General features: G+C 47.3%; 50 protein-coding genes and 1 other RNA gene (1 of these 51 running past the window's edge). 6 read left to right on the top strand and 45 right to left on the bottom strand.

Annotated features, from left to right (window positions below):
• Window positions 1–135 precede the first annotated feature (135 nt).
• Entirely contained in the window at window positions 136–465 is a 330-nt protein-coding gene (locus BLU30_RS02610; RefSeq protein WP_090243192.1) for a DUF1622 domain-containing protein, read from the top strand.
• A gap of 64 nt (window positions 466–529) precedes the next feature.
• On the opposite strand, the gene mnmA is transcribed toward BLU30_RS02610, so the two are convergent.
• The 4 genes from mnmA to BLU30_RS02630 are packed head-to-tail and all read right to left on the bottom strand — an operon-like array spanning window position 530 to window position 3,909.
• On the bottom strand, window positions 530–1,609 hold the full coding sequence (gene mnmA, locus BLU30_RS02615; protein WP_090243194.1) for a tRNA 2-thiouridine(34) synthase MnmA: 1,080 nt from the start codon (window positions 1,607–1,609) through the stop codon (window positions 530–532).
• Window positions 1,610–1,618: 9 nt separating this feature from the next.
• Window positions 1,619–2,815, bottom strand: coding sequence for an FprA family A-type flavoprotein (locus BLU30_RS02620; RefSeq protein ID WP_090243196.1), 1,197 nt, complete (start codon window positions 2,813–2,815; stop codon window positions 1,619–1,621).
• 16 nt (window positions 2,816–2,831) lie between these two features.
• Window positions 2,832–3,452, bottom strand: coding sequence for a DUF308 domain-containing protein (locus tag BLU30_RS02625; protein ID WP_090243198.1), 621 nt, complete (start codon window positions 3,450–3,452; stop codon window positions 2,832–2,834).
• 10 nt (window positions 3,453–3,462) lie between these two features.
• The gene (locus BLU30_RS02630) at window positions 3,463–3,909 is read right to left on the bottom strand and encodes a C-GCAxxG-C-C family protein (RefSeq protein ID WP_090243200.1); all 447 of its coding nucleotides are present in this window, start codon (window positions 3,907–3,909) and stop codon (window positions 3,463–3,465) included.
• Between the two features lie 137 nt (window positions 3,910–4,046).
• Between BLU30_RS02630 and pepD the strand changes: the two genes are divergently transcribed.
• Window positions 4,047–5,501: a beta-Ala-His dipeptidase gene (pepD, locus tag BLU30_RS02635; protein ID WP_090243201.1), complete on the top strand. Its 1,455-nt coding sequence runs from the start codon at window positions 4,047–4,049 to the stop codon at window positions 5,499–5,501.
• Window positions 5,502–5,788: 287 nt separating this feature from the next.
• Here pepD and BLU30_RS02640 read toward each other — a convergent pair whose 3' ends face one another.
• The 27 genes from BLU30_RS02640 to BLU30_RS02765 form a co-directional block, all read right to left on the bottom strand.
• Window positions 5,789–8,152: a homocysteine S-methyltransferase family protein gene (locus BLU30_RS02640; protein WP_090243202.1), complete on the bottom strand. Its 2,364-nt coding sequence runs from the start codon at window positions 8,150–8,152 to the stop codon at window positions 5,789–5,791.
• Between the two features lie 152 nt (window positions 8,153–8,304).
• The gene (locus BLU30_RS02645; protein ID WP_090243204.1) at window positions 8,305–9,414 is read right to left on the bottom strand and encodes a DUF8173 domain-containing protein; all 1,110 of its coding nucleotides are present in this window, start codon (window positions 9,412–9,414) and stop codon (window positions 8,305–8,307) included.
• 114 nt (window positions 9,415–9,528) lie between these two features.
• The gene (locus tag BLU30_RS02650; RefSeq protein ID WP_143024193.1) at window positions 9,529–10,383 is read right to left on the bottom strand and encodes a DMT family transporter; all 855 of its coding nucleotides are present in this window, start codon (window positions 10,381–10,383) and stop codon (window positions 9,529–9,531) included.
• A 127-nt stretch (window positions 10,384–10,510) separates the two neighbouring features.
• Entirely contained in the window at window positions 10,511–11,599 is a 1,089-nt protein-coding gene (gene prfB, locus BLU30_RS02655; RefSeq protein WP_090243208.1) for a peptide chain release factor 2, read from the bottom strand.
• Window positions 11,600–11,640: 41 nt separating this feature from the next.
• The gene (gene secA / locus BLU30_RS02660; protein ID WP_090243210.1) at window positions 11,641–14,145 is read right to left on the bottom strand and encodes a preprotein translocase subunit SecA; all 2,505 of its coding nucleotides are present in this window, start codon (window positions 14,143–14,145) and stop codon (window positions 11,641–11,643) included.
• A 115-nt stretch (window positions 14,146–14,260) separates the two neighbouring features.
• Window positions 14,261–16,045 carry a DUF5317 domain-containing protein gene (locus tag BLU30_RS02665; RefSeq protein WP_090243212.1) on the bottom strand — a complete coding sequence of 595 codons (1,785 nt, stop codon included), beginning with the start codon at window positions 16,043–16,045 and terminating at the stop codon, window positions 14,261–14,263.
• 198 nt (window positions 16,046–16,243) lie between these two features.
• Entirely contained in the window at window positions 16,244–16,777 is a 534-nt protein-coding gene (gene hpf / locus BLU30_RS02670; protein ID WP_090243214.1) for a ribosome hibernation-promoting factor, HPF/YfiA family, read from the bottom strand.
• 407 nt (window positions 16,778–17,184) lie between these two features.
• Window positions 17,185–18,363, bottom strand: a complete 1,179-nt coding sequence (locus BLU30_RS02675) for a sugar diacid recognition domain-containing protein (protein WP_090243216.1) — start codon at window positions 18,361–18,363, stop codon at window positions 17,185–17,187.
• Between the two features lie 21 nt (window positions 18,364–18,384).
• A complete protein-coding gene (locus tag BLU30_RS02680) occupies window positions 18,385–19,521 on the bottom strand; it encodes a glycerate kinase (RefSeq protein WP_090243218.1) in 1,137 nt (378 codons plus the stop codon).
• A 134-nt stretch (window positions 19,522–19,655) separates the two neighbouring features.
• Window positions 19,656–20,465: an alpha/beta fold hydrolase gene (locus BLU30_RS02685; RefSeq protein WP_090243220.1), complete on the bottom strand. Its 810-nt coding sequence runs from the start codon at window positions 20,463–20,465 to the stop codon at window positions 19,656–19,658.
• 187 nt (window positions 20,466–20,652) lie between these two features.
• Complete coding sequence (locus tag BLU30_RS14185; RefSeq protein ID WP_176770805.1) at window positions 20,653–20,820, bottom strand: hypothetical protein; 168 nt, start codon at window positions 20,818–20,820, stop codon at window positions 20,653–20,655.
• A 167-nt stretch (window positions 20,821–20,987) separates the two neighbouring features.
• On the bottom strand, window positions 20,988–22,334 hold the full coding sequence (gene scfB, locus BLU30_RS02690) for a thioether cross-link-forming SCIFF peptide maturase (protein WP_090243222.1): 1,347 nt from the start codon (window positions 22,332–22,334) through the stop codon (window positions 20,988–20,990).
• 85 nt (window positions 22,335–22,419) lie between these two features.
• Window positions 22,420–22,560, bottom strand: a complete 141-nt coding sequence (scfA, locus tag BLU30_RS02695; RefSeq protein WP_090243224.1) for a six-cysteine ranthipeptide SCIFF — start codon at window positions 22,558–22,560, stop codon at window positions 22,420–22,422.
• Window position 22,561: 1 nt separating this feature from the next.
• A complete protein-coding gene (yajC, locus tag BLU30_RS02700; protein WP_090243226.1) occupies window positions 22,562–22,957 on the bottom strand; it encodes a preprotein translocase subunit YajC in 396 nt (131 codons plus the stop codon).
• 10 nt (window positions 22,958–22,967) lie between these two features.
• On the bottom strand, window positions 22,968–24,083 hold the full coding sequence (gene tgt / locus BLU30_RS02705; RefSeq protein ID WP_090243228.1) for a tRNA guanosine(34) transglycosylase Tgt: 1,116 nt from the start codon (window positions 24,081–24,083) through the stop codon (window positions 22,968–22,970).
• Window positions 24,084–24,100: 17 nt separating this feature from the next.
• A complete protein-coding gene (gene queA, locus BLU30_RS02710; protein ID WP_090243229.1) occupies window positions 24,101–25,138 on the bottom strand; it encodes a tRNA preQ1(34) S-adenosylmethionine ribosyltransferase-isomerase QueA in 1,038 nt (345 codons plus the stop codon).
• Between the two features lies 1 nt (window position 25,139).
• Entirely contained in the window at window positions 25,140–26,177 is a 1,038-nt protein-coding gene (gene ruvB / locus BLU30_RS02715) for a Holliday junction branch migration DNA helicase RuvB (protein WP_090243231.1), read from the bottom strand.
• Window positions 26,178–26,189: 12 nt separating this feature from the next.
• Window positions 26,190–26,807, bottom strand: a complete 618-nt coding sequence (gene ruvA / locus BLU30_RS02720; protein ID WP_090243485.1) for a Holliday junction branch migration protein RuvA — start codon at window positions 26,805–26,807, stop codon at window positions 26,190–26,192.
• A gap of 352 nt (window positions 26,808–27,159) precedes the next feature.
• Window positions 27,160–29,598, bottom strand: a complete 2,439-nt coding sequence (locus tag BLU30_RS02725; RefSeq protein ID WP_090243233.1) for an ABC transporter substrate binding protein — start codon at window positions 29,596–29,598, stop codon at window positions 27,160–27,162.
• Window positions 29,599–29,803: 205 nt separating this feature from the next.
• Window positions 29,804–29,983, bottom strand: a non-coding RNA gene (ssrS, locus tag BLU30_RS02730) — 6S RNA.
• 76 nt (window positions 29,984–30,059) lie between these two features.
• A complete protein-coding gene (gene radA / locus BLU30_RS02735; RefSeq protein ID WP_090243235.1) occupies window positions 30,060–31,430 on the bottom strand; it encodes a DNA repair protein RadA in 1,371 nt (456 codons plus the stop codon).
• The gene (locus tag BLU30_RS02740; RefSeq protein WP_242873485.1) at window positions 31,431–31,919 is read right to left on the bottom strand and encodes a VanZ family protein; all 489 of its coding nucleotides are present in this window, start codon (window positions 31,917–31,919) and stop codon (window positions 31,431–31,433) included. It abuts the gene before it with no gap.
• A 72-nt stretch (window positions 31,920–31,991) separates the two neighbouring features.
• Window positions 31,992–33,041: a PTS sugar transporter subunit IIC gene (locus tag BLU30_RS02745; protein ID WP_090243237.1), complete on the bottom strand. Its 1,050-nt coding sequence runs from the start codon at window positions 33,039–33,041 to the stop codon at window positions 31,992–31,994.
• 283 nt (window positions 33,042–33,324) lie between these two features.
• The gene (pyk, locus tag BLU30_RS02750; RefSeq protein ID WP_090243239.1) at window positions 33,325–35,073 is read right to left on the bottom strand and encodes a pyruvate kinase; all 1,749 of its coding nucleotides are present in this window, start codon (window positions 35,071–35,073) and stop codon (window positions 33,325–33,327) included.
• A 21-nt stretch (window positions 35,074–35,094) separates the two neighbouring features.
• The gene (gene pfkA, locus BLU30_RS02755; RefSeq protein ID WP_090243241.1) at window positions 35,095–36,051 is read right to left on the bottom strand and encodes a 6-phosphofructokinase; all 957 of its coding nucleotides are present in this window, start codon (window positions 36,049–36,051) and stop codon (window positions 35,095–35,097) included.
• Between the two features lies 1 nt (window position 36,052).
• Window positions 36,053–39,568 carry a DNA polymerase III subunit alpha gene (locus BLU30_RS02760; protein WP_090243243.1) on the bottom strand — a complete coding sequence of 1,172 codons (3,516 nt, stop codon included), beginning with the start codon at window positions 39,566–39,568 and terminating at the stop codon, window positions 36,053–36,055.
• Window positions 39,569–39,901: 333 nt separating this feature from the next.
• On the bottom strand, window positions 39,902–40,480 hold the full coding sequence (locus tag BLU30_RS02765) for a TetR/AcrR family transcriptional regulator (protein WP_090243245.1): 579 nt from the start codon (window positions 40,478–40,480) through the stop codon (window positions 39,902–39,904).
• A 207-nt stretch (window positions 40,481–40,687) separates the two neighbouring features.
• On the opposite strand from BLU30_RS02765, the gene BLU30_RS02770 reads away from it, so the two are divergent.
• The 4 genes from BLU30_RS02770 to BLU30_RS02785 all read left to right on the top strand — a co-directional run bounded on the left by BLU30_RS02770 (window position 40,688) and on the right by BLU30_RS02785 (window position 45,529).
• Window positions 40,688–42,787 carry an efflux RND transporter permease subunit gene (locus BLU30_RS02770; protein ID WP_090243247.1) on the top strand — a complete coding sequence of 700 codons (2,100 nt, stop codon included), beginning with the start codon at window positions 40,688–40,690 and terminating at the stop codon, window positions 42,785–42,787.
• Entirely contained in the window at window positions 42,762–44,807 is a 2,046-nt protein-coding gene (locus BLU30_RS02775; RefSeq protein WP_090243249.1) for a YhgE/Pip domain-containing protein, read from the top strand. Before BLU30_RS02770 ends, BLU30_RS02775 begins: the two co-directional genes overlap by 26 nt.
• A 133-nt stretch (window positions 44,808–44,940) precedes the next feature.
• A complete protein-coding gene (locus BLU30_RS02780; RefSeq protein ID WP_090243251.1) occupies window positions 44,941–45,201 on the top strand; it encodes a type II toxin-antitoxin system prevent-host-death family antitoxin in 261 nt (86 codons plus the stop codon).
• The gene (locus BLU30_RS02785) at window positions 45,191–45,529 is read left to right on the top strand and encodes a type II toxin-antitoxin system RelE/ParE family toxin (RefSeq protein ID WP_090243253.1); all 339 of its coding nucleotides are present in this window, start codon (window positions 45,191–45,193) and stop codon (window positions 45,527–45,529) included. The genes BLU30_RS02780 and BLU30_RS02785 overlap by 11 nt, the downstream gene beginning before the upstream one ends.
• A 270-nt stretch (window positions 45,530–45,799) precedes the next feature.
• Here the strand turns inward: BLU30_RS02785 and BLU30_RS02790 are convergent, their stop codons facing one another.
• The 14 genes from BLU30_RS02790 to alaS all read right to left on the bottom strand — a co-directional run.
• A complete protein-coding gene (locus BLU30_RS02790) occupies window positions 45,800–47,080 on the bottom strand; it encodes a tetratricopeptide repeat protein (RefSeq protein WP_090243254.1) in 1,281 nt (426 codons plus the stop codon).
• A gap of 9 nt (window positions 47,081–47,089) precedes the next feature.
• The gene (locus BLU30_RS02795) at window positions 47,090–47,872 is read right to left on the bottom strand and encodes an MORN repeat-containing protein (protein ID WP_090243256.1); all 783 of its coding nucleotides are present in this window, start codon (window positions 47,870–47,872) and stop codon (window positions 47,090–47,092) included.
• 13 nt (window positions 47,873–47,885) lie between these two features.
• Window positions 47,886–48,497: an NINE protein gene (locus BLU30_RS02800; protein WP_176770806.1), complete on the bottom strand. Its 612-nt coding sequence runs from the start codon at window positions 48,495–48,497 to the stop codon at window positions 47,886–47,888.
• 27 nt (window positions 48,498–48,524) lie between these two features.
• The gene (locus tag BLU30_RS02805) at window positions 48,525–49,961 is read right to left on the bottom strand and encodes a DUF5050 domain-containing protein (protein WP_090243259.1); all 1,437 of its coding nucleotides are present in this window, start codon (window positions 49,959–49,961) and stop codon (window positions 48,525–48,527) included.
• 2 nt (window positions 49,962–49,963) lie between these two features.
• Entirely contained in the window at window positions 49,964–50,329 is a 366-nt protein-coding gene (locus BLU30_RS02810) for a hypothetical protein (RefSeq protein WP_090243261.1), read from the bottom strand.
• A 31-nt stretch (window positions 50,330–50,360) separates the two neighbouring features.
• Entirely contained in the window at window positions 50,361–51,782 is a 1,422-nt protein-coding gene (locus BLU30_RS02815; protein WP_090243263.1) for a helix-turn-helix domain-containing protein, read from the bottom strand.
• 158 nt (window positions 51,783–51,940) lie between these two features.
• Window positions 51,941–52,273 carry a hypothetical protein gene (locus BLU30_RS02820; protein ID WP_090243265.1) on the bottom strand — a complete coding sequence of 111 codons (333 nt, stop codon included), beginning with the start codon at window positions 52,271–52,273 and terminating at the stop codon, window positions 51,941–51,943.
• A gap of 174 nt (window positions 52,274–52,447) precedes the next feature.
• Entirely contained in the window at window positions 52,448–54,088 is a 1,641-nt protein-coding gene (locus BLU30_RS02825) for a ribonuclease J (protein WP_090243489.1), read from the bottom strand.
• Between the two features lie 151 nt (window positions 54,089–54,239).
• The gene (gene sfsA / locus BLU30_RS02830; protein WP_090243267.1) at window positions 54,240–54,974 is read right to left on the bottom strand and encodes a DNA/RNA nuclease SfsA; all 735 of its coding nucleotides are present in this window, start codon (window positions 54,972–54,974) and stop codon (window positions 54,240–54,242) included.
• Entirely contained in the window at window positions 54,952–55,224 is a 273-nt protein-coding gene (locus tag BLU30_RS02835; protein ID WP_090243269.1) for a DUF1292 domain-containing protein, read from the bottom strand. The genes sfsA and BLU30_RS02835 overlap by 23 nt, the downstream gene beginning before the upstream one ends.
• A 26-nt stretch (window positions 55,225–55,250) precedes the next feature.
• Window positions 55,251–55,676 carry a Holliday junction resolvase RuvX gene (gene ruvX, locus BLU30_RS02840; RefSeq protein ID WP_090243271.1) on the bottom strand — a complete coding sequence of 142 codons (426 nt, stop codon included), beginning with the start codon at window positions 55,674–55,676 and terminating at the stop codon, window positions 55,251–55,253.
• Between the two features lie 44 nt (window positions 55,677–55,720).
• Window positions 55,721–56,665, bottom strand: a complete 945-nt coding sequence (locus BLU30_RS02845) for an aldo/keto reductase (protein ID WP_090243273.1) — start codon at window positions 56,663–56,665, stop codon at window positions 55,721–55,723.
• 177 nt (window positions 56,666–56,842) lie between these two features.
• Complete coding sequence (locus tag BLU30_RS02850; RefSeq protein WP_090243275.1) at window positions 56,843–57,109, bottom strand: IreB family regulatory phosphoprotein; 267 nt, start codon at window positions 57,107–57,109, stop codon at window positions 56,843–56,845.
• Window positions 57,110–57,190: 81 nt separating this feature from the next.
• Window positions 57,191–57,671, bottom strand: the final stretch of a protein-coding gene (gene alaS / locus BLU30_RS02855) for an alanine--tRNA ligase (RefSeq protein ID WP_090243277.1). It continues 2,162 nt past the right edge of the window; 481 of the gene's 2,643 nt are visible here — the last part of the coding sequence; its start codon lies off the right edge, out of view; it ends in the stop codon at window positions 57,191–57,193.

Below are 57,671 nucleotides of genomic sequence, written 5' to 3' on the forward strand. Positions count from 1 at the left end.
TGGCGTTAGCGAACGGCGAACGATAAGCAGGCTAATACAAAATTTCATAAAATATTCCAAATTCTAATCTTTATTTTATGAAATTTTGTAGACGCTCCCCGTGAGCGTTAGCAAATAGCGAAAGGAGGTTCCCCCATGGAAATCCTGCAAACCATCCTCGACACCGCCGTGGAATACGGCATTTACTTTTTTGAATGTATCGGTGTAATTGTTCTGATTATTGCTGGAATTCGGGGCGTCATCGGGTATGCTAAAAAATGCCCCTATGTGCGCCTCAATCTGGCCAAGGGCATGGCCATGGCCCTGGAATTCAAGCTAGGTGCTGAAATCCTCCGCACCGTAGTGGTCAGAGAGTGGCCGGAGCTCATCATCGTAGGGGGCATCATCCTCCTTCGGGCTGCCCTGACCTTTCTCATCCATTGGGAAATTAAGAATGAAGAAGAAGAAAAAAAAGGTACCGGATGATCTTCTCACAAAGAATCCGGTACCTTTTTTAAAACCTTTTTCACAGCCTTTTCTACGCATTATCCTAAATCATTTCAATGGTATCGATGGTCCCTCCACCCAGGCAGACCTCGCCCTGGTACAGGACGACCTCCTGCCCTGGGGTTACGGCCCGCTGGGGCTTATCAAAATCAATATGCAGTCCCCCGTCTGCCTTGACAGTGACCTGTACACCCTGATCGGGCTGCCGATAGCGGAACTTAGCAGTACAGCTAAAAAATCCTGCTGGGGCCTGACCGAAAACCCAGCTCATATCCGATGCCTCCAGGGACTTTGAATACAGCGCCGCATCGTGATCCCCCTGGACCACGTAAAGCACATTATTCTCCAAATCCTTTTGCACCACAAACCAGGGCTCACCGGTTCCCTGACCGCCAATCCCCAGCCCCTTCCGCTGGCCCAGGGTATAGTACATCAGGCCATTATGGTGACCCTTCACATTCCCCTGCAAATCGCAGATATCCCCGGGCTTGGCCGGTAAATACTGACTTAAGAACTGGGTGAAATTCCGCTCTCCAATAAAGCAGATCCCCGTGCTATCCTTTTTTCCTGCCGTTATCAGATTGTTCTCCTCGGCGATGCGGCGTACCTCCGCCTTATCCAGATACCCGATGGGGAACAGGGTCCGGGCCAGCTGAGCCTGGCCCAGCTGACAGAGGAAATAGGTCTGGTCCTTATTGCCATCCACTGCCCGAAGCAGCCGATAGGTCCCATCCGCCTTGTCAATCTGAGCATAGTGCCCGGTGGCCAGGTATTCTCCCCCCACCACCTTTAAGGCGTATTCTAAAAAGGCCTTAAACTTAATTTCCTTATTACACAGCACATCGGGGTTGGGGGTCCGTCCCTTCTCGTACTCCTCCAAAAAATAAGAGAACACCCGATCGTAGTATTCCCGGGTAAAATTGACGGTATAATAGGGGATTCCAATGGTCTCACAGACCCGGGCCACATCCTCGTAATCCGCTGTAGCGGTACAAACCCCATCCCCATCCTTTTCTTCCCAGTTCTTCATAAATACGCCGACGACGTCGTGGCCCTGCTCCTTTAAAAGCAAGGCCGCCACCGATGAATCGACGCCGCCGGACATCCCAACAACAATTCTCATGGAGCCTCCCTAGGCCCTTTCCAGCTTTAGAAAGTTCGCCACGGACTGGGCCAGCTCCTTCAGGGCTGCCTCATCCTCAGCATCCGCCCATCCCTGAACGCTGACGGTCTGACCAACATGGACGCCCCCAGCCTCTGCCGCAAAAGCCGCAAAGGGCTTTTCTGCGCCACCGCTCCAGCTATAACCGGTAAAGATTCCCAGCGCATGGTTTTGCAGCTTATTCCCCGCCAGCTTATAAAGCACCGTCGCCATTTTGGGGAAAAGCTGGCCATAATAAGCGGGAGCACCTAAAAGAAGCCCCTTATACCGCCAGATATCCGACAGAATGTAGGATAAATCCGTTACGGCCACATCGTAAAGCTTGACCGTTTCCACACCGGCATTGCCTAAATACTCTGCTAAAAGCTCAGCGCTGTGCTTCGTATTCCCATACATACTGCCATAGGCAATAACCACACCATTTTCCGTTTCAGCATTGGCCATACGGGTGTATAAATCTAAAATATACCCGGGGTTTTCCCGCCACACCAGGCCATGGGAAGGACAGATGGTCTTAATTTCCAAGCCTCCCAGCTTTTTAAGGGCCTTAGCCGCAGGCAGGCGTACCTTCCCGATGATACAGGCAAAATAACGATAAATCTCATCCACAAAATTCTCAACAATATTTTCATCATCAAAAATAACGCCATCGGTGGCTTTAAAGCTCCCAAAAACATCCATGGAAAACAGAACCTTGTCCTTCTGATCATAGGTCACCATGGATTCCGGCCAGTGGACCATGGGTGTCATATGGAAGCTCAGGCAATGGGCCCCCAGCTCCAGAGTATCCCCATCGGCGACGACCTGGATACCATCTTCAATTCCATAGAAATTCTTCAGCATCGGCAGGGCTTTTTGGTTAGCCACAATGGTCACCTCGGGATAAGCCGCCCGCAGCTCGGAAATCCCACTGGAATGATCGGGTTCCATATGGTTCACCACAAGATAGTTCACAGGCTTATCCCCAATAATGGCTTTTATTTTCTCCAAGTAGGTTTCGCATTCAAAATCCTTAACCGCATCAATCACGGCCACTTTTTCATCGTTGATGACGTAAGCATTGTAACTAATACCATGATCCAAGGGCCAAAGGCCTTCAAACAACTCCGTTTGGTGGTCATCCACCCCTACCCATGAAATGTCTTGTGTTATTTTTTGCGTGTTCATAAAATGTCCTTTCACTCTATTCTACTTTATAATCCGTAAATCCTGCATTGGCCGCCTGAATCTGCTTCAAGGCCTTGTGCATACTCAGGGAACGGGTAATGGTAAAAATCCCCATAAGCCCTAGTAACACCCCGAGAATCAGCAGAAAGACAGCGGCAAAACCAACGGGATTCCAAAAGGCAAAAAATCCGAAAGCTGCCAATAAAATCCCTAAAATAACCATAATCGCCTTCCACCAGCCCTCGGTTCGAAACCCAATGGCGGTAACGGTAATCCCAATAGTAATGGAAAAAAAGCCAACGATCATGGAAAAGAAGGTCAAAATAAGGCCGGGCATCAGCAAAAACATCCCTCCGATCAAAAGGTCAAGGATTCCCCGTCCCACTGAAAATCCGCCATCCACCCCAAAGCGTGCTTTGTAAATAAAATGGCAGAGGATGTAGGTCAGCCCCATGGCCACCCGATAAATCCCAAAGGCCATCACCAGAATGGGCAGGGTAACCCCTGGCCAGAAAAGGGTGAGGCCCCCCAACACCAGCAGACCGATCCCCTCGATGAGCATCATCCACCACTTGCCATAGGCTTTTTCCAATAACAGCATCCCCAAAGAGGGCGCGTCTGCATTACGATTTTCCATAACGGACCTCCTATGCGTCCTTTCTCTGTCCCTCTAAAAGGGCAATCACCTCTTGAAGAACTTTAAAGCTTCGCTCCTTCACCGGATTGCAAGCAGTCACTTCATCCCGATGAAGGGCCTTAATGGTCTCACAATCCATCCCTCCAAATTCTTTGGTGAAGGCATCCACCAGAAGCTTTGCTCCCTGCTGTACCTTTTCCTGGGTACTGGGGCGGTCCTCGGCGTACTTGGCACTGAGGGCTGCCAGAGCCCCGATAAAGGCCCCACAGGTCTTTCCGGAATAAAATCCCCCGCCAAAGCCTGTCATTAGCTTAAAATCTTTTTCTGAAAGGCCCAGGTTGTATTCTGCATTGGCAGTCCGCAGCAGTACCTCCGCGCAATTCATATGAAAAAGAGGCTGTCGCTCCACCGGTTGATCTTTTCCAAAATTGTTATAAACATCGATATATCGTACCATATCATTTCCTCCATACGTATATTAACCTTATTATAATACAAGAAGGGCAATGTTTACCAATAAATCTTAAGCTTTTAACCAATAACAAAGAATAAAACGGTATACTAAAACAATAAAAAAAGAAATGAGGCAAAATTATGGAAAAAATACTTGCCGGTTTGACGCCGAAAGACGTTTTTGAACAATTCGAAGCCATTTGTGGGATTCCCCACGGCTCCTATCATACCCATGCCATCGCCGACTATTGTGAAGCCTATGCAAAGGCCAAGGGCTTAAGCTGTCTTCGGGATTCGGCCAATAATCTGATCATCACGGTACCAGCCTGCCCTGGTTATGAGGACAGTGCCCCGGTGATCTTCCAGGGACACATGGACATGGTCTGTGAAAAAACGCCGGATTCCACCTTTGATTTTGATACAGATGGCCTGAAGCTGGTAGTGGAGGATGGTTATATCCATGCCACGGATACCACCCTCGGCGGGGATGACGGCATCGCCATCGCCATGGGACTGGCTCTGATGGCGGATTCCAGCATCCCCCATCCCAAACTGTACCTTGTCTTTACCACCGATGAAGAGGTGGGAATGGGCGGTGCCACAGCCCTGGATTTATCCCCGATAGCCGATGCCACTTCCATGATTAACATGGATTCTGAGGAAGAGGGCATTTTCATTACCGGATGTGCCGGTGGTGCCTTTGCCCTCTGCTCCTATCCCCTACGGTGCACCAAGGCCAAGGGTCTGTGCACCACCATCAAAGTATCCGGGCTGGCCGGTGGCCACTCCGGTACTGCCATCCAGTATTTTGGAACCAACGCCAATGTCCTCCTGGGGCAAATTCTCTTCCAGCTCAGCAAAACCCTGGATTACAGCATTATCCGTTTAAATGGCGGGAGCAAGGATAATGCCATTCCCCGGGAAGCCCAGGCTGATATTCTCATTGGCCCCAATGAAAAAGCTCTGATCACTGAAAAAATTGCGGAGCTGGCCGCCACCTTCACCCGAATCACCGGGAGTATCGACAGACAACTGTCCATTACCGCCGAATTTGGGGATATCCGGGAATATGAGGTCTTTGGCCGGGATTCTGAAGAGCTGGCCATTTTTGTCCTAATGAACAGCCCCAATGGTGTCATGTCCATGAACCATATCCAGAAAGGTCTGGTGGATACCTCCCTCAATCTGGGAATCATGCGCACCGACGGCGATTGTCTGAGCTTAAGCTTTGCTGTCCGGAGCAATCAAACCGCCTCCCGGGAATTCCTGACAGACCGCCTTTGTGCCTTTACCCGATACCTCGGGGGCACCGCCTCAGTTTCCGGTGTCTATCCTCCCTGGGAGTATCGCACGGATTCCCCCCTGCGGGACCTGGCAGTGGCCAAATATACCGAAATCTACGGTAAGCCCCCTGTGGTGGAAACCATCCACGCCGGTTTAGAATGCGGGATTATTGCGAGCAAGCTTCCGGATTTAGACATCCTGGCCATGGGCCCGGATATCCTGGATATCCACACCACCGAGGAACGTATGGAGATTGCCTCTGTACAGCGAACCTGGAAATTTTTGCTGGCTATCCTCAAATCCCTGAAATAAAAAAGAGACAAGGTGTCCTGCATGAGGATTCCTTGTCTTTATTATTTTTTGCCTCAAACCAGCAGTGCCATGAAAAGCCCCAAGAAGCCCACCATCCCAATGCCAAGCAGTTTATCATATTTCATCATGGTCACCATCCTTTTAAGTTTAGACATAGTATAACCAAGAAATACAAACTGAGTATGTCGAAAGCGTAATATTTTTTGATACAAATTCAAATAAACTATTGCCAATGTAACAAGCCCTTCCTTTTTTGTTACATTGGATACACGTCCTTCAATTCTCCTCTATTCTCCAAAGACCATTCTTGCAATTTCCACTCCGGCCCGGGCATCCTTACCGTAATAGTCTGCCCCGATGGCCTGGGCATATTCCGGGTTAAGAACAGCCCCTCCCACCATAACCTTGACCTGGGGACACTGGGACCGCAGCAGGGCAATGGTGGTTTCCATATTCTTCACGGTGGTGGTCATTAAAGCGCTAAGGCCTACCAGACGGATATCATTCTGGGCTACGGCTGCTGCAATGGTTTGGGCTTCCACGTCCTTACCCAGATCCACCACCTGATAACCGTAGTTTTCTAAAATAACCTTGAGAATGTTCTTTCCAATATCGTGAACATCGCCCTTAACCGTAGCCAGGAGGATGGTGCCCTTAACAACCTGCCCCTCCTGGCCAAGCTGCTCTTTGATGACGGCAAAGGCATTCTGAACCGTTTCCGCCGCAAAAATCAGATTGGGCAGGAAGGCCTCTCCCGTTTCAAAGGCCTTCCCCACCTGGTCCAATCCAGGAATCAGGTGGTCATTAACCACCACCATGGGCTCTAATTTCTCCAAAAGCCTTCGGGTGGCGGTTGCGGCCTCGTCCTTACGCCCCTCCACTACGATGGTGGTGAGATCTGGCTGTTCTGTTTCCAGAGAGGCGGTTTTCGCCTCCGTCTTCCGGTTCTGGCTGTCCCGAATATATTCAAAGCAGTTTTCATCCAACCCGTTCAGGGCCCGGGTGGCGGCAATGGCCTCCATCATCCCGGCGTCACCAGGGTTTAAAATGGGGGTGTTTAGCCCTGCCTCCATGGCCATCACCAGGAAGGTCTTATTGATAAGCTCCCGGTTGGGTAGGCCAAAGGAAATATTGCTGACTCCCAGCACTGTGGGGACACCGAAGCGGCGGCCCACTGCCGACACAGCGTCCAGAGTGGACCGGACCCGGTCCTGCTGGGCGGAAGCGGTTAGGCACAGGCAATCAATGAGGATATCGGATTGGGGGATTCCCACTGCCTGGGCGGCAGTGATCATTTTCTCAGCGATGGCGATGCGCTGGTCCGCCGTTTCAGGGAGCCCGCCATCATCCAGGGTAAGGCCCAGGACACAGGCCCCATATTTCTTGGCCAGGGGCAGGATGGCCTCCAGGGAGGCGTCCTCCCCATTGACGGAATTGATAATGGGCTTGCCGTTGCAGCTGCGCAGCGCAGCTTCCAGCACTTCAGGGTCAGTGCTGTCAATCTGCAGGGGAACATCCACAATCTGGCTGACGGCCTCTACCGCCTGGGCCATCATGGCCACCTCATCGATTTCCGGCAATCCCATGTTAAGATCCAATATATGGGCCCCCTGATGGACCTGGGCCAAGGCCAGCTTCTTCACCACCGACAGGCCTCCGGCCCGGAGGTCTTCTTTTAGCGGGGCACTGGCGCTGGGATTGATACACTCCCCAATGACCCGGATATCTTCTCCCAGGACCAAGGTCCCGGTGGCTGTGGCCACCCGGGTCTGGGGCTTTCCCTTGGGGGGTATCAGGGGAATGGCAGCCGTTGCTTCAATGGTTTTTTGAATATATTCTGGGGTCGTTCCGCAGCATCCCCCCAGAATGGTCCCCCCAGCCCTGGCAATCCGGGCCATAATCCCTGCAAATTCATGGGGGGTGATGTCATAATGGGTCTCTCCTGCCACCATCCGGGGAAGCCCTGCATTGGGCTGAACCACTAAGGGCAGGCGGGTGACATCCAATAGGGCCTCGATGATCGGGAGCATGCGGTCCGGTCCAGTGGAGCAGTTAATGCCTATGGCATCCACCCCCAGGGCTTCCAAAATGGTCACCACCGTCAGGGGATCTGAACCCGTCAGGGTCCGGCCATTCTCCTCATAAGTCATGGAGGTAATAATGGGCAAGGCACAGCTTTCCTTGGCCGCCAGTACAGCTGCCCGGGCTTCGTAAATATCCGTCATAGTTTCAATGAGGATTAAATCCACCCCGGCAGCTGCTCCGGCGGTAATGGTCTCCTTGAAAATAGCCACAGCCTCTTCGAAGGGTACATCCCCCAGGGCTCCAATAAGAGCCCCGATGGGACCGACATCCAGAGCAACGAAATCCGGTTTCTGGTCCCGGGCAATGGCCACCGCCGCCTGAACCAAAGTCTCCACAGATAGATTACTGCCCCGAAGCTTATAGCGATTAGCCCCAAAGGTATTGGTCACCAGGATATTGGACCCAGCGGCCACATATTCTCCCTGGATTTCCCCTATAATCTCGGGATGGGTGAGGTTCAAAGTCTCGGGGATGGTGGGAATATCCGCCACCCGCTGTTGGATGAGGCTGCCCATTCCACCGTCCAGATAAAGCCGCTGTTGTTTTAAACATTCTTTAAAATTCATTGTTATGATCACCACTATCTTTGAATTTCGATTTTAATTGAATTTTTTCCGCTTACAAAAAAGCCACTTCGATTCAATGAAGTGGCTTTTAAGTATAACAAATCCGCATTGTGTATACAAGCTTTTTCTAAAAAACATCCTTCAATTGCCCATCATTCCTGGACTTCCGGTTGAGACTTCATCTGACGCCAAACCACCTGGACAAGCCACCCAAAGGTATACATCATGGCGGCAAAGGAAACCAAGCCGCTGATGAAGGGAATGATCTTCACCAGACTCAGAACCCCAGCCCCTAAAAGGGAGGCTCCCCAGATATTCCACTTCGGAAGAACCAGCCGACCCAAAGAAGCCCCGGCAAAGGCGATGGAAATCATCCCCACCGCCGCAGTAAACAGGGCGAGGATGCCGACAATGGGCAAACCAATAAAAGTGATGCAGAGTAAAATCAGGCACAGGGGTAAAGACAATAACGCGACTAAGCCGGAGACCCACAAAGGAATGGGACGGTTGACCATCATGGATTTTGCATCCTCCAATCCCCGACTGAGAACCAAGCACAGCAGTGCGGCAATGGCCAGGTTGGCCACGAGCCAATACCCGGTGGCGCTTACACGTCTTGCAATGACACTCCCCACCGAAGGTTTTGCCGTGGCTGTTTCTGTCTGGGGCTTAGTATACTGCAAATCCCCCACCACAGCCGTTGCGGCAATCTCAGGCTTTTGAGGGGCTTCCACCCTTAGAGTCCCCGTAACCTTGGCATTTGGCCCCAGAGAAACTTTCTCCGCCGAGATCAAGGCATCGCCCTTGATCTCGCCATTAATGACAACCCTTTCCCCATAAAACTGACCCCCCCGGCATTCGCCATCCAGGGTGATGTTATTCCCCGCAGCGTAAATCCCCGAGGCCTTGGTCCCGGCACCCAACTCGATGCCGTATCCTGCAACAGTGATGTTCGCCCCTGCTGTTGCATTTTCAATCACAATATTCTGTCCAGCCGCCCGGATACTGCCTCCCGTTGTCGTACCGCTGATATTGATGCTTTGACCAATGATAAAGGCATCGGCACCAATACTGGCATTTTTCAGGGTCAGGCTTTGACCGGTCCAAAAATAATCCTTTTCGATTTGAATCCCACTCTCCTGGGATGTGCCGCTAAAGGTATTCCCCGCCGTGTCCGTTTCTGATTCTGCTAAAACTGTTGGTAATAATCCAAGCAGAGCAACTGCCACCACTATGACGATGGTACACATTCTTTTTTTCAACGCCTCGTCCTCCTTCTGAAATTCCATTCGGTCTTTCTTTAAGATTATTGTATGTCCATACCCCCAACTTGTCAAGAAGCCCTGTAAACCTTATCCAAAAGATTTAGTAATGTTTCAGGTTCCCCGAAGCTCATTAAAGAGAGTAAACCCTAAAATCATCGCTCCTCCTAAAATCTGGACCCCCGTAATGGGTTCCCCCAAGAGGGTAACTGAAACAATAACCGCCACCAGAGGATCAAAATAGCTGGTAATGGCCACCTCCTGGCCGGTCATTTTGTCGAGGCAAATGAAGTACACACAGTAGGCAATTCCCGTGTACAGCACCCCCAGGATCATCAGGCACACCCATCCCAGCAGATCCAGAGACCCTGCCTGGAACCCAGCGGTGATCCCAACATAAGTCACCAACACCGCCAGGGCGATAGCGAATTCAATGAGGGTACGGTCAATACCTGTGGTCCGGGTGACAAACTTATTCACCAAAACGATCACTGCATAAAACACAGCAGCAATGAGGGCACAGGCAATCCCCAGATTGGTGGATGGCCCAGTATTCCCACTAACGCGGATAATCAGCACCAGCCCCAGGGTCGCCGCCACAAAGCAGACCACCCGTTGGAGAGTGGGATGCTCCTTTAACAGGAAGCAGCTCCCTACCATCACCAGGGTCGGCGCAAAATAGTAGGTCAGCGTGGCGATGGAAATGGTGGTGTACTGAAAGGATTTAAAAAAGAAAATCCAATCTCCAGCCAAAGCGACACCGCCAATGACCATGAGGAGCATTTCTCCTTTGATCCTCCCCCAGGGAATTTTCTGTCGCGTCACCAGCTTATAAACTGCCACCGTTACTACAGCGATGAGTGCCCGCCACATGGCCAGCTCCGGGGCTGGCAGTGCAATATGCCGAACCAATATCCCCATACTTCCAAACAAGGCCATTACGGCCATCATTGCTATTTTTTGTTTCAATCAAACCTCCTGACTTGTCTGTTTTACACATCGATCACTTAAAATCCTGGGTAAGTCCTTAAAATACAAAAACGCTGCCCTTCTGGAACAGCGCAATTTTTATACTTTTTATTTTAGATGATTGCCCCTACATCTGCTGCAAATAAGCATTCATAAACTGATCCAGATCCCCATCCATCACCGATTGGATATTACCAACCTCCACGCTGGTGCGGTGGTCCTTGACCAGATTGTAGGGGTGGAAAACATAAGACCGGATTTGGGATCCCCAGGCGATTTGGCTGTAGTCCCCCACGATATCCTCCAGCTTTTCCTTCTGCTCCTGCTCCATGATTTCCACCAGCTTGGATTTCAGCATATTCATGGCTACATCCTTGTTTTGATGCTGGGAGCGTTCGTTCTGGCACTGAACCACCACCCCGGTGGGCATATGGGTGATCCGGATGGCTGAGGAGGTCTTATTAACATGCTGTCCCCCAGCACCGCTGGCCCGATAGGTATCCACCCGAATATCATCTGGGTTGATTTCAATTTCCACACTATCGTCTACCTCTGGGGTAACATCCAGGGAGGCAAAAGAGGTGTGGCGCCGTCCAGAAGAATCAAAGGGTGAGATCCGAACCAAGCGATGGACCCCCCGTTCCGTTTTCAGGTAGCCATAGGCATTAATCCCCTCAATGAGAAGGGTGACGCTTTTAATCCCCGCCACATCCCCGGGCTGTAAATCCAGGGTTTTGACCTTATATCCCTTGGATTCAGCCCATCGGGTGTACATCCGAAGGAGCATCTCCGCCCAATCGTTGGATTCTGTTCCACCGGCACCGGGATGGAGGGAGATAATGGCGTTGTTACTGTCGTACTCCCCAGCTAAAAGGGTTTCCAGCTTGAACTGTTCCAGTTTTTCACCATAGGCAGACAGGGTGTCTGGCAGTTCATCCATCGCCTCACCCTCCTCCGCCAGCTCAAACATGACCATGATATCGTCCAGGTCATCCTTTAGGCTATCGTATTGGCCCTTCTTCATCCGAAGGATTTTTTGTTCTTTAAGCACCTTTTGGGCACGTTGCTGGTCATTCCAGAAATCCGGAGCCTCCGTGATGCTGCTTAATTCGTCAATACGGGCCGATAGAGCGGGTAAATCCAGGGATCCCCCCAGCTCACCCAGCTGCTTATCCATTTCGGTGGCCCGCTGCCGACATTCATATAAGTCGATCAAAGTTGTTTCCTTTCTTATCACCCCTGCCAAGCCCTTCGGGTTTAAGCCCCACAGCAGTTTTTATACTTCTTACCGCTGCCGCAGGGGCAGGGTTCATTGCGGCCAATTTTTTTCTTGTGGACAGTCTGCTGCTTCTCTTCACCCTGGATTTGGGCTTCATTGGTCTGGGCATTACTTAGATCAACAGCACTCCGGCTCTGAGCCTTGGGGGCTACCTTGATCTGTACATTGTAAATATATCGAACGGTATCCTCCTGGATACGCTGAATCATATCCTCAAACATGGCAAAGCCTTCGTTCGTGTATTCCTTAACGGGGTCGTTTTGGCCATAGGCCCGCAGTCCGATCCCCTGCTTGAGCTGGTCCATATTGTCAATATGCTCCATCCAGGCGGCATCCACACAACGCAGCAGCACCATCCGTTCCAGGTTCTGCATTTCTGCATCCCCCAGTATATCGATTTTTTCTTTATAGTTCTTTTTGCATAAATCCAGAATCATCCCCTGGATATCGTCCCGACTCATTCCAGACTCAAAGGTCATGGCACCCTCTGGGATAAAGGCATTTTCAAAATAAGCCTTCAGCCCTTCAATGTCCCAGTCCTCAAAATAATCACCGGTGTTGGTGTACATCTGAACATAGCTGGCAACCATATCCTCGGTCATCTTCCAGATTTGCTCGTGCATATCCTGTCCATCGATAACCTGCTGGCGCTGTTCGTAGATAATTTCACGTTGCCGGTTCATGACGTTATCATATTGGAGGACGCTTTTCCGGATATCAAAGTTACGGGCTTCAACCTTTTTCTGGGCACTTTCAATCCCCCGGGTAAGCATTTTATTTTCGATGGGCGTTTCCTCATCCATGCCCAGGCCTTCAACCATCCCCTGGATTCGCTCGGAGCCAAAAACCCGCATGAGGTCATCCTCCAGGGAAACGAAGAATTGGGAGGATCCCGGGTCGCCCTGACGGCCAGAACGGCCACGGAGCTGATTATCGATCCGGCGGGATTCATGGCGCTCAGTCCCGATGATGTGCAGACCTCCCAGATCCGGGACACCTTCCCCCAGAACGATATCCGTCCCACGTCCGGCCATATTGGTGGAAATGGTCACTGCCCCCATTTGTCCGGCACTGGTTACAATTTCCGCTTCCTTTTCAAGGTATTTAGCATTTAACACATTGTGACGAATGCCTTCTTTTTTCAGATACTTGCTGAGAAGCTCTGACTTTTCAATGGAAATGGTCCCAATCAAAATAGGCTGCCCGGTTTGGTGACGTTCTTTTACCTCCTGGGCTACCGCTTTAAATTTGCCAATTTCACTCTTGTAGACCAGGTCGTTCATATCCGTCCGAGCCATGGGTTTATTGGTGGGGATGGTGACGACGTTGAGATTGTAGATGGTGCTGAATTCCTCTTCCTCAGTTTTAGCCGTACCCGTCATCCCAGACAGCTTATTAAACATCCTGAAATAGTTTTGGAAGGTAATGGTGGCCAGGGTTTTGGATTCCCGATTGACCTTGACGTTTTCCTTGGCTTCGATAGCCTGGTGAAGGCCATTGGAATAGCGACGGCCGGGCATCAAACGTCCGGTAAATTCATCAACGATGATGATTTCACCCTCCTTGACCACATAATCCACATCCCGGGTCATCAACACATTGGCATGGAGGGCCTGGTTGACATTGTGGGTGATTTCCATGTTTTCCACATCTGCCAGGTTTTCCAGGTTAAAGTATTTTTCCGCCTTGGCGATCCCGGTTTCGGTGAGCATGACGGCTTTCATCTTCTCATCTTTTTCGTAATCGTCACTTTTTAGACTTTTGGCAAAGAGATCCGCCACCTTGTAAAGCTGGGTACTTTTGTCTCCACTCCCGGAAATGATCAAAGGGGTTCGGGCTTCATCCACCAAAACGGAGTCCACTTCATCGATGATGGCATAATTCAGCTCACGCTGAACCTGTTGGGCTTTCTCACCCACCATATTATCCCTCAGGTAGTCGAAGCCGAATTCATTATTCGTCCCATAAGTGATGTCAGCATTGTAAGCTTCGATTTTTTCTTCAAAAGATAAGCCATGGACCACCAGACCCACCTTCAGTCCCAGAAATTCATGGATCTTCCCCATCCATTGGCTATCACGGGTGGCCAGATAATCATTGACTGTGACGATATAGACCCCTTTTCCCTCCAGAGCGTTGAGATAAGCCGGAAGGGTAGAAACCAAGGTTTTCCCTTCACCGGTTTTCATTTCAGCGATATCCCCATTGTGAAGAACCATCCCCCCTAATAGCTGTACAGGGAAATGCCGCATGTTCACTGTTCGATCTGCGGCTTCCCGCACCGTGGCAAAAGCCTCCACCAAGAGGTCATCCAGGGTTTCACCAGCAGCCAGTCGCTCCTTGAAGCGTACCGTTTGGTTTTTGAGGTCTTCATCGCTCATAGCTTTATATTGATTCTCTAAGGCGAGAACCTGATCAACCACCTTTTGGTGGCGCTTAACTTCTTTTTTACTTGGATCAAATAACGAATCTAAAAATCCCAATGTGTTCACTCCATTTCTTTATTCTTCGATTTCAATTATACTATACCACGTCCTTGCCTTTATGGGCTTACGTTTAAAAAGGGACTGTTTCTTTTCCAGTCCCTTCATTCCTTCATTATTGCTTCTTTTTACGCCAAAATGCAACTTTACGGCCATCGATTTCGATTTCGACCTTTTCAAATCCAGCGCGTTCCCGCTCCTGGTCTGCCGAGGATTTCACTTTTTCCTCGGATACCTGCGCTTCGACCTGGCGCACCGCCTGAGTATCGATCCGATTGGTCTGGAACTTGGTTGACACAGCTTCTTCCCCACAATCCGGAGAAGCATTATCCCATTTCTGGGCCATTTCATCCCGGGTCATCTTCTTTCGCTCTGGCTCTGCCTGAACTCTGGTAACTTCTTCATTCCCCACGGTGGCGGGCTCAGTTCCCGGCTTTTTACGATTTCGTTTTCGCTGTTGGTTTTCTTCAGCAACCTGGTGCCAAATGTTCATCATTTCTTCTGTAGATCTGCCAGTACTCACTTGCTCATCTCCCCTGTTATTCAATGTTGAGTAAGGATTCATCTTACGAACCCCTCGCCCACTGCTACTACTGTATGTGCTGCGTTGGACTTCCCTTGGATTCCATTTTGGTGCGTCCTGGATTATGATATCCGACGCAGCCTCAATCGTTGGAATTTCCTTTGCTACCGACTCTTCCAGTTCATCCATCTCAAAGTTCACCGGCTGTCCCACTGGTGTTTTGACAAAAATAGGCTCTAATTCATCATCCAAACCACCGGGTGGAATAATGGGTTTATTTTCCTCCTCCTTTTGCTTTTCAGCATAGAAGGACTGGGTGAAAAAGCCTGTCGATGTGGCGCTTTTTTCTTCTTTCTTAACCCCTTCGTGATCAATACTTCCTAAATGGTTGAGAGCCGTAAAAACGCGGGTATCTGAATCCTCTGAAGCCTCCTGGGGATTTCCAATGCCATCTAAAGCACTTTGACGGATTTCATCAATCATATCTGGTGTTAATTTGGGTATGATTTCTGTTAAATCCTCTTCTTCCTCTAAAGCCCCATCAAAGTTCCCACTTTCCTCAAAGAGATCGGATCCATTTCCGGAAAGGGGTGTCGTTTCCTGCCACATATCACGGGTATTAAAGGTCTCTTCTTCAAATAATTCCGGTGAATCTTCCGCGAAAAAATCATCCATTTCATATTCCTGTGTTCCAAACAAGCGATCGTCCATTTCATCTTCCCCTATTGTATTTCTATTATGTGATGGCGGTAGGATATAATCATCCGTCCCAAATTCCAAATCATTTTCAAAGGGTGACGCAGGAGCCTTGGCACGACTCATGGCGTATTGGACCCAGCCAATGAGGCCGACCATAATAATGATGGTCCCAACACTTAATCCGGAAGCCCCTCCATACAAAGAAGTGACCGTTCCAAGGGCCGGAATGCGAAGATAATCCCCCAGAAACCAAAGGGTCGTGGTGGTTTGGTCCATCAGAGTATATACGCCATTCATTCCCTGGGATATCGTCCCTGCTAAACCACTGGACAGCCCATCAACAATACTCTGGGCAACGGGCATCTTCCCCCCATTGATGAAGATGACAACAAAGTTTGCCGTTGTTCCCACCGCAATAAGGATGGTCCAAAAATCGTCTAAGTTGAAGACGAACATAATCAATACGAGGATGTAGCTGATAAAATTAATAATGGGCAAGAATGCGTCAATGGCTGAAATACCGCCGGTGTAATAATAAAGATGCAGCGCGACCTGCAAGATCACTCCAATTAGACCCAATGGCCACAATGAAATTTTCTTCGCCGTAATGCCCTGGATCCTCCCACCCCGGATGAATCCGATTAACAGCCCGATAATGATTGCAAATAAGATGAACATAATTTACCCCATTCTTCAGAGAAGAAGATGAAATTTGCATCGTCTCTCTATTTTTCAGTATTTCGTTTCCTTAATGTATCAGAATAATTTTAAATCAAATGCCTGTCCATGTCAACAAAACACCCGCTAAAAGGCGAATTTTAACGGGTGTTTTCAGTCATTTTAAATTATTTCAGGTAAACTTAAACTAAATTCTGCTTATGCGATGGGCTCAATCAGGCCGAAGTTTCCATCCTTACGCATATACACGACATTGACATCCTCTGTCTCCGCATTAAGGAAAACAAAGAAATCATGGCCCAGAAGTTCCATTTGCATGGTGGCTTCCTCAACAGACATCGGCTTTACAGCAAATTTTTTTGTGCGAACAACCTTTGGCGCAGACTGTTCATAGCTTTCATCCACCTCTAATTCATCAAAATTGAATTTTGTTGGTTCATTGGCATAACGTTTTTGTAGTTTTGTTTTATGCTTTCTGAGCTGCCCCTCCAGTTTATCCACGACTTCTTCAATGGCGCCCATCATATCTTCTCCCCGTTCCTCAGCCCGGAGGATGGTTCTGCCCATTGGAATGGTGACCTCTAACATCTGGTCATTCCGCTCTTTGCTAAAAGTGGCATACACCTCAGTGTCTTGACCGAAGTACCGGTCAAATTTGTCAAACTTCTTTTTAAGCGCCTCTTTTAAACCTTCTGATACATGCATATTTTTGCCATAAATTGTGAATTTCATAGTAGATACTCCTTTCAAAAGGTCTTACCCCGATGGCAACGCTTTCTCCATCAGATTATGCTTTGATTATAGCATATTACCTTAAAAAAAGCACGGGTTTGTTTCCCTTCCTTCTTCTCTTTTTCTGTTCGTTCAAGCGCAAAAAAAGAGCTGCGCACTTTTTAGTGCAACAGCCCCATCCCGTCTGACCTGGTTTTTTCCCCCACACCCGCCAGCTGGAAGTTTAGCTCTGTGTTCAACATCACAACTCCTTCTCTCGATTGCTCGGCTGGACTTACATCTAGGCCGCACTATGATCAGCCTCCACATTTTGGGTGGCCTTACGTGGATCGTTTTGCCTGCGACTGGCATCGACTTTCAACCACAGACCCGGGATACTTTCATTATATTGAATGGCTTTCCAAGTGTCAAGGTTTGGGGGTTACTTTCTTTTTCACTTTTTCCTGGCGCCCTTTAAAATAATGGTGAATAAGCAGGCGCATCAGTATAATATGATTCGGTGAATTTTTTAAATGAAGCCCCATGGCCTGACAAAGCTTATTTTTACGGAATAAGACCGTATTCTTATGGACGAAAAGCTGTTCCGCCGTCTTTTGAATATTATCATTTTCCAGAAGATAAGCCATGGTCATCATGGCATCCTCCATGCCATGATTAAATGCCTTTTTAATCCGTCCAAGGTAGGCATCTAATACTTCTTCTTTATAGATTTGCGATAAGGATTCATAAAAAACGGCCGTCAATTCACGGTGTGTAAAGTAAATCGCCTCTTTGGGGCAAATAAAAGGGATTTTCATAAGCCTTAGTGCATCATCAAAGGATTGACGGTACCCAGTAATACCCGGATAATGATTCCCTACATAAAGCTTAATCGGGTCCGGGTACTGCCCATTATAGCAGTCTTTGATGCCGTCTAAATAACGCTGAACCTCTCCCTCAATGGTCCAGGGTTCTACCCCTGTGATGGTTTTAAAAACAAGGACACCACCACCTTTAAGGACTTGGGAAATATCCTGCTTGGTATGTCTTCCACTGCTTTTAATGAGGTTTAAAAATATCTCGTCTGACACTGTTGGCAGGGGAGAAAAAACGCAGGCAACGCGTTCCAGACCCATATCGTAAGCCATCCGCTTCCCCAGGGCAATGATCTCACCCTCTGAAATATGGGGCGTTTCATTGAGCAATGCCGTGATAAAAAAATCCTTCTCGTTAATGTGCTGATAAAAACGACGCATGGACTCATCCTGACTAAGGATCAGTTCCGCACTCATTTTAACCAACTTCCCAATATTTCGAACACACTCCGGATCCCCGGTGATGCCCACCACACCGATAACCTGCTTCCGGCTGTCTAAAATCGGAAGATTAATCCCTGCTCTCACTCCCTGGAGGGCACTGGCCTGGTCTGCTGTTACCTCCAACACCCGACCACAACGAATGACCTCCAGGGCAATTTCATGGAAGCTACCCAGGCGCTCCTTGCTGCCACTGCCGATGATTACGCCCTCAGCGTTCATGACATTAATATTATAACCCAGGCCGCTCATGACCTCATCCGCTATTTTCTGTGCAATTCGCTGATCCAAGATATCCCCCCCAATTCCTCTTTACACCATGATCAGGCTCAGGATATTTCTGGCCGCCCGACGCAGATTATCCCCGGCATGGGTCATCTGCCATTCAAGCTCCCGGGTATTGGTGCAGGTTGCAAAGGCGGCCGTAAGGCCAATCTCGTACAAGGCTTCAATCCCCGGCTCCACAGCACCAGAGAGGGCAATAACGGGTATTCCCTGGGCCTTGCCACGTCTGGCCACCCCGGAAACCACCTTCCCCATGGCACTTTGAGCATCCGTTCGTCCTTCCCCCGTAATGATATACTGGCTGCCTGCAATGCATCCATCAAAATCCAAAACGTCCAGAATAATATCCAGTCCCCCTCTTAGAACTGCCCCCTCCAGAGCGTAAAGGGGCAGGGCGATCCCCCCAGCAGCCCCCATTCCTTTAATACTCTGGAGTTCTTCTTGCTGTAGTCCTTCTCGGACCAGCCCTTCCATCATCTGGCTAAAATGGGCTAACCCCCGGTCCAGATAATCGATCATTTCCGGATCCGCCCCCTTCTGCGGTCCAAAGACAGCGGCTGCTCCCCGGGGCCCACAAAGGGGATTATCCACATCGCAGGCGATGGTAATGGGGACTTCCGACAAGGCCTTCGGCAGGCTTCCCTCAACCCCCATAACACGCATTAAATCAGCGCCACAGCCTTTAAGTCTGTTCCCTTCACCATCCACAAAGCATAAGCCCAGAGCACTGGCCATCCCCATGCCCCCATCAATGGTTGCACTCCCGCCAATTCCCATAATAATCTGTCGGCAGCCCCGCTTTAATGCGTCTAAAATTAACTCACCGGTCCCATAGGAACTCGTTTCCATGGGATTTAATTCCTCCGGGGCTAATAAGGGCAAACCAGAGGCCGCAGCCATTTCGATGATAGCCGTACCCTCAGAGGTCATCAGATACCGTGCTGTCACAGGCCGACCCATGGGATCCTGCACCTGACAGGGAAAGATCTCGCCCCCCAGAGCCTGACCCAGACAGTCCACCAAGCCTTCACCCCCATCGGATAACGGCATGCTGACCACCTCAATATTCCCATCGACTCCATGGATTTCTTCGGTCAGAATATGACAAACCTCTGCCGCAGATAAGGACCCCTTATAAGAGTCCGGTGCCAATACAATTTTCATTGGAAACCTCCCTTCTTTTTCTACCCCCTCCACCTTTATAATGGAAGAGGCAGACACAGCGCTTTTCCTTACCCATACCGATCATTCTAAACTGATGAAACCCTCGTGAAGGGCGTCCCTCTGCAATCCGATCTCTAGGACTTAACAAACTCCAGAAGTGTCGCATTAAATTTATCCGGCTCTTCCCAGAAAAGCATATGCCCGGAATTTTCAAAGAAAACCGTCTTTGCCCCTGGAATATTCTCTCCAACCCAGGCACTTCCCTGCCAATCGAACACCTTGCTCTTACGGGCGACACAAACCAGGGTGGGGATATCGATTTTTGGAATAAAATCCCGCCAATCCAGATTGGTATGGTCCCGCATAATTTCGATACGAACCTTAGGGGGACATTTGGAAATTTCATCCGCCAGAGTGGTGACCTCTTCCACAGTGGGATCATGATTCAGGCATCCGAAAACTAAACCCTCTGCATTTTCCCGGGGTGCAAACTCAATGGCGCAGCAGGTGCGAATGAACATCTCCACATCATAACAGCCATTTTGTCCCCAGACCCAATCGGGCCCCGTGTACTGGAGGGGTGCCTGGTCCACACAAACTAGTTTACCGACGCGATGTTTACCAAATAATTCCAGGTAACTCCAAAGGATAGCCGCCCCCATGGACCACCCCAAAACCGTGACATCCTCAACATCCAGATGATCCAGCAGGTTTTTAACATCCATGGCATAACGGGCAATTCGGTGGCTTGTTAATGTTTTTTCAGACTCACCGTGTCCCCGGAAATCCATGAGGATGACCTGGCAATCCTTTGCCAGCACATCGCTGTTATGATCAAAGAACCGAGTGGTACAGGTCCAGCCGGGCAGCATTAATAATGGCTTTCCCTCCCCTTTTACCTCATAATACAGTGATACACCATCATTGGTCTTAAATACAGCCATAATATGACCTCCTCTTATTAATAACCCTATTGTAATCCGATTCCATCCTTATTACAATGGTCCAGGGAGACAAACTTTTTCATGTCTATTGTGTGAAATCACAATAGAGAGGTGTCCGATTCCAGTCAAAAACCCCAGATTTCTGATGACGGAAATCTGGGGTTTAGTTGTGCTACTGTTATTTATGTCATTTGAGCTTTTCAACTTCATCGATGGACAGACCGGTGATTTTGGCTATCTCTGCTACTGGATAATCACGATCAATCATTTTGTTCGCAATTTTAGCACGGGCGTCCATTTCATTCTCATGAAACACAATACCGTCGGTGCTTTCTATTTGTTTATTGAACAGCATATGATTATCTCCTTTCAGCTTCCGCTCATAATTGTCACGCATTGAAAAAGTACATCTTCAATAGATAACGCACTTATTATACATTATAATGAAATTATTTCAATAGTTCAACGCTTTCAAAAGATTGTTCCTTAAGTTTCTCAAAGCTTTTTGCGGTATTTTGAGGATTATTTCCCTTCGATTATGCCAATCATCAATGCATTTTCAACTCGTCTTCGCTCAATTTCGCAGGCCACATGATAGGGCTTCATGACCGTATGATTAAAATTATAGGCATTGGCGTGGCAACCTCCGCCACAAATAAATCGGCACCAGCACTGGGAGCAATCATCCTTTTCCAACAGATTGGCCTTGGCAAATTCCTCTTTGATGTGAGGGTTCGTAATCCCCATATCCACGGACCCCATTTTAAAGGCAGTGTTGCCCACAAACTGATGGCAGGGATAGAGATCCCCCTCTGGTGTAACCGCCACGTAGTCCCGTCCAGCCCCGCAGCCAGAAAGGCGTTTATAGACACAGGGGCCGCCATCCAGCTCCACGTTGAAATGGAAGAAATTGTAATGAAGCCCCTGCTTTTCCCGATCCAGGTAATCCAGGGCCAGTTGATCGTATTCCGCTAAAATAGCGGGCAAATCCTCTTCCAGCAGGGCATAGGGCTTGGTTTCATCCGTAACCACGGGCTCCACAGAGATGCTCCCAAAGCCTTCCCGTGCCAGAAAATCCACGTCCTTGGCAAAGTCCAGGTTATACTTGGTGTAGGTCCCCCGAACGTAGTAATCCTTCTTTCCCTCCCGCATGGTGGCCATTTTCTTAATATCGTCAACGATCAGCTCATAGGAGCCTTTATCGTTGACCGTACGTCGCATCCGATCATTGACTTCCTTCCGGCCATCCAGACTTAGAACAATATTGTCCATATTATCGTCCAACCACTGCCTATTGTCATCATTTAATAAAACGCCATTGGTTGTCATGGTGAAGTTGAAATGCTTATGATGGGCTTCTTCCAGTCCTCTGGCATAGTCCACCAAGTCCTTGACCACCTCTAAATTCATGAGGGGCTCTCCCCCGAAAAAATCCACTTCCAAATTGACCCGATCCTTGGAGGCTTCTACAATGAAGTCAATGGCTTTTTTACCAACCTCCAGGGACATCAGGCATTTTTCACCATTAAAGTCTCCCTGGGAAGCAAAGCAATAATTACATTTTAAATTGCAGTCATGGGTAACATGGAGGCACAATGCCTTGATTAAATCATGATTTTTATAAATTTCAGGATCATAATCATTTTCAGTGTACAACATCTTTTGGGCAACTAACGCATCCAGCTCTTCCAAAACCTCTGCCAGGGCATCCTCAGAATATTTTTCCTTTAATCCCTTGATAATGGTCTCTTTATTTTCTTTTCGGTAGCGGTCCAATACATCGTAGGTCATTTCATCCACAGTCAGCAGGGTGCCACTGTTCACGTCCAGTACGATATACAAGCCATTCAAATAAAACTTATGAATCATTTACTCTTTCCATCCTTTCATGTGAAAGAACGTACGACATAAAAAAGCAGCAACTGCGTTGCTGCTTTCTAAGCATACTCTTCAATTATTTCTGGTTTTTACATTTCTGATTGCCAACGGTGCAAGAGGTTTTGCAGGCGGATTGACAGGAGGTCTGACATTCGCCACACCCCTTATTTTTAGTGTCAGCTAAATTCCCTTTTTTTACAATTGTTACATGTTTCATCTTACTTGTCCTCCTTGGTTTCTTCGTCTTTTACTTCTTCAAAATCAGCATCCTCTACCTTAGGATCTTCTGTCACTTCTGCCACTTCATCCAGCTCTTCCGGCACATCTTCAATCTCTTCCACATCATCTGCTGTAATGACTTTGACAATGGAGGCTTTACGAATCATGGCCTTATTGAAATCTGGAAGCATTTCCAATACGACATTTTCGTCGTCAATGGCAAAGACAATACCATAAAAGCCACCGGCAGTCATGACTTCATCGCCGACCTTCATGCTCCCCAGCATATCTTTTACTTGTTTTTGCTGTTTGCTCTGGGGGCGAATCAGCACAAAATAAACGAATACTGCCAATATAACGATCGGCAGGAACTGCAGTAACGTGTTCGTGTTCATAAATACTCTCCTAGCTTGTGATTCCATATTTTTGGAAAATTTCTTCCTTTAGTGCCAACAACCTATCATTTTTTATGGCTTCACGGATTTTTTCCATTATTCTTAGTGTAAAGTATAAATTATGATATGTCAACAGCCTTGCCCCTAAAATTTCATTGCATTTAATTAAGTGCCGTAAATATGCCCGGGTATGGTTCCGGCACACATAGCAGTCACATTCCGGGTCCAGAGGGCTAAAATCCTCGGCATAGGTGGCATTTCGGACGACTACCTTACCCTGGGAGGTCATGGCGGTCCCATTTCGGGCAATGCGGGTTTGAAGAACGCAGTCAAACATGTCGATCCCCCGGATTACCCCTTCAAACAAGGCATCCACCGAACCCACCCCCATCAGGTAGTGGGGCTTATCCTTGGGAAGCAGGGGGACGGTATGGGAGAGCATCTCGTACATAACCGACTTGGATTCCCCAACACTCAGACCACCAATGGAATACCCTGGAAAGTCAATTGCCGTAATTTCCCGGGCACTTTGAGCCCGCAGGTCTTTAAACATCCCCCCCTGGACAATGCCGAAAAGAGCCTGTTCATCCGGACGTTTGTGGGCCGCCTTACACCTGGCCGCCCATCGGCTGGTCATCTCCAGAGATTTTTTGGTATAGTCATAATCGGCATCCGCCGGGGCGCATTCATCAAAGCACATGATAATATCCGCTCCGATACTGTTTTGCATCTCAATGGATTTCTCCGGAGACATAAAATGCCGGGACCCATCCAAATGGGACACAAAATGGACCCCCTCCTCCGTAATCTTCCGCAAATCCCCCAGGGAGAAAACCTGGAAGCCCCCGCTATCCGTTAAAATGGGATGCTGCCAATTCATAAAAGAATGGAGTCCCCCGGCCTTCTCCATGATCTCCTGGCCTGGACGCAGATAAAGATGATAAGTATTGCCCAGAATAATTTGGGCACCCATGGTTTCCAAATCGTGGACATCCATGGATTTCACCGTTGCCTGGGTTCCCACCGGCATAAAAATAGGGGTCTCAATCACGCCATGGTCCGTTGTAATCCGTCCCAGGCGTGCCCCAGTATCCTTCTCTTCCTTAATCAATTCATATTTAAACAATCCAACACCTCTTCCCTTTAATATAAAAACATCGCATCCCCAAAGCTGAAGAAGCGGTAATCCGCCGCCACTGCATGGCGGTAGGCTTCCAGTATCTTTTCCCGATTATAAAAAGAGGAAACGAGCATCAGCAATGTGGATTCCGGCAAATGAAAATTCGTAATCAGAGCATCCACCACCTGCCACTGATAACCCGGGTAAATGAAAATATCCGTGGTTCCCGCGTCACAGACGACGTGTCCATCATGGCGGCTGGCCACGCTTTCCAGGGTTCGCACGGAGGTCGTTCCCACTGCAATGACCCGGCCTCCCCCTTCTTTTGTTTTTGCAATGGCCCGGGCCGTTTCTTCGGGTAAGACATAGCGCTCAGAATGCATCTGATGTTCAAGGAGATTCTCCACCTTTACAGGACGAAAGGTGCCAATCCCCACGTGGAGGGTTACCCAGGCAATGCCCACCCCCCGATCTTCAATTTCCTTTAAAAGCTCTGGGGTAAAATGCAGCCCAGCCGTTGGCGCAGCGGCAGAGCCATCGTGTTCAGCATAGACGGTCTGATACCGGCTCTGATCCTTGAGGGTTTCGTGAATATAAGGTGGCAGGGGCATCGTACCGATTTCGGAGAGGATCTCTTCAAAAACACCCTGATACTCAAAGCGGATGATTCGCAGTCCACCAGGGATAGTTTCTTCAATGGTTCCCGTTAATCCCTTGCCAAAGACCAGCTCTGTTCCAGGTTTGGCCTTTTTGCCGGGCTTAACCATGGTCTCCCAGCGATGATCGTCTAACCGTTTAAGGAGGAGGAGCTCCACCTTTCCCCCGGTTTCCTTGCGCTGTCCGTAAATTCGGGCGGGTAAAACCTTGGTATCATTCATGACCAGCAGATCCCCGGGTTTTAGGTATTCCAAAATATCGTGGAAATGGCGATCAGCCATCTCCCCGGTGGTCCGGTCAATGGCCAGCAGCTTCGAGGTATCCCGCTTCGAAAGGGGGGTTTGGGCAATGCTGGTCTCTGGCAAATCGTAATAAAAATCAGCCGTCGATAGTGTCGTCGTCATTTTAATCCTCCTCTGGCAACTGCAGGGCCATTTGCTCGGCCGTCAGAGCCGGTGTTAACCCCAGATGGCGATAACCGCCGCTGGTAATCACCCGTCCCCTTGGAGTCCGTGCTAAAAAGCCCAGCTGCATCAGATAGGGCTCGTAGACTTCTTCGATGGTCCCCCGCTCTTCTCCAATGGAGGCTGCCAGGGTATCAATTCCCACAGGACCTCCGTCAAATTTTTCAATGATGGTGGTCAGCATGATCCGGTCAATTTCATCCAGGCCCACGGCATCCACTTCAAAGAGCTCCAGGGCTGCGCCAGCCAATTCCCCATTGATGGTACCCTGGCCCTCAATCTCTGCATAATCCCGAACCCGTTTCAGCAAGCGATTGGCAATCCGGGGGGTTCCCCGGGAACGCATCGCCAGCTCTTCGGCACCACCGTCATCCAGCGCAATGTTCAAAATATGAGCACTTCGTTTCACGATGGTGCTCAAATCGGTCTTATTATAGAGCTCCAGACGCTGAACCACCCCAAAACGATCCCGAAGGGGTGCTGTTAGAAGGCCTGCCCGGGTTGTCGCACCCACCAATGTAAAATGGGGCAGCTCCAAACGGACAGACTTTGCCCCAGGGCCTTTTCCAATGATAATATCCAGGGCAAAATCCTCCATCGCAGGATACAGCACCTCTTCCACTGTCCGTTGAATCCGATGGATTTCATCGATAAAGAGTACATCGCCTTCTTTAAGGGAGGTTAAAATTGAAGCCAAATCCCCGGGCTTTTCAATGGCAGGGCCAGAAGTGGTTTTGATATTGGTGCCCATTTCCTTGGCAATGATATTCGCTAAGGTCGTTTTCCCCAATCCCGGCGGCCCGTACAACAGCACATGATCCAGGGATTCTCCCCTGTTTTTAGCCGCCTGGATGAATATGGCCATCTGCCGTTTTACCTTTTTCTGACCGATATAATCCGATAGGCATTCTGGTCGAAGGCTCCCTTCAATCTCAATATCTGGCTCTGTAAATTTTGTTGTGACAATTCGATCTTTCATGGCTGTCCTTTTCTAATTTCTGGTATTGGCTGACATCAGTGCTTTTTGGAGAATTTCTTCAATGGCCATATCCGGAGTAATGACCCGCTCCACTAAGTCCGATGCTTCAGAGTAGGCAAAGCCCAAGCCCAGCAGACCATTGACCGCTTCGTTAAATAGATTATCTGTCAGCCGCAGGCTTTCCACCGCTCCACCATCCATTTCTACGTCTGAATGGGGCTCGTAATTTTTATATTTATCCTTTAATTCCAGAATAACCCGTTCGGCGGTTTTCTTTCCGATCCCCGGTGCCTTAGCAATGGCCTTAGCATCAGCATTCAAGATATATCGGATGAGTTCATCTCCCACAAATTGGGAGAGCATCCCCATGGCAACCTTCGGCCCCACGCCACTGACGCCAATAAGAGTCCGGAATAAATCCCGCTCCTCATGGGTGATAAAGCCATACAAGGCAATATCATCCTCCCGATATACAGGATGCAACAGCAAGCACAGCTCCTGATGCAAAGCTGGCAGCTCAGTCAGGGTATTCAGCGATACACTGACTCGATACCCAATACCATTATTATCCACCACCACATAGTCTGCGGACTGATCCTCCAGGGTTCCTTTTATATATTCAAACAACATCGGCCTCCATTTAATCTCAATTGTTTTATTGTACCAATTCCCTTCCCCCTTTTCAACTGCAATCCCATGGAAAAAGCCACCCGCAGGTGGCTCAGACTGTCGACAAACCCAGGGAAGGGTGATGATAAAAATACGAGAACCCCGGCGCCCCTGCGGGCTGGCATTTTGGGCTTTCATCAAATTAAGAAAGCCAACACGCCCTAAACCTTATCAAAACCGAAGGTTTTGCGCACTGACGACTGAAGGCTTTCCCTTTGTTCATCAGCGCTTGGGGTCCGGGGTGAATCTTTTTTATCCTCTCCCTGACCGCGCTAAGGCACTTTGTCTACGCTTTGAGCCACCCGCAGGTGGCTTAAATCCCTTCATCGTCCAACAGTCGGATAAAGTCCTCTGGGGGAATAGGGCGGCTGAAATAGTAGCCCTGAATATAATCACAGCCCTCATCCCTCAAAAATTTAAACTGCTCCTCATCCTCAACCCCTTCAGCCACAATCTTTAACCCCATCCCCTTGGCCATCTCAATGATGGACGATAGAACCACCCGGGAGTTTGGCGTTGTCCCGAAGCCTTCTAAAAATTTCATATCAATCTTAATAATATCCACCGGCAGGCGCTGGAGGGTGTTAAAGCTGGAATACCCGCTGCCAAAATCATCCATAAGCACCCGGATTCCGGCCTCCCGAAGCCGGGCAGCACAAAGAATCAAGTCCTCCTCGTTATCCATAAAGGCCGACTCCGTAATCTCTATGGAGATACAGCCCACCGGTACGCCACAGCTAGTGATCGTCTCCATAATCGTTTGATCGAAACGACTACGCAAAAAATTTGCCCGGGACTGATTGACTGAAATGGGGATTAGCTTTTTGCCCTCGGCCATTCGATTGAACTGAAAAGCCGTCACAATCTCTCCCACATAATTATCCAGCTGTGTAATGAGGCCGTGCTCTTCAAACAATGGAATAAAGAGACCCGGAGAAATAATTCCCCGCTCAGGATGAATCCATCGTACCAGGGCCTCAGCACCATGGAGCGTTTTATCCACCGCATTATAGACTGGTTGATAGTACACCTGGAATTGCCGCTTAGACAAGGCTAATTCCATTTCACTAATAAGCAGCTGCTCCATCACCAGGCTATCCGATAAGGATTCATCGAAAACAGCGTAGGATTGCTGTAGTTTTGATGGAATGCCCTTCTGGGTAACCATTTGTGCCCGATCGCACATCGCATTAATGGACAATTTCCGATCCGTAATGTAGTACAAACCAAATTGGAGGGTATAATGGTAGGACGGTGTCACCCCGTCATAGGTTTTGGAACACTGGTTAATCAGGTGCTCGATCACAATATCACAACACCGTCCAATAGCCACAAAATTATCAGCCTGTAAACGGCCATATACCATTTTATCCTCAGCATGGGCTTTAAGCTCCTTAGCAAATTCGCAAAGGATCTCATCCCCGATCTCTGATCCAAACAGCTCGTTAATCACTTTAAAATTACAGAAATTCCAATATACAATTAAATACTCATGCTCCGTATCCTCTGCTAAAAGCTGTTCCGCCTTTTGATAAAATCCCCTTCGATTGTAAATCCCTGTTAAATCATCGTAAAGGACCATTGTTTCAAGTGCCTTAGTTTTGGCTTTAAGTTCTGTGGTAAAAGCCTTCTGGCGGCGCTGATTGTGCAAAATAGCGACAATAATCAGAAGTAACGCCAGGACAACCAGCAATGCTGGAATGAGGACCACCTGATTTTGCCGCCAGAAATTATTGGTGGGATTGATAATAATGGCATCACGGGGAACTTTTGACATATTGATATGATAGTATTGCGCAGCCTCCTGATTAACATAGTAATGATCCGGGGTAGATACCACTGGTAAATTTACTGGTGACTTGCCATCTAAGACCTTCTTTGTCAGTTCCCCCGCCATCCGTCCCATATCCTCATAGGTAATACATCGCCCACCAAGCAGTCCATATTCAATACCAAGTTCGTCCGCTTTAAAAATCGGGACGCGAGCAACCTCTGTTAACAGAGAAACACTTTCATCCAGAGTCACATTCTCCCCAGTGCCGTCGTTGGTAAACATCAAATACAGAAGAATATCATCATCGTCGGCTTCAGCCACCCTTTCCTGGATCGCTTCCTTTGTCATCGCCGAACAATCCACATCCGTAAAATCCAGCTCTGGAAAAAAGCGGGCAATTTCATAATACTGCTCCAAAGAGCCTTTTCCTGATACGCTGTCATCACTAATGGCGATCACCTTTTTAGCCTCAGGATAAAGGCTTTGGGCGAATTCCAGGGTCGATTTGTAGTTAAAATTCTCTAATACCCCAGTGATCAGTGGATCCTCTCCTATTGCCATTGCCTTATCATTGCTATTAATACCCAAAAAAATGAGCGGCGTCCCTTTAAAATACCGTTCCCTTCGGGACATGGCGAAATCCACGGCAGCATCATCCCCAAGAATAACGGCATCAAAGGATTCTCCTCCCGACAATAGCGTATCAAGCTGCATCGCTGTCTGGGCTTCTGAGGTCGCAATATCAATGGTTTTAGTATTCATAAATAATACTTCAATATAACATTCGTCCTTTAACGCCGCTGTAATGCCATCTAACTGATCCGGTATGCTTTCCCAGGTATAGCCGTAAGAACTTAAAAAAAGAACCCGTTGTTCAGTTGACGGCCTCGCTTCGGCCCTTACGCTGATGGGTATGGCAAAGCTGAGAAAAAGAAAAAAAACAAAAGGATATTTCCAACCCTTTCGAAATGTATGCATGATGTAAATCCCCTTCTTTATACATTTAATGCTACTTTCTAATGACGTATATAAATATTATATCTGGATGAATCATAATTCTCAACAAAAAAATGCAGCCCGACTTTAATTTAAGAAACCACTCTCTTTTTTATGAAAATTAAAAGGATCACTCGTTCCGCAAAATATAAAGAGATCTCACCCAAAGTCATGGATGAGATCTCTTTATAATCCCGAACGTGCCGTTCCCTTCTTTTTGACGCCTAGCAGAAGCTAGGTGGGTGCCCTGCCTCCAGTTTTCTGTCTTCCACTCAAAGGCGGCATGACATCGAATGGAGGACATCCGGACTCCCAAAGTATAAGTGTAGGTTCAAAACCAAAGGTGTAACGCACACTTCAGGATAGTTACATTATAGCTTTGAATGCCCCGGGTGGAAAGGATAAATTCTTGCCTTTTGGCATGGATTAAATCTAAAATTTACCTACTTTTTAAGTAGATTTAATGCCTGAGAAATGTTAGTAACCGGCATCAGTTCAACCCCCATGTCGTCCATTCCCTTACAATTTCCCCGGGGGAGAATGCAGCGTTTAAAGCCCAATTTCCCACCCTCGATGATTCGTTTTTCCACCTGCTGGATATTACGCACTTCTCCCGTCAGTCCCACCTCTCCCAGAACCATGAGATCCGCAGGGATCTCAAAATTCCGAAAGCTGGAGTATAAAACGCAGACCACCGCCAGGTCTAAGGCTGGTTCATCCACCTTCATCCCACCAACCACATTAATGTAGGCATCTAACCCCTGAAGCTGGATATCCAGCCGTTTTTCCATGATGGCAATGAGCAGGACCATCCGGTTATAGTCCATTCCTGTGGCCATCCGTCTAGCAGTAGAAAAGCTCGTCTGGGAGACCAGTCCCTGGAGTTCGATGAGAATGGGCCTGGTCCCTTCAATACTGGGAACCACCACCGATCCACACGTATTTTTAGGACGGCTTAAAAGCATCATCTCCGAGGGATTTTTAACCTCGGCCAAGCCCTCCTGGGTCATTTCAAAAATGCCAATTTCATTGGTAGAACCAAAGCGATTTTTCACTCCACGAAGCATCCGGTAGCTGTGGTATTTCTCGCCTTCAAAATACAGCACCGTATCCACCATGTGCTCCAACACTCGGGGCCCTGCAATATTGCCTTCCTTGGTAACATGGCCCACCAAAATCATGGCGATGCCATCCTTTTTTGCAATTTGCATCAGGGCGTTGGCGTTCTCCCGAATCTGGCTGACACTCCCCGGAGCAGAGGTAATATTGGGGCTGTACATGGTCTGGATGGAGTCAATAATGACTAAATCCGGCTGAGTTTTGATAATAAGGTCGGTAATATAGGGGATATTAATTTCCGAAAGAAAATAGACATTGTCCGAAGATACCTTCATCCGAACCGCCCGCATCTTAAGTTGCTGCTCGGATTCCTCCCCGGAAATATAGAGGACCTTCAATCCCTGATTTCCAAAATTCTCCGTAGTTTGAAGGAGCAGAGTTGATTTTCCGATACCCGGATCCCCGCCTAAAAGAATCAGGCCACCAGGGACGATACCGCCCCCCAACACCCGATCCAGCTCACTATTATTGGTTTTATAGCGGTCCTCCTTTTGGGTGGAGATATCCTTTAAGCGTACGGGCTTGGCGTAAACGCCCCGCTCCAGATTCTGGTTCTTCCCCACTGCTGTGGGTGCCGGCATTTCCACTTCCTCGACGAAGGAATTCCACTCACCGCACTCGGTGCATTTTCCCATCCACTTGGGCGTGGCGTAACCGCAATTCTGACAGACGAACCGTTTTTTAATTTTTGCCATTTATTCCACCCACTTATATAAGAAATAACCCAACATCCCACCGATAAAATTCAGGATAATGTCATCCACATCGGCACTTCGGCTGGATAAAAAGAAATGCTGCAGAATTTCAATGAGAATTGTACTCCCCAACACCACCGCCATAATCTGAATCCATCCAGTTTTATTCTTTCGGCACAGTGGATAAAGCAGCCCCAGGGGCACGAAAAGGAGAATGTTTCCAAAGAGGTTTCGGGCGGGATAGGTTAAATAATGATAGAGAGTCGCCACCCCATCCGTCTCCCCAGACCGAATATAGTCGGTATTCAGTATCCCGTTGTGATAAACATCGTAAATATAGTCGTCAATGCTGGTCCCGGGAACCAGGTTGTTCCCGGGCTCATAGCCCACATCACCGTCAGGCAACAGGGTAATGGTCACCAAAATGACCAGATAAGTTATGAATAAAAGGGCGAAAAAAAATCGCCGCCGGGTTTCTCGTTTCATCATGTCAAACTCCTTTACTGACATCATTATACCTCAAAACCCGGCGTGTCTCTACCACTTTAAGTCGACGTTCCTTTACAAATTCAGGGCCATATCCCCATCCTTAATCCATCCCGCACGATGACACAGCCGATAAATGCCATAGGTCACCACAGCAGGAAGCAGGATTTGAAGGAGCCCAATGGAAAGGACGATCTGCATAACGGAATCACCAGCCTGGCCCATGGCCATGGCCGTCCCAATCTGACCCACAAAGCCACAGGTTCCCATTCCCGCGGCTACCGGTGTATTCTTCATTTGAAAAAGAGTGGTCGCCAGGGGTCCTAAAATAGCTGAAGCAATGGTTGGCGGAATCCAGATTTTCCAGTTTTTAACAATATTGGGGACCTGAATCATAGAGGTCCCAATTCCCTGGGCCGCCAGGCCACCCACACCATTATCCCGGTAGCTTTGAATGGCAAAGCCGACCATCTGGCAGCAGCAACCTACCGTCGCCGCCCCCGCTGCCAAGCCTGATAAATTGAGCATAATGCACAGCGCTGCACTGGAAATGGGAAGAGTAAGGACAATACCGACGACGACCGAAATGACGATCCCCATAATGATGGGCTGCTGTTCCGTTGCCCACATAATCAGCTCACCCAGGAAGGTCATAAACCCACCAATGGGCGGCCCCACTAAAGTTGCCATCCCAGCGCCCACCAGCACAGTGACGAAGGGTGTCACCAGGATATCAATTTTCGTTTCTCCTGAAACCGCCTTCCCGCATTCCGTTGCAATTAAAGCCGCGATGAGGGAGCCAGCTGGTCCCCCTAATTCATTCCCCACATAGCCGCCCACCGTAACCGAGAAGATCACAAGCGGCGGGGCATTTAAAGCCCAGGCCACCGCCACAGCGATGGCTGGCCCTGTCATGACCTTAGCCGCTGGCCAAATGGTTTCAGTGAGAAAGGTCATCCCGGTCAGTACACCAATCTGATTGAGGATGCTCCCCATTAGCAAAGTTCCAAAAAGTCCAAAGGCCATGTACTTCAGAGCATCGATTAAATACCGCTGTACTGAAAACTCGATATCCTTCTTCTGAAGAAAATCTTTTACACTGTCATACTTCCGTGTTTTTTCCATAAAACGCCTCCAATAATGAGATTTGAATAATATCCGAAACACGGGCAACAAAAAAAGATACAACAAAGCATTGGCTTTAGAATAATGCTGCCCATGATTGTGGGGGATAAAAATAAAAATATCGAGTCTTCGCCCGATATTTTTATTTTCTCTCAGTATTAAACTAAAATACATTATTGTATCTTGAATAATTTAAAACTTTTTTGTAGTAAGTATTATACACCTATTCTAAAATATTGCAAACTTTTTTTGAAATTTCAATAATTTTAAAATTTTCTTAGACTTATCTTAAACGAACACGGCCCTGATACACCATCCCATTGACAGGATCGACAGAAATAATTTTACCATGCTTAAGAACCTCCCGGGCCTTATGAACATCCAAAATTACGGGAATATCGTATTGTTTAGACACATGGGCAGCTTCCGACTCTAACCCCGTTTCCTCTGTGATAATGGCTGCTGCTTTTTCCAGAACACAGAACACATCCGGTGTGACAGATTTAACCACCAAAATATCGCCTTCGTTGAAATCCTCAGTATTATCACTGGTAATCAACTTAGCAAAACCAGTCACTGGCTTATCCCCGATACCGACGCCGCTCATCACCGCATTTCCAACGGTATGGACCTTAATCATATTGGTGTTACCCTGGACGCCCAAGGGCACCCCAGCTGCTACGACAACGAGATCACCGGTTTTGACACATCCCATTTTTTCAGCGGCATCAACACAGTCCATCACCATGGAATCCGTATCCTTAAATTCGGGAGTATATAAACAGAACACACCCCAACTTAAACACAGTCGGCGAACAGTACTCATTTTGTTGCTCACCCCTAGAATATCACATTCAGGACGATATTTAGACAACATCCGTGGGGTGTGTCCGGAGGAGGATGCCGCAATTATGGCTGCCGCTCCCATATTTGCAGCAATCTGAACGACAGCTTCCCCCACGGCATTGGTCACCGTGAGCTCACCGTGATCCGGCTTACGGCGATTACGATATTCATCAGAGGATTCAATACGCTCGACAATGCTGGCCATGGTTTTAACGGTCTGAACAGGGTAATCCCCAGCAGCGGTTTCGCCGGAAAGCATAACCGCATCTGTTCCATCGAACACCGCATTGGCCACATCCCCAACTTCCGCACGGGTCGGTCTGGGATTGCGGATCATGGAATCCAGCATCTGGGTAGCGGTGATAACCGGCTTGCCCAGAAGATTACATTTACGAATGATACTCTTCTGAACCAGGGGCACCTCTTCTGCCGGGATTTCTACACCTAAATCCCCGCGGGCAACCATGATCCCATCGGACACTGCCAGAATCCGGTCAATTTTTTCGACCCCTTCGCGGTTTTCAATTTTAGAAATAATCTGTACATCGCCACCGCCATTATTATCCAACACCTTACGGATTGCAATAACATCCTGGGGTTTCCGTACGAAGGAAGCCGCTACAAAATCAATGCCCTGGCCGATTCCAAAGAGAAGATCGCCTTCATCCTTAGCGGTCAAACCCGGTAAATTAATGGAAACATTGGGGACATTCGCACTTTTTTTAGATCCCAGGACCCCGCCATTATCGATACGACAGGTGATTTCTGTTCCCTCAATCTTTTCAACCGTCAGGGCAATAAGACCATCGTCTAAAAGAATGATATTTCCAGGCACCAAATCCTCGGGCAGGCCCGCATAGCTGATGCTGACACGCTTGGCGTCCCCAGAAATAGTTTCCGTGGTAAGGATAATGGTATTTCCTTCCTCCAGAGTCACTTTTCCGTCCTTTAAATCCCCGGTCCGGATTTCCGGCCCCTTGGTATCTAACATAATGGCTACGGGGATATTCTGTGCTTCCCGTGCTGCCTTTAACATAGCAATCCGCCCCGCATGCTCTTCATGACTGCCATGGGAAAAATTCAGGCGCGCCACGTTCATGCCATTGGCAATGAGTTCTTCCATAATCTCCTGGGTATTGGATGCTGGTCCCAGGGTACAAACCATTTTCGTTTTTTTAAGCTTCATTTTGCCCTCCTAATAATCCAATTAAATGGATAGAATCTTGGAAACATGATAAAGTTCTTCGTTAAATTTTTTCGGTGTTTTAAGGGCTTCTTCCAAAGGAACCATGAGATATTCACCCTTGCGCTGGACCACTACATTGCCAGTCTGACCATTGACGATGGATTCTACAGCCTTGTAGCCCATGTAGCTTGCCAGATTTCGATCGAAGTGGGACGGAGCCCCACCTCGCTGGATATAACCAAGATTGGTCCCTTTGGTGGTCACCTGGGTCAGCTCTTCAATCTTTTTGCAATAATCCCGATAGCCGCCACACCCCTCTGCCAGCATGACGATGCTATGGAGCTTACCACGATCCTTACCCACCAACAGGCGGTCGCAGATTTCTTCCAAATCCGTAGGAATTTCAGGTACAATAAGGGCCTCAGCGCCTACAGAAAAGCCTGCGTATAGCGCGATATCACCACAGGTTCGCCCCATAACCTGGACAACGTTAATACGGTTATGGGAAAAAGTGGTATCCCGAATTTTTCCAATGGCGTCAATGGCTGTGGTCACTGCCGTATCAAACCCGACTGTAAAATCCGAGGCCCCAAAGTCATTATCAATCGTCCCAGGAATCCCAACCACACTCACACCCAGGCGTTTCAGGCACAGTGCACCATTTAAGCTGCCATCTCCACCAATGACAATCAGATGGTCAATTCCAAATTCCCGGAGAACCTCAGCTGCCCGTTTTTGTCCCGCTTCTGTTGGAAAAAATTCACTTCTGGATGTTCGCAGGATCGTGCCGCCCTTGTGCAGAATATCCGCAACAGAATAAACATTCATGGGCGTAATATCTTTATCCAAAAGCCCTGCATAACCACGGTTAATGCCGTACACATCAATTTTATGGTAAATCGCAGTCCGAACCACTGCCCGAATGGCTGCATTCATCCCCGGGGCATCGCCACCACTTGTTAAGATACCGATTCTCATTCTACTTAACCTCCACTTTATTCCGGCCCAAGACCCCCTGAAGATCTCGAACCAACTCATCACTGACGGTTACCCACAGGCTTTCATCAGCACCAAAGCGCTTGTTTTCTTCTTTAAAATATAAAACCACCGGTACACTCCCTGGAAATCTTCCAAGGATGGGTTTTATTTTTGAAATAAGGGACTTCTGTGTAAAATCACTAAAGCACAATGTCAGCTGCTCCGCTACCTTTTTAATGTTCATCGGTTTGTAGCCGATTCCGGCTTCCCGAATGGTCATTCCCTGGTCAAGGGGCATCACTTCATCGCAGATGACGGAAACATTCATTTCCTCATTGTAATTAATTTTCCCACGGATTAAAACCGGTGTATCTGCCTTTAAGAGATGATGGTAGGACTCGTAGGGCCTGGGGAAAACCACAACCTCCATGCGTCCGTACAAATCCTCGATGGTGATAAAACCCATAAGTTTACCCGTTTTGGTCATCTGGGATTTAACACTGTCCACCAAACCGCCAATGGTCACGCTGCCGCCATCCCGAATCCCCGTCTCGCACAGCTCTTCATAGCTGCCCATCATGGAGGTGTTCAGATTTGTTTTACCCAGGAGTATCCCCTCAAATTCCTCTAAGGGATGCCCTGAAACGTACAAACCCAACACTTCCTTTTCCTGGGCCAGCTGGATTTCCTTTGGCGCAGGATCAGCCATGGGGAACCGGTCCTCCTTAAAGGCCTCGATGGCCCCTAAATCCAACAAGGACACCTGGCCGGACAATCGATCCCGCTTTTCCACCTGGACCTGGGCAATAATCCCCTCAGCCCCCAGAAGCATCCGGGAACGGGGAAATCCGGTAAAATCAAAGGCTCCCGCCTTAATCAGTCCCTCAATGGTTCGGCGGTTCAACACGCTTAAATCCACCCGGTCACAGAAATCCCGAAACCCCTTAAAGGGCCCCTCGGCCTGACGAGCGGTCACAATGGATTCCACGGGCTTTGCCCCTAAGCCCTTAATGGCCCCAAGGCCGAAGGCAATTTTACCCTCCACCACAGAGAATTTGCCAACCCCAACATTGACATCCGGTGGGGCAACGTCGATTCCCATTTTACGGCAGTCCTCAATATATTTGGATACCTTCTTTTCATCATCCATGACCGAAGACATTAAAGCCGCCATAAATTCCCTGGGATAATAGCATTTCAGCCAGGCCGTCTGATAAGCGATAACCGCATAAGCCGCCGCATGGGATTTATTAAAAGCGTACTTGGCAAAATCTTTCATTTCTGCGTAAATCTGTACAGCCACTGCCTCGGGCACCCCACGGCTAACGGCGCCGGGTATGATGACATGGCCTGCCTCATCCCTTTCGCCGTGGATAAAGACCTCACCCTCATGGTCCATGACATCCGTTTTTTTCTTAGACATCGCCCGACGGACCAGGTCACTGCGGCCCATGGAAAAACCAGCCACCTCTCTAAAAATCTGCATGACCTGTTCCTGGTAAACCATACATCCGTAGGTGACATTGAGGATGGGTTCCAGCAGTGGATGGAGGTACTTCACATGCCCGGGATTCTTTTTATTCTCGATGTACCGTGGAATCTGGTCCATGGGACCCGGTCGGTACAATGAGATTCCAGCAATGATATCTTCAAAATTTTCCGGAGCCAGTTCCCGCATAAAGGACATCATTCCCCGGCTTTCCAATTGAAAGACACCCAGGGTATCCCCCCGGGAGAGCATCTCATAGACCTTAGGGTCATCCATGGACAAATGATCGACATCCACACGTTCTTTCTGGCTGTGCCAGATATTCTCCACAGCATCCCGGATTACCGTCAGGGTTCGCAGCCCTAGGAAATCCATCTTAATCAGTCCCAGATCCTCCAGCAGACCCATGGGAAACTGGGTGGTGATGGCCTCTCCATTTCGGTACAGGGGGACGTATTCCGTCAGGGGGGCATCAGAGATAACTACCCCAGCGGCATGGGTGGACGCATGACGGGCAAGCCCTTCCATAGACTTAGCCATTTCCAGCAAATCCCCTACAGCGCCGTCACTCTTGGCCATTTCTTTCAAAGTCGGATTCTCCGCCATGGCCCCTTCAATGGACACATTCTGACCAACGTGGATGGGAATCTCCTTGGCGACCTTATCCACTGCGGCGTAGGGCATCCCCAGGGCCCGGCCCACATCCCGCACAGCCCCCCGGGCCGCCATGGTTCCAAAGGTAATGATCTGGGCAACCCGATCCTCCCCGTATTTATGGATGACGTAATCGATGACCTCCTGACGGCGCTCATAACAGAAATCACAATCGATATCCGGCATGGTCACCCGCTCTGGGTTTAGGAAGCGTTCAAAGAGGAGATTGTACTTAATGGGGTCCAAAGTGGTAATATCCAAGGCGTAGGATACCAAGCTGCCAGCCGCTGACCCTCGCCCTGGTCCCACCATAATGTCATGATCCTTGGCGTACTTAATAAAATCCCATACCACGAGAAAGTAATTATCAAAACCCATGGTATGAATAATATCCAGCTCATAATCCAGGCGTTCCTGGATCTCTGGTGTAATCTGTTCATAACGTTCAGTAAGCCCTTGCTCACACAGCATCCGGATATACGCACCAGGGGTCTCGACATCCTGGGGTAGTTCAAACTCTGGCAAATGGGCAGATTCCAGGTCAAAGGTTACCTCGCAGCGTTCGGCGATGCGGTGACTGTTCTCAATGGCTTCTGGTAAATCCGGAAATTGTCCGGCCATTTCTTCTGCTGATTTTAAATAAAAGCCATCACCGGGAAAACGCATCCGGTTTTCATCCTCCACATTGGTGGCGGTTTGGATACATAGCAGCACATCATGGGCCTTGGCATCAGAACGCCGAACATAATGGGCATCATTGGTAGCGACCAAAGGGATATCATACTTTTGTGAAAACTCTCTTAAGCCTTCGTTGGCTTTGGCCTCCTGCTGCATCCGGTGATCCTGGATTTCCAGATAGAAATGATCCTTTCCAAAGATATCCTGGTACAACTCACAGCACTCCGCCGCTTTCTCGGGCTGATCCTGGATAATGAAACGCGGGATTTCCCCGGCGATGCAGGCTGACAGGCAGATAATACCCTCGTGGTGGGCTCTTAAAATATCGTGGTCCACCCGGGGCTTATAGTAAAAACCATCCACAAACCCCTTGGAGACAATTTTACATAAATTTTTATAACCCGTATTGTTCTCAGCCAGCAACACCAGATGATAGGGGTTATTATCGATTCCGCTTTCCTTCTGTGTTAAGCCCCGGGGTGCGACATAAACTTCACAGCCAATAATTGGTTTGATCCCCTGGGCCAGGCATTCTTTATAGAATTCTACCGCGCCAAAAAGGACCCCATGGTCCGTCAGCGCCAGGCTATCCATTCCCAATTCCACAGCGTAGCCCACTAAATCCTTTATCCGTCCAAAGCCGTCAAGCAAGCTATACTCACTATGAACATGCAGGTGGGTAAATGGTCGATCCATGGTTTCCTCCTATCACAAAATTTTACCTTCATTATAACATAATTTTCCACTTTTGCAAGTACTTGTCCCACCAGGACAAGACCGATCCCTATTTTTTACACTAACTTTACAGCATTGTAACTTTATACATTCTATCTTAATTCCTTCCCGTCTGGCTTTCATAAAAATCACTTTAAATCACAATCCCATTGTAACAAACATCCAATCAACATACTATTGACATCGTATTCTTAAGGAACTATAATAATTGTAGATTCTATTGGCTAAAATAGGGCGAAAATAAAAAAGGTGCGACCTTCTTCAGCGGTCACACCTTTTTTATTTTATACGAACTTATGCGTTGAGCACATTAACCCCCTTAAGAATCATCTCAACGGCCAGTTCAGCCACAGCTTCAGGAGGTTCTTCGGATCCATTTTCCATCCAACGTTGGAAAAGGCCCAGGCAGCCCGACACCACAAAAGCATAGTAATATTCGAAATGAGGGGTCTTGGCGTCCTGATAAGCATGCATCCAATCGTGGATACATCGTTCCTTGACAAGGGCCTTTACCTTTTCCACAAAGACCGGGTCACCATTGGGCCCCATGAGGGCCACCGTTAAATCGGAGTTGTCCTTTAAAAAGGTAAAAATTTTAGTGAGCAGGGGCATTGCGTTGGTCTCATCCGCTTCTTCCTCAGTTTCTGCCAGAATTTGGTTAAACTGAGCAAAGAGCTCATCCTCGATCTGATACAGCATGTCATAAATGTCCCGGTAATGCTGATAAAAGGTCCCCCGGTTAATATCAATCAAATCAGCGATTTCCCGGACCTTTATTTCCTGGATAGGCTTTTCTTTTAATAATTCCGTTAACGCCTGCCGTAACTGGCGCTTTGTCTTTCGAACCCGACGGTCTTCCTTTTTTTCTTCCATGAATAACTCCTCACCCAACAATTTTCTTTTTTTTGTTCAATATTCCACATTTAACAATCTCACCGTTTATTAACGGACATATCTATAATAAACTGTATATTGTATTTTTAACTAAAATCAGTATAATTGAATTCAGTTAAATAGTCAACACTTGTATGGTTATTTCATAGTTGACACTTAAATCTCACTTTAGAAAGGACGTAAAGAATGATCGAATTTGGTCGAAAAATCGTAAAGCTCCGGATTCCTATCCTCATCATTGGCATTCTACTACTTATCCCCTCTGCCTTTGGATATTTTAACACTCGGATTAATTACGATATCTTAAGTTATCTTCCGGATGATATCGAGACGATTCAGGGACAGAATATCTTAAAGGAACAATTTGGCAAGGGGGCCTTCTCCCTTGTTATTTTAGAAGGAATGGAGGATAAGGATGTCGCCACCCTGGAGGAACAGTTTAAAGGCATCGATCATGTTGAATCCGTCATCTGGTATGATAGTGTGGCCGATTTATCCATGCCGAAAGAAATGCTCCCCCAAGAGGTCTACGATGCCTTTAATAAGGGGGATTCTACCATGATGGCGGTCTTTTTTGATACCGGCACCTCCGAGGATGAAACCATGGCTGCCATCACCCAAATGCGCAGTGTGGCCGGAAAACAATGCTTCATCTCCGGTATGTCCGTCATGGTAACAGATTTAAAAGCCCTGTGCGAAGCCGAAGAGCCCATCTATGTGGCCATTGCCGTCGTTCTCTCCTGTGCGGTCATGATGCTGTTCATGGACTCCTGGGTCATTCCCCTGATCTTCCTCTTCAGCATTGGCATGGCCATCATCTGGAACCTGGGGAGCAACATCTTCCTGGGGGAAATCTCCTTTATCACCAAAGCCTTGGCCGCTGTACTCCAACTGGCCGTCACCATGGACTATTCCATCTTCCTCTGGCACAGCTACGAAGAGCAGCGTGAAAAGTATACCGATAAAAACGAGGCAATGGCCCATGCCATCGCCATGACCATCACCTCTGTCATTGGCAGCTCCATCACAACGGTAGCTGGTTTTATTGCCCTATGCTTTATGACCTTTACCCTGGGCTTAGATTTGGGGATTGTCATGGCCAAGGGGGTGCTTCTCGGTGTGGTGGGATGTATCACCACCCTGCCAGCCCTTATCCTGGTTTTCGATAAGCCCATTAATAAAACACGACACCGTAATCTGCTGCCGGATATGAACAAGCTCTCCCATTTCATCACCGGGCATTATCGGCTATTTATCGTTCTATTTCTGGTACTGCTTTTCCCCGCCATTTATGGCTACAACCATACTCAAACCTACTACGATTTGGGATCAACCCTTCCCAAGGAGTTAGGCTATTGTGTGGCCCGGGATAAATTAACGGAAACCTTTGATACCGGCTCCACCCATATGATTCTGGCGGATAAAAACCTTCCGGGAAAAGATACAAAAAATATGATGGATGAGATTAAAAAGGTGGATGGAGTGTCCTCGGTTTTAGGAGCAGATTCCCTGCTGGGGCCCGCCATTCCTTCCTCAATGATTCCCGATGACGTGAAGGAGCTCCTGGAAAGTGACGAGTATAAGCTCATTGTGATTATGTCTGAGTACACCACGGCCACGGACGAGGTCAATGCCCAGGTGGATTCCATTAACACCATCATGAAAGGCTATGACAGCAAGGCCCTTCTCATCGGGGAGGCCCCTTGTACTAAAGACCTGATCACCATCACCAACCACGACTTCCAGGTGGTCAGCGCCGTATCCATCGTCGCCATCTTCCTGATCATCGCCTTTGTACTGAAGTCCATCTCCCTTCCGGTCATTTTGGTCAGTGTCATCGAGTTTGCCATCTTTATCAACCTGGGGCTTCCCTATTACACTGGTGTGACCCTGCCCTTCATCGCCCCCATTTGTATCAGTACCATCCAACTGGGTGCCACTGTGGACTATGCCATTCTGATGACCACCCGCTATAAGTTGGAGCGCGCAAACGGGGAAGATAAACGGACCGCCATTGAGAATGCCCTTAATTATGCCATTCCATCGGTCATCGTCAGTGCCCTGGGTCTCTTTGCTGCGACCTTTGGTGTCGGGCTCTATTCCGATATCGATATTATCGGTTCACTCTGCAGCCTAATGGCACGGGGGGCACTGATCAGCCTATTCTGTGTCGTCTTTATCCTACCATCACTGTTTATGGTATTCGACAAAGTGATCTGTAAAACCTCAAAAGGATTCTTAAGAAAGAAGGAAACGATCCATGAAGCAAATCTCATCAATGAATAAGGGCGTCAAGCACATCCTTGCCATCGTTCTTGTGGCAGTCCTCATCGCTTCCGCCTCGGCCTATGCGGTTCTGGCTGCCAAAAGCAACACAACCATTGCGGCCAATGACACCAGCGATACTGAAAAACTAACCCAAGCTGCAGAAAAAGCAACGGGCAGCACCACCATGCCCTCCGCAGACGGACAGATTTCCAAGGAAGAAACCGTCTATGTCAAAACCGATGCCAACGGGAAGGTGACGTCCACCACTGTCAGCGATTGGCTGAAAAATGCCGGTACTCAAACCCAAATCGCCGACACGTCTACCCTAAGGGATATTAAAAACGTTAAAGGTGACGAAACCTTTACCCAAAACGCCGATGGCAGTCTGTTGTGGAATACGGCTGGAGCGGATATCTATTACCAGGGGACCACCACCCAGGCCCTGCCAGTCAACATCTCTACGGTATACACCCTCAATGGCCAAAGCATGAATCCCCAGGATATGGTTGGTAAAAGCGGCCAGGTGGAAATCACCATGCACTTCACCAATACCGCCACAGTAAACGGCACCACCGTCCCCTTTACTGTGGCCAGTGCCATGATGCTCCCCAACGATACCTTCACCAATGTCACCGTGGATAAAGGGGCTGTCCTTTCCGATGGTAATAATGCGATCGTCGTCGGCCTGGCCTTCCCTGGCTTAAATGATAGCCTTGGCCTTTCTGGCAACACCTTGGATCTCACCATTCGTGACAGCATTACCGTTACGGCCACTGCCACGAATTTTGAGCTTGGCCCCACGATCACCAGTATGACCTCCAATGTACTCGAGGATGTCGGCCTAAATCAGGTCAATAGCTTTGGTGATTTAGACACCGCCATCACCAAGCTAACCACCGCAACGGATCAGCTCGTTGCCGGTACCATATCCGCCAAGGACGGGGCCAATACCCTGGCTAATGGAACAAGCGCTGCGGTCACTGGTATTAATACCCTATCTGATGGGCTGACGACCTATACCAATGGAGTGGCCACCGTTGCCGGGGGAACCACAAAACTTCAAAACGGACTGGGCACCCTCTCCGCCGGAGCCAATCGCTTAAATGCCGGCCTAGCCACCGCCAAAGCGGGCAGCGAACAGCTGGTTGCTGGATACAAGGGCAGTGATACCCAAAAGGGCGCTGCCCAAGGGGCACAGGAGTTAGCCGCCGGGGCTGGGCAGGTGCGTCAAGGGGTTGATGCTGCTGCTAACCAGCTTTCCGGCATGTATGATACCCTTGGAACCCAGGCCTCGGATTATCATACTAAGGGCGAAGCTGCTTCCACCTACCAAAGCCAGCTTACTGCCCTGCTAACCAGCAAAGCCGGACAGCCCTTGACCACTGAAGATATCCAACAGATCAGCCAGCTCACTGCCGCCATCGCACAATGCAGTGGTGCGACCGGTGCCGGCGATGCCCTGGAAGCCGTACAAAAACAAATGGATGACAATAATACCCAACAGCAGCTAGCCACACTCCAAGCCGGAGCCAGCCGAGTTGCCGAGGGTGCCGCTGGCCTCAACGCCGGTATCAACGGCTATGAGGCCGCTGACGGACATCACACCGGCCTTTACGAAGGCACCGTCGCCCTGGATACTGGCCTAACCGATGCCACCCAAGGCAGCACCACACTGGCAGAAGGGGCCAATACCGCCACCAACAGTGCCGCCCAACTGGCCGATGGTGCCAACACCCTGGCCTCCAAAAACAGTGAATTGACCGGAGGTATGGCCCAGCTCCAATCCGGCGGAGCACAGCTGAATGCCGGTGCCAATGCCCTGGCCACCGGGCTCACCACCCTCAACAGCGGGATGACCGAATTCAAAACCACGGGGATTGATAAAATCGCCAACCTCTACAACAATGACCTCAAAGGCCTTAAGGACCGCATCACCAAAATCACCGATGCCGGCAAAGCCTACAATAGCTTCTCCGGGATTTCCAGTGGAATGAGCGGGAGCGTGAAGTTTGTGGTGGAGAGTGGGGAGATTAAATAAGGGATTGTAAGAGAAAAGACCCAGGCTATGGATGGCTTGAGTCTTTTTTCTATACCTTTGATTTTGCTGTAAGTTTGCTGTTGAATTTTACAGCAGATTGGGATATACTATGGATAAAAGGAGGCTGATGAATATGCCGAATATCAAACCCATCTCAGATCTGCGAAACTACAGCGAGGTATTACGCGACGTAACCGCAGGCGCTCCAGTTTTTCTGACGAAAAACGGGCGTGGCAGATACGCGATCGTGGATATACAGGACTATGAGAAAACCCAATCGACGATCCGTCTTTTGAACGAACTTGCCAAGGGTCGGAAATCCGGGGAACAGGAAGGTTGGCTTGAACCCGAGGACATGAGGGCACATTTTCGCGCAAGAGCGAATGAAGCATAACCTCCACTACGCCACGCAGTCGCGCAGAGACTTGGATGAAATATGGAACTACATCGAAAACGAGCTTCAAAATCCGTCTGCCGCAAAACGCACCGTCGATCACATTTTAGATGATGTCGACCAGTTGGCAGACTTTGCGGAGATTGGAGCACCATTGTCCTCGATTGCCAGCGTGAAGAGCGATTACCGCTTTCTTGTGACTGGAAATTATCTCACGTTTTATCGTGTGTATGGCAGCGAGGTTTATGTGGATCGCGTCCTGTATGGCCGCCGGGATTATCTGCGCATCCTGTTCGACGATGTGTTGGAAGAAGAAACAAACGAATAACATTTGTCGTGGAAATCCACTGTTAAAAAAGGGTGGCAGTGCTAAGCACCGTCACCCTTTTCCATTTTCGTCCCTTATTTTAGCCGTTTCTCTTTGCACAGCAATAATTGTGCTCTGTTCTGCTGCCAATACGGGTCTCAATCCAAAGAGCCCCACTGCCGGTGCTTCAACCACCGTGGCATTGTCCGTCCCTCCCCTCCAATTGATGCGTATTCATTCACTATAACGGATAACGATATTTAAAGTGGTGTAAAGCATTGTATTTAAGGCTTATCTTTTTATGGTAAAGCTTCCTACATGATACGCCTTTTCACCAGATTCTGTATCAAAATGTATATCCAAATCCTTATCATAAAATGTTACTCGATCTTTATTTATATCAAACATCATATTAAGCTCACGATTGATATAAGCGGTTGAACCATTCGCTTCCCGTATTAAATCTAAATCAAAATCAACATATTGGGCTATTTCACCATTTTGATCAAATACTATTCCCAAATCATTATCACTAACCGAACAGCCTGGGGTTCTTGCTCGTGCAAATTTCATTGCATATTCTCTTTTTTCTTTTTCTTGCATTTCAACTTGTTTCTGAGCAACCTCATATTCACGTAAACCAGTAAAAGTACTTTTTCCCATTGATTCGCCTACAGATTGTTGTGTGTAAATATTTTGCTTTGCTGGCATTGCTTTTGAATCAAAAGCGATTAGTTCTTCCGCCGATTCTAATATTTCATAAGCCTCATTATTACCTAAGTTTATAGCCTGTATTAACCATTTTTGCGCCTTAAAATAGTTTTTTTTGCACCCCTCGCCTTTGATATACATCTTCGCCGCATCTATACACGCTGGTGAATATCCTTGCGTTGCTGCTCTAGTATAATAATTTAAGGCCTTTTGATAATCCATCTCACATCCCTCCCCATCATAACACATGATTCCTGCAAGATAAGATGAAATAGCATCTCCCATTTCAGCAGACTTAGAAATGTAACGATACGATTCTTCAGGATTGTATCTTGAATCAGTATTATCATAATAAAGAATGCCAAGCAATCGATAGGCTTCCGCATTTTTCTGTTTTGCAGCCTTTTCATAATAGAAAATGGATTTATCAATATTTTTTTGAACATAAAGACCTTTATGATACATATTCCCTAATGCAATATATGAATTGCAGTACTCACTTTGAGCGCCTTTAGAAAATAAGTGGAAGGCTTTTTCTAGATTCTGAGGAACACTGTTACCATAAAAATAAAGACACCCCAACTCATGGATTGCAGGAGGAAATTCATTTTTTGCCGATTCCTCTAAATACTGAAAATATTTCTTTTCGTCCTTTACTATAGAATGGTAAACTTTCGACAAAAGATATTGTGCATAACTATTCCTACTTGCAGCCATCGTTAAAAAATTAAGTCCTTTTGAAAACTTACGTTTATCCTCAACATCCTCACAAAATATACATCCTACGATGATTTGGCTTTCAATATGTCCAGTTTTTGCGGCCTTTATTCTCTCCCGAGTAATTGAATTTACCATCATCATTCTTTCTCCTTAAAGCTGAGGTTGATCATCCACCCAATATCCAGCAAAACTTGTATTATCTGCATATCGACAATAACCTAGACCATGTCTTAGACCATGTAGCCATTCACCCCAATAGACACCATCTGTATACCAATTCGTACCAACTCCGTGCAACATATTATCCATGTAAGTTCCATCACAACGTGTTCCATCAGGAAAAAGGCTTATACCTTCATTCTTCAACTGATTCTGAAATGTTCCAAGAAATCTTGATCCATTCGCCCAAATATATACGCCACGCACAAACTCCCCATCTTCAAAACTACCTTCGAAATAATCTCCATTTTCAAAAATACGAAAACCATTTCCGCAATGAAATTCATCACAGGAACCATCTTTAAAATAGGTATCTCCCAAATTACCAACAGCTGGACTGAAATTAGCCAAAAATTGGTATCTATCCCACGCTTTCTCCTCTGCTTCTCGAATGGTTTGTGTTACCTCATGATCAACGAGCAATGCGTCGGAGGCAATTGCTCCCGTTGTAGCATCTACCAAACCAGACGTAAGATTAGCCATGCCATATCCAAAATTACCAGTACCCATACTAAAAACACCTAAAAAAGCATTTCCGAGTCCCTTTGCAACTTTACCCTTTTTGACATTCTTAATACTTTTTTTGCCATATGCAAACTTGGAATAAACGATTGGTTTCTTAGGAATTTCCGAAAGACATTCGCGGTTATTGACAAAATCCAACTGTGGAACCACACCGTGTTTTTTTCTATACTCTTCATCATGATAATTCATAAGACTCCACCTCTTACTTTAATTTTACTCCATTCGCATCAGCCGGAATATCCCCAATAGCAATCCGAATCAAATCAATCAAAGCCCAAAGATATGATACACCCGTCCAGCACAATAATAACTGAATGATTCCACTCTTAATATTGCCAAGATAAAAATTGTGTATTCCAAACCCACCTAAAAATAAAGCCAATAAAATTGCAACAACCTTACTTTTCGGTTTATTATTCGATTGATTATAACTCTGTTGATTTAAATCCAGAGTCGGCGGTTTAGGTGGAACATATTCCGTCTGCTGACATTGCGTTTCTTTAGCCACTTGTTCACTGGTATCCAATGCAACTAATTTGTTTACTGCATTTTGATACCCAAGATTTGCTGCTTTTTGGTAGAATTGTCGCGCTTTAATCAAATCTAGCTCTGCACCTGTTCCCGTTTCATAAGCTCTACCCAATCTAAAATTAGCCAATCCACTACCATTATCTGCCGCCAAACGAAAAAACTGCATTGCTTTTTCAATATCTTTAGGTTCGTTAATACCCTTATAATATGAGATAGCAACCTCTTCTTGTGCTGAAACATCACCGTTCTCCGCCAATTTAATTACTTCTTCAAAATCACTCACACTCACTTACCTCTCTCTCAATTTTATCTATTCTCTCCCCGCTGCACATTCTATATCTTTAATACTTAGATGGCCATTTTCCAAAACCTTAATTGTGATTGTTTCTGAACACTCGGAATAAACGGCCTTTTGTGCTTCTCTGGATAATTGATGATCAAGAACTTCATATAATTCTAAAACACCACTATTTCCATCGACTGATGCAATACGATATTTATAAGTCATCCCACTCGCTCCAGTTTGTCCAAACCCCATTTCCTCTTCTGGCTGATTTATCGTAAAGACCTCGTCTGGGTTTCCATTGACCGCATGCCAAATCCCCTGGATGTTTTGAATATATTTAGATCTTATTTCTTCCTCTGATGAACCTGTCTTTGGTGTTGAAACGGTCGTTGGTTTCGAATCTGCAATACTCTCAGGAACGATTTTCAAGACATAATCATCCTCACCCGGAAAGATACAATAGACTTCATTCTGAGCAATCCCTATCCATTGCATTTTCATATATGGAAAAGCATCCTTATTTTCCAGATTAAAATCCTTCGCCTCCCATTCCATCAACACTTCATCCTTTTTATCTGATATATCTTCTCCACGATACAGCCGAGCCGTCACAATTCCATCCGACAAATCTCCCCTGTAAATAGTCCCATCTGAAACTGCAGCTCCAATAAGATGATTTGAGAATTTGCGACTGCTGCCATCCTCTAGAGAGTAAATCACCATATCTTTTTCTATATAATGCTCTTCCGGTTTATACATAAAAAGATAATACAAGTTGTTTTCATCGCAAAACATACTGTCTATTCTTGATTGATGATCTTGTACAAACTTCTTGTTTTTCCCATTTAAATCCATCTGATATATTCCATTGCCATCTTCTTGTTCTGAATCATAAAAAGAGTAATATATTTTCCCATTTTCATAACTAAAAGCATTGGTTTTACCCGTATCAGTTAGTTTTTTTTCGTTGGATCCATCATTTGATATTTTATGAATATTCTGATCCTCCATAACCCAAAAATAGATTGAATCACCAATGACATATAAATTTGATATTGTGGATTTAGGCTCGAAGATTTTTTGTGCATCACTTCCATCTAAATTCATTCTATAAATACCATTGTCAGATTTATCCATTATATTGGCATTTTGTTTAAGGAAAAAGTAAACTTGATCTTCTAAAATATTGAGGCCTGATATTTTAGCGTATTCCAGATTACTTTCTAATGGATAAATAACTTTTTCCTGCGATTCGCTCCGTTCAACAATCCCAACTTTTTGCTTGAAGTAATATGCTCTCCCATTGTAATCAGCTACAATCCCACCATTACTTAAATTTGAAGTTGCATTGTCCATTTGTAATATAGGATATTCCTGGCTATTCTCGTTAGTTAAACATCCGGATAAAATTATAGCTATTAATAAAACGAACATAATTATTACAATAATATTTTTTTTCATAATTATTCCTCCGTTTTTGTAAATACAAATGTTTCACTATAACCACTGTCCACCGTGCGAATTAAAGTTAATGTATCCCCTTCTAATTTATATTTATATGTTAAAATTTGTCCAAAATTATCTTTAAATGATATTTTATTGTTTTCTAGTAATTCATATCTTGAAATTATTGTCCCTCCAAAATCTTGATAAAATCCATTAAACCGCAGCAGGTTGCATTCTGTTTCATTAATGAATTCAACATAATCTCGTTTATCCTCTGTGCTCATCCATTTCCCAATAATGTTTTCTGAATCATTTTTTCCACACGCACAGAGTGCCAACACAGCAACCAAAACAACCCCAACAAACAACACTTTTCTTTTCATGTTACACGCTCTCCTATTATTCATAATATTTTCATTTATATTTCTCCAACAAAGCATCCATGGCCGCTAAGGTTTCTTCCTTTGACAGGACCAAATCGCTCGTTGGCAAATATCGGTAAAAATCCCGGAAGGCTTCCACACAGCTGGGTTCCCGAATCCATATAAATTTTAAAAATGGGGCCGCTTTCTTGGTCTGCCGTATTTCTACGCCTTGGTCCTTGGAATAGACAACCTCGGCATCCACCGCAAGGCGGAGTTTTTTGGGGTTAAGGGCATGGTAGCGAATTTTTTCATCCCCCTCTATAAAATCTCTGTACTTCTTTAAAATGATATAACGCTGTTCCGGGGTAAAGGCATGCATATAATAGGGTGAGATGCTTGGAATCATACCATCCATCATAAATTGTTCCAGCCGGTCCAGATGGAAGAATGAATCGGGATGGCTGTCCTCGCTCTGGCGCTGATGATAAAGTTTCAGGACCGTATTCACAATGTATGCCCGTCCGTCAATGTCATTGACGACGGATTCGACCATTTCATCCGTCACCACCGCAGAAATACATGGAATCCCTTCAATTAAGCTGACATTGTCACCATAATCACAAATATTGTCAATGTTATCGACAAACTCAATGAGGGGTTCTGATTCATCCATCATCACGGTGATGATACTATTGTACAGATCGTACATTTCACCCTGGGGGTAGTACAGTGCAGTGTTTAAATCTGCCGCAATGGCCAATACGCCTGTATCATTTTTGACATAATAGGGAAAGGAAGGGAGTTCCGGTTTTTCCGGGTATTCCAAATAATGAAAAAACGCATCAAATTCCCTGTTTTCAACCAGGGAGAAGTTGATGGCATAGGATAAGAGCTTTAAATTACGGGCTGCCGAAGCCACGTCATTGTACTCTTTTTCCAGACCAATCATCTGGGTGAGATGGATGCCTTCACTCTCCTCTGCGGACCAGAGATGATAGATGATGCCGTAGTATTCTTTTGCCCATTCCGGAAGCTTGACAAAAAGCTGCTGCTCCTTCGGGGCATCGCAAATCATCCGAATGAGATAGGATTTGATTTGGTTACTATCCTTAATAATCCGGTTTTGCCCCAGATTAATGTCACGCTTCTTTTCTTTGCGTAGCTGGACGATATCCAGGGCATCAAATTCGTGGCAAAGACAGGCGATGACCTCCATGACGGCCTGACGCCTTAGATATAACGCTTCTCCCATACGGGAACGCGCTGCTAGTTGCAGAAGTTCTTCTGTTTCACCATGGGTCAGCATCATCGCTTTGGATAGTTTTTTGATAAAGTCATCGCTGGGAATTTTATCGCCCTGCTGGCTTTTATGAATCATTGGACGGTTGAGTCCAGCTTTTTTGGCCAGATTATACACCGTCATCCCGGTTCCTTCGATTTTCCTTTTTAGGGCTTCGCTGAATATCGTCATTTTCTATTCTCTCTTTATGTTTTCTTAATCATATTTCAGTTTCAGAATTATATCAAGGTGTTCCTCATTGTGTTCCCCATTATATAATCATTTATGCAAAAAAACACCGCTAAAATTTCTTTTAGGGTGCTTTTGGTAAGTCGCATTGTTTTTTATTATTATATGCCCAAGGCCGTTTTTAGAAGCTCCTCTAAATCACAGCTCGTTCCATCCTCGCCGCATAAAATCAACCGACCATTGCAGAGCACTGCCGGTGGCGTGATGATGCCATAAACCTCCAAAAGTTTGGGATCATCCTGGCATTTCGCCGGTTCAGCATCAAGCTGGACCAGGGCCTGCTGCACCACCTGGCATAACCGGTCGTAGGGCGCACTGGGCCGCCCCAGAACCAACACACCGTTTACCCCTTTCTGTCGCTCTCGGGCGTCCAGGGAAACGCCACAGCAGGTACGGGCAAAGGTTACGGGCTTCTTTCTTTTTTCTGATGGCATGGGGAGACCTCCTTAGTTTTTATTGGTATGATTATCATATCAATATTATGGAATAATGCAAGGGGAAGTCATCAAATTAATTCTTATTTTTGAATTTATGAAAACAGCACCACCCGGATCCTCTCCAGGTGGTGCTGCATCATTCATCAATTCTATTCGTTTTTTCTTTTAGTCTTACACTTCCATCAAAATTGGCAAAATCATGGGCTTACGCTGGGTTTTGCGGTAGAGGAAGCGGAAGAGGGAATCCCGGATTTCTCCTTTAATGGCGTTCCATTCGGTGATGCCCTTGGCTTCACAGTCGAGAATGGCTTTTTTAACCTCGCCCCGGGCGGCGTTGATCAGATCCTCGGATTCCCGGACATAGACGAAGCCCCGGGAAATGATATCCGGACCGGACACACATTTTCCCTTGTGCATATTGACCACGACGATAAAGAGACCGTCCTCAGACAGACGCTTACGATCATTCAGGACAATATTGCCAATATCGCCGACACCCAGGCCATCCACCAGAACGGCTTCAGCCTGTACCTTACCAGCAGCGCGACAGGTCCCCTTGCCGACTTCCATAACATCGCCATTTTCCTGAATGAAGATATGGCGTTTATCCAGTCCTAAATCCTCTGCCAGGGTGGCGTGGTGCATGAGCATCCGGGCTTCCCCATGGACGGGCATAAAGTTCTTTGGCTTAACCAGGGTCTGGATAATCTTAAGCTCTTCCCGACGGGCATGACCAGAGACATGGATATCCGCAAATTTCTTATAGACCACCTCGGAGCCCAGGTCCACTAAACGATTAATGACCTCGGCCACCATCTTTTCGTTCCCTGGAACAGGGGATGCTGAAATAATGACGGTGTCGTCCTTGGTGACATTTAAGAAGCGATGTTCCCCTAAAGCCATGCGTCCCAGGGCAGCCATGGGTTCCCCCTGACTACCGGTGGTGATGACGACCAGCTCCTTGTTCTTGTACTTCTTCATATCCTTAATGTCGATGACCGCATTATTGGGGATTTTCAGATAGCCCAAATCCGAAGCGACATCTACCATGTTTTCCATGCTGCGTCCATTAATAATAACCTTACGGTTATAGGCCACAGCCGCATCGATGATCTGCTGAACCCGATGGACGTTGGAGGCAAAGGTAGTCACGATAATCCGATTTTTACAGCCTCTGAAGAGGTTGTAGAAGGTCTCACCGACGGAGCTTTCAGAAGCGGTAAAGCCCGCTTCCTCCACGTTGGTGCTGTCAGCCATCAGGAGATCGATTCCCTCGCTGCCCAATGCCGCAATACGCTGGAGATCGATGATTTCACCATCGATGGGCTGGAAGTCAATTTTAAAGTCTCCAGTATGGAAGGCTGTTGCCGCCGGGGTTTTAATGCACAGGGCCACCGAGTCGGCAATACTATGATTGACCCGGATAAATTCCACACTAAAGGCGCCAATCTGTTCGGTTTCTCCAGCCTTGACAATATGACGTTTGGCTTTGGAAATCAACCGATGCTCAGTCAGCTTTTTATCGATGAGTCCCATGGTAAATTTGGTGGCATAAATGGGCACGTTAATTTTTTTAAGGAGATAGGCAATCCCACCAATATGGTCTTCATGGCCATGGGTGATGACCAACCCCTTAATCTTGTCCTGGTTCTGAATGAGATAATCGAAATCCGGAAGCACCATATCGATGCCGTACATTTCGTCCTCGGGGAATTTCAAACCGCAGTCCACGATGATGATTTCACCCCGGTATTCGAATACGGTCATATTCTTTCCAATTTCACCCAGTCCTCCGATGGGAATGACTTTCATGGTCTCTTTTTTCCGTCCCTGACCACCACTGCGTCTGCGTTGGCGGCCATTCCCATTATTGTTATTATTACGGCGCTGGACCGGTTTGCTCTTTTGCGCTACCAGTTCTGTATTTTGTTGTTGTTTTTCGCTCAAAGTATCCTCCTGTATTCTATTTCGTCCGGCAGCCTCCCAGGCACACCGGTATTTCCGTATCAATGAGTAGTGTATCGCCGTCGATATGACAGCTTAAGGCCCGTATATCCATTCCGGCATCCCGACAGCGAGCGAGGTGCTGCGCGAATGTCGAATCAGTCTCGATATTGGGCGTAAAAAACCTAGCATCCCCTCGTTGTACGACGAATAGGACACCCGTGTAAAACCCTTCTTTTTTTGCAGCCATTAACTCGCACAAATGCTTGCTTCCCCGAGTAGTCGGCGCGTCGGGAAACATTGCGATGCCGTCTTTCACCAGGTTGGCGCTTTTTACTTCAAATAATGCCGGCTGACCATAATAGTTAAAGCCCAGGTCAAAGCGGCTGTTGCCATAAGTGACTTCCCGCTTCAGAGCTTCAACTCCTGGTAACCCACCCACATACTCCGCTGCAATGGCATTGGCAAAAACCGAATGAATACACACCCAAATGCCATCGTACAACACGGCCAAAAGGGTATAATCGGTCTTTCTTGTGGGGGAAGGGTTATAGGCCATCTTGATCGCAACACCCGTTACCAATAATTCACGTAGCCGTCCGGTATTGGGCACATGGGCAATGGTTTTTTCACCATTCTCCAAAACCACCTGGGCGATGAAACGGTTGGGTCTTTCGATAAAGGTCCCGATTACAATGGGGTATGGCGATAGCGCCAATCTCCTGTATTGCTTATTCCTCGTCTTCGTCGTCACCGAATTCTTCTTCCATAATCTGGTCGTAGGTTTCGGAAATCAATTCAAATTCAGCATCATCTTCCACTGGAAGGAGTGTCATTTCACCGTTTTCATCTTCTTCAATGATGAATGGGAAGACATCGTCGCTGTCTTCACTTTCTGCTAGCAGGGCATAGGTTTTATCCTTTATATCAAAGCTGATGACCAGCTCAAATTCCCGTTCAACGCCATCTTCATCCATTAAAATAATTTTGTTTTCTTCAGTCATTTTAGTTTCTCCTTGAAATTATATTGTTATTTATTTTCTTTTGATTGTTGGTCTAAATAAATCTGTAAGATCAGCTGGGCGGACAGGGTATCGATATGCTTCTTCCGATTTTCCCGACGTACTCCCCCCTCAATTAAAACCCGCTCGGACGCCCGGGATGTTAACCGTTCGTCAATATAGACAACATCCAGCTTCAGGCGTTTTGCCAAAAATTGGCAATAATTCCGGGTTTTCCGGGCTTGGGCGGTTTCGTTGCCTTCCATATCCTTGGGAAGCCCCGCCACAATACCGACAATATTAAACTGGGTCACAACATCCGTAAAGAATTTCAAATCATCTTCCCGGGTCTCCCGCTTATAGGTCCTATAGCCCTGGGCTGTAATTCCCAAGGTATCACTGACTGCAATGCCGATGTATTTATCCCCGACATCCAGTCCCATCATTTTACTCATTCATACCTGCTTTCTTCTCTATTATTTCATCTTTGAACTGCCGATCAAATCACTTTTATACAGAATAAAGGACAGACCGAGGCACAATAGCAACAGGTCAGACATTTTTTATAATCCACCGTTGCTTGCCCATTAACCAGCGTTAAAGCATTCTGTCCACAACGCCCAACACAGGCACCACACCCCTCACACCAATCACTGATGTGCAAGCGTTTCGGTGCCGCCGCTACACGTTTTTCTAAATCAGCTGGAATGGCGCGTCCCTCAATTTTAGCGACATTATAATCAACCTCATCCACTGACTGCATCCCGAAGGCAATGGTATCCAAGGCTTCGAGACCCAAAACATAATCGAAACAGGCAGACTTATCAGCCAAAAGATTGCCACCACCCAGGGGCTTCATCCCCATGATGCCTTTTCCCGCTGTTTTTGCCTTGATAATGGCTGCCTCCATATCCTGGCGGCTGCCATCCTCAATCCCAATGCCCGTTACATTAATGATGGGGAATACCACTTCAATTTCTGGAAAGTCACAGGCATCAACAACGCCTTCCACCCGATGGGTGGAAATACCAAAGGCCCGAATCACCCCGCGTTCTTTCATCTTTAACAGATAACGGATGGCTTCATAATGGCCTTCAAAGGTTTTTCGGCTTTCCTGTTCGTGAAGCATATAAATGTCAATATAATCCCGGTCAAGGGCCTTCAACGCACGGGTGAGGCTTTTTTTGACTCCCGCTTCCGAATAGTCGTAGGATTTGGTGCAGATTACGGCATCCGGCTTCATGGTAAGCACCTGCTTCAAATGAGCATAGTTATCATAAAGGTCTGCTGTGTCAAAAAAATTCACGCCGTGATCTAAGGCAGCGGCCATAATTTCCCGACTTTCTGCTAAACTTTTGTTTTTTTGCATTGGTGCCACGGTCAGGCTCCCAAAACATAAGCGGGATACGGTGATCTCTGTATCACCCAGCTTCCGATATTCCATAGTCTTCCTTTAAACTCCAATTGGCAGTTGAAAAAGCTGGCTTATTCGGTGACAGATCTTTCAAACGCCAACTGCATTGTTCTGAGTATCTCAGGATACTCCTTCCTCTAACAAAAAAGCCCCAGGTAAACCCAACATTCACCTGGGACTACTTGTCATTATTATAACGGCCTTTGATTAAAGACTCTTTAAATAACGTTTTACGAGTTCTTCAAGCAACTCATCACGCTCAATTTTTTGAATAATCAGCCGTGCATCATCATGGCTCGTGATGTAAGTTGGGTCTCCGGACATAACATAACCGACAATCTGATTAATGGGATTATAGCCTTTGGCTTCCAAGGCCTTTGTCACTTTACGCATGACTTCATCGATGGTCTGAGCCTTTTCACTATCCACATCAAACATAATCGTTCCCCGGTCGAATAATGTATTATCATTCATAATGCCGTCTACCTCCCATTTAGTCTAACATCATTTTAACCCATGCACTCTGAAAACACAAGTCTTTTTTCCGGTAACCGCCTAATTGAGCTGCTCACCAATAAGTTCTTTAGCCTTTTCTAAAGCTTCGGATAACATTTCCGGCTTTTTCCCACCAGCCTGGGCCATATCCGGCCGGCCACCGCCACCGCCACCAGCAATGGAGGCCACCGATTTAATCAGCTTACCTGCGTGGAAACCGCGTTTCACGATATCCTTGGTCGCTGTTGCGATAAAATTAACCTTATCGTCTGTTTTTGTCCCCAGTAAGACGATACCTGAACCCATACGGTCCTTGAGCATATCCGAAATGTTGCGCAGCTCATCCATATCCATCCCATCTACCTCAGCAATGGTAGTCTGAACCCCGCATATAATGGCGACCTGCTGATGGATATCCGCAATGAGGTTCCCGGCAAATTTCTGTTTGAGCTCAGCGATGACCTTTTCCTTATGACGGTTTTGTTCATGGATTTCCTGAACCCGTTCTAAAAGGCTGTCTGGAGCAGTTTTCAGGGCATCC

The organism is Eubacterium barkeri, from assembly GCF_900107125.1.
GTDB lineage: Bacteria > Bacillota > Clostridia > Eubacteriales > Eubacteriaceae > Eubacterium_O > Eubacterium_O barkeri.

Bases quoted from the DNA above. Each gene is read 5' to 3' on its own strand.
- BLU30_RS02610 (WP_090243192.1), top strand. From the start codon at position 136: ATGGAAATCCTGCAAACCATCCTCGACACCGCCGTGGAATACGGCATT.
- mnmA (WP_090243194.1), bottom strand. From the start codon at position 1,609: ATGAGAATTGTTGTTGGGATGTCCGGCGGCGTCGATTCATCGGTGGCG.
- BLU30_RS02620 (WP_090243196.1), bottom strand. From the start codon at position 2,815: ATGAACACGCAAAAAATAACACAAGACATTTCATGGGTAGGGGTGGAT.
- BLU30_RS02625 (WP_090243198.1), bottom strand. From the start codon at position 3,452: ATGGAAAATCGTAATGCAGACGCGCCCTCTTTGGGGATGCTGTTATTG.
- BLU30_RS02630 (WP_090243200.1), bottom strand. From the start codon at position 3,909: ATGGTACGATATATCGATGTTTATAACAATTTTGGAAAAGATCAACCG.
- pepD (WP_090243201.1), top strand. From the start codon at position 4,047: ATGGAAAAAATACTTGCCGGTTTGACGCCGAAAGACGTTTTTGAACAA.
- BLU30_RS02640 (WP_090243202.1), bottom strand. From the start codon at position 8,152: ATGAATTTTAAAGAATGTTTAAAACAACAGCGGCTTTATCTGGACGGT.
- BLU30_RS02665 (WP_090243212.1), bottom strand. From the start codon at position 16,045: ATGTTCATCTTATTTGCAATCATTATCGGGCTGTTAATCGGATTCATC.
- hpf (WP_090243214.1), bottom strand. From the start codon at position 16,777: ATGAAATTCACAATTTATGGCAAAAATATGCATGTATCAGAAGGTTTA.
- BLU30_RS02680 (WP_090243218.1), bottom strand. From the start codon at position 19,521: ATGAAAATTGTATTGGCACCGGACTCTTATAAGGGGTCCTTATCTGCG.
- BLU30_RS02685 (WP_090243220.1), bottom strand. From the start codon at position 20,465: ATGGCTGTATTTAAGACCAATGATGGTGTATCACTGTATTATGAGGTA.
- BLU30_RS14185 (WP_176770805.1), bottom strand. From the start codon at position 20,820: ATGCTGTTCAATAAACAAATAGAAAGCACCGACGGTATTGTGTTTCAT.
- scfB (WP_090243222.1), bottom strand. From the start codon at position 22,334: ATGATTCATAAGTTTTATTTGAATGGCTTGTATATCGTACTGGACGTG.
- scfA (WP_090243224.1), bottom strand. From the start codon at position 22,560: ATGAAACATGTAACAATTGTAAAAAAAGGGAATTTAGCTGACACTAAA.
- yajC (WP_090243226.1), bottom strand. From the start codon at position 22,957: ATGAACACGAACACGTTACTGCAGTTCCTGCCGATCGTTATATTGGCA.
- queA (WP_090243229.1), bottom strand. From the start codon at position 25,138: ATGACGACGACACTATCGACGGCTGATTTTTATTACGATTTGCCAGAG.
- ruvB (WP_090243231.1), bottom strand. From the start codon at position 26,177: ATGAAAGATCGAATTGTCACAACAAAATTTACAGAGCCAGATATTGAG.
- ruvA (WP_090243485.1), bottom strand. From the start codon at position 26,807: ATGTTGTTTGAATATATAAAAGGAACCCTGGAGGATCAGTCCGCAGAC.
- BLU30_RS02725 (WP_090243233.1), bottom strand. From the start codon at position 29,598: ATGCATACATTTCGAAAGGGTTGGAAATATCCTTTTGTTTTTTTTCTT.
- radA (WP_090243235.1), bottom strand. From the start codon at position 31,430: ATGGCAAAAATTAAAAAACGGTTCGTCTGTCAGAATTGCGGTTACGCC.
- BLU30_RS02740 (WP_242873485.1), bottom strand. From the start codon at position 31,919: ATGATGAAACGAGAAACCCGGCGGCGATTTTTTTTCGCCCTTTTATTC.
- BLU30_RS02745 (WP_090243237.1), bottom strand. From the start codon at position 33,041: ATGGAAAAAACACGGAAGTATGACAGTGTAAAAGATTTTCTTCAGAAG.
- pyk (WP_090243239.1), bottom strand. From the start codon at position 35,073: ATGAAGCTTAAAAAAACGAAAATGGTTTGTACCCTGGGACCAGCATCC.
- pfkA (WP_090243241.1), bottom strand. From the start codon at position 36,051: ATGAGAATCGGTATCTTAACAAGTGGTGGCGATGCCCCGGGGATGAAT.
- BLU30_RS02760 (WP_090243243.1), bottom strand. From the start codon at position 39,568: ATGGATCGACCATTTACCCACCTGCATGTTCATAGTGAGTATAGCTTG.
- BLU30_RS02765 (WP_090243245.1), bottom strand. From the start codon at position 40,480: ATGGAAGAAAAAAAGGAAGACCGTCGGGTTCGAAAGACAAAGCGCCAG.
- BLU30_RS02770 (WP_090243247.1), top strand. From the start codon at position 40,688: ATGATCGAATTTGGTCGAAAAATCGTAAAGCTCCGGATTCCTATCCTC.
- BLU30_RS02775 (WP_090243249.1), top strand. From the start codon at position 42,762: ATGAAGCAAATCTCATCAATGAATAAGGGCGTCAAGCACATCCTTGCC.
- BLU30_RS02780 (WP_090243251.1), top strand. From the start codon at position 44,941: ATGCCGAATATCAAACCCATCTCAGATCTGCGAAACTACAGCGAGGTA.
- BLU30_RS02785 (WP_090243253.1), top strand. From the start codon at position 45,191: ATGAAGCATAACCTCCACTACGCCACGCAGTCGCGCAGAGACTTGGAT.
- BLU30_RS02790 (WP_090243254.1), bottom strand. From the start codon at position 47,080: ATGATGATGGTAAATTCAATTACTCGGGAGAGAATAAAGGCCGCAAAA.
- BLU30_RS02795 (WP_090243256.1), bottom strand. From the start codon at position 47,872: ATGAATTATCATGATGAAGAGTATAGAAAAAAACACGGTGTGGTTCCA.
- BLU30_RS02805 (WP_090243259.1), bottom strand. From the start codon at position 49,961: ATGAAAAAAAATATTATTGTAATAATTATGTTCGTTTTATTAATAGCT.
- BLU30_RS02810 (WP_090243261.1), bottom strand. From the start codon at position 50,329: ATGAAAAGAAAAGTGTTGTTTGTTGGGGTTGTTTTGGTTGCTGTGTTG.
- BLU30_RS02815 (WP_090243263.1), bottom strand. From the start codon at position 51,782: ATGACGATATTCAGCGAAGCCCTAAAAAGGAAAATCGAAGGAACCGGG.
- BLU30_RS02820 (WP_090243265.1), bottom strand. From the start codon at position 52,273: ATGCCATCAGAAAAAAGAAAGAAGCCCGTAACCTTTGCCCGTACCTGC.
- BLU30_RS02825 (WP_090243489.1), bottom strand. From the start codon at position 54,088: ATGAAAGTCATTCCCATCGGAGGACTGGGTGAAATTGGAAAGAATATG.
- BLU30_RS02835 (WP_090243269.1), bottom strand. From the start codon at position 55,224: ATGACTGAAGAAAACAAAATTATTTTAATGGATGAAGATGGCGTTGAA.
- ruvX (WP_090243271.1), bottom strand. From the start codon at position 55,676: ATGAGTAAAATGATGGGACTGGATGTCGGGGATAAATACATCGGCATT.
- BLU30_RS02845 (WP_090243273.1), bottom strand. From the start codon at position 56,665: ATGGAATATCGGAAGCTGGGTGATACAGAGATCACCGTATCCCGCTTA.
- BLU30_RS02850 (WP_090243275.1), bottom strand. From the start codon at position 57,109: ATGAATGATAATACATTATTCGACCGGGGAACGATTATGTTTGATGTG.